This window comes from Streptomyces sp. A5-4 (genome assembly GCF_051131715.1).
Lineage (GTDB): Bacteria > Actinomycetota > Actinomycetes > Streptomycetales > Streptomycetaceae > Streptomyces.
The window spans coordinates 283,244-337,933 of sequence record NZ_CP178591.1 but is presented as its reverse complement, the minus strand read 5'-3'; the positions used below and the strand labels follow the sequence as shown (position 1 = coordinate 337,933).

Genomic DNA, 54,690 nt, shown 5'->3' with positions numbered 1-54,690 from the left:
CCCGTCTGTTCCTGTTCGCCCGTGTTCCGCCCGACACCGCCGCCTGCGCCCACGGTGAGTGAGCTATGTTGAACACGATTGGGACGAGAAGGAGGCACGCCGGTGCCATCAGGCCAGCAGGCACGCGCACAGGCGTCCGTGATTACGCCGGGAAAGCCGTCCGCCGACACCGAGGCGGCTCCCACGGACAGAGTTCTCGCCCTGTTCGGCGGCCATCGGCTTTCCCCCGCGCAGCGGCGTATCGCCCAGTACTTGGTCGATCACCTCACTGAAGCGGCCTTCCTGTCGATCACCGACCTGGCCGAGCGCGTGGGAGTCAGCCAGCCGTCGGTGACACGCTTCGCGTCCTCGCTGGGCTTCAGCGGGTACCCCGCGCTGCGCGAAGCGCTGCAGCCCATCGCGCTCAGTGCGGTCGCCGGTTCACCGGACACCCGGGAAGAGATCCGGCGCAACGAACTCCAGGCGGCGGTCGACGCGGAGATCGAGAATCTGGAGAATCTGCGCCGCGTTCTCGCCGACCCCCACCACGTGCTCGACATCGGCCGCGAGCTGGCCCGGTCGGTGCCCCTGACGATCCTGGGGCTGCGGATCTCCGCCTCGCTGGCGGAGTACTTCGCGTATGCCGCGCGGCGGATCCATCCCGACGTGCGGCTGGTGACACGTGGGGGGAGTGTTGCCTACGACGCGCTGCTTCAGTCGCGGGCAGTGGGGGGAACGTGGGTCCTGGCGTTCGGGATGCCCCGGCACGCCAACGAGACCCTGGCGGCGATGCGGGCCGCCCGCAGCACAGGATTGCGCGTCGCCCTGATCACGGACCTGACGCTTGGATCGCTGGTCGACGAGGCCGATGTCACGCTCAGTGCCGGCACCGGATCCCGGCTCGTCTTCGACTCGTACTCGGCGCCGGGCGTCATGGCGGCGGCCGTACTCCAGGCGATGGCGGACGCCGAGCCGGAACGGACGCAGGTGCGTCTTGAGGGGTACGAACAGGTCGCGGAGCAGCACGACTTCTTCATCGAGGACTGACCCCGGACCGCTGCGCCGTCGACCCGCGCGGGGGAGGGTCCCGGACCGGCGCGGCGGGCCGCCGCAAGGGCGGGAGCGGGTGGGGATCGCTCACGGAGAGTAGCCGTTCATGCGGATAAGGCATGAATGTTTTCATGCCCTTGCGTACTCGACGGTATATATGTTTACTACTGGTGGCTCTACGGTGCACCGTAGGCGCCGACCAGGCCTGTCCCCTCAATGAAGAGAAGTCGACGGTCCGCACCATGCACCTCATCCCTCCACCCGCCTCGCCCGACGCCATCGGGTCGCGGGGCTGCCACACCGGGCGTCGGCCCGGTGACGCCCGGCACCGCGGTCGCCCGCGTCTCTGCGGGCTATTCGACTGAACGCCATGGGGTCGCGCTGTCCTCCTCGCGCCGACCCCGTGCCGTTCCTGTCGGGCGCTCCGTCCACTTGCGGATGCCCGACCCCCGGCGGCCCCGGTCTACCCCTGGGCCGGGGCCGCCACAACATCCCGCGGTCAGAGCCCATCCGCACCACCTTCGGAAGCGACGACGATGTCCCCGACCACCACTTCATCGATCAGCTCGGACTGGCCCTGCCAGGTCAAGGCGCCCGGCAGTCCGGACTGGGAGCGCACGGCGGCCCGATGGCTGCGAGACCTCCTGCCGGCCCGTTACTCCGGCTACTCGACCCTCACCCGGCACCCCATCCTCCTGGCGCGTCATGCGCAGTTGCAGATCCAGCACGAGATCCGCGCCGTGCGAGTGGCGCTGCAGACCTGCCGGGCGGAGCTGCCCACGCTCGGAGTCGCCGAGACGATCATCGAGGGTACCATCAGGCTGTACGCCGTCGAGCTGGAGCAGCTCAACAGGCTGGCCCGCGGGGTGCGGCTCATCACTGAAGCGCTCCTCGCGGGAAGCGAGCCGCAGCGCAGGCGTTCGCGCCTCTAAGGGGCGGCGTCGGCTGCCGTGCGCGGTGGACCCGACACGACGATCCGGTTGTCCCTCTCGTCGAGCGATGCCGCCGGAGGCGAAAGGTATTCAGGACGTCGGTCAGAGCGTCAGCCGGCCAGACATCCGCGTACTGCCTCGATCAAGCGGTTCGCACAGGCGTCACCGTGGCCGATCATGTGGTTGGCCACGTACGCGAAGCCCACGCCGAACTCGTCGTCACCAAAGGCGACTTGGCCGCCCGCCCCGTCGTTGCCGAAACTGCGCTCCCCGAGCATCGGTCGGAAGGCCGACGAGTCGAGGAGTGAGCCCGAGCCCCAGCGTGCCCCGGCGTCGAAGCCCAGCCACCCCTTGCCGGACGACACTTCGCGGACCGCGTCCGACACGGTGTCGGGGGTGAGGAGCCGCTCCCGGCCCTCGATACCGGACACTGCCGCGGCGTAGAGCCCGGCGAGACCGTGGGCCGAAGCCGTGGCACCCGCTCCGGGAAGCTCGGTGCCGAGCAACGCCGGGTCGTTCCAGCCGTGCGGGGCGTCGAGACCGGGGAAGACCAGCGCGCCGTTCATCGTCACGATGCGGGTGAGCAGGTGCTCGGGCCCCGGCATCCCCGGCCGACCCTCGGCCTCGACGAGCCGCGCACGGCCGTCCATCTCCCCCTGGGGCAGGCCGATTCAGGCCCGTAGCCCGAGCGGGTCGCCGATGGCGCGGCGGAAGTAGGTGCCCGGAGTGAGCCCGATGATACGCCGGGCGACCTCACCGATGAGGAAGCCGAAAACGTGCCCGTGATACTCGTACGCCGTGTCCGGCTCCCACAGTGGCTGCTGTTCCTCGATGGCGTGGATCACCGGAGTCCCGGCGGTGATCTCCTCGAAGGTGAGCATCCGGTCGAGGGTGGGAAGTCCCGCCCGGTGCCCATCCGTGGTACTGCTTCACCGTGTCGCGTCCTCTGCGTGGTCGTGGCTTGTCGTCGGGCCGCCAGGGTTTCGTGGTGGAGACGACACCTGGCAGCGCCCGCGCCCCTCAGGGCCGGAGCCCGGGGCCCAGTACGTCGCCGTGCGGTTCGGCGCGAAGGGTTTAGTCGGTGCGACTCGACGGCCTTTCTCGCGAGCCGACCACATACAGGCAGGCGTTCGCTGACCGCCGACGTCTGTGGGGACGCGGTATGTCTCCGCCGAACACGGGGGGTGGCACCAGTCGATGGAGTGGGGGTGCCCGGATGGCCGCTGCGGCTGATACGTACAAGTCTGGTCGCGGCAGGAATACGAGGCAGGGCGAGGGGGAGCGGCGATGTTCGGAAGCAAGGGACGGCCGGGTCGACGTTGGGGGACGCAGCTGTGCGTGGCGGTGGCAGTCGCAGCCACGGTGGCGGCGCCGACACCGCGAACGGCCCGCAGTCCAAGTGGGGCAGCACCCTGCAGGGTGCGTGGCGCAGCGACGGATACCAGCAGTACTTGACGGTTGATCAGGGCAGGCTCCGAAGCTACGAGGTGTCCGCAGCCGGATGTCTGCCCGGCCGTAACCAGTTGACGGCGTCACGCCCGGGTCCGGGGCGCGGCGTACCGTTCCACAACGCCGAAGGCGTAAGGCAGTTGACGCTGCACGGCGACGGCTCCGCGGTTGCCCACCTCGCCCCCGCTGGATCGGTGGGCGTGCAGCGGCTCAAGCGGGTGGCGGCGCTTCCCACCGACTGCGCGAGCCCGCCCTCCAAGGATCCCGTGCACACCTTCGACGTTTTCTGGGCCACGCTCAAGGAGAACTATCCGTTCTTCCAGGACAAGGGGATCGACTGGGATGCGATGCGGGAGAAGTACCGTCCTCAGGTCGACGGGGACACCAGTGACGACCGGCTCTTCACGATTCTGAGCGCGATGATCGAGCCACTGCACGACCTTCACACGAGCCTCTCCGACGGAACGGACGACCCCGGACGCAGGACCGTCAATCTGCGTCCGGGAACGCCGTACCCCACCCCGGAGTACCTGGACGGTGTGGAGAAGGCGACCCGCGCGCAGCTGCCGCGCGAGGTTCGGAGCTACGCCGACGGTAAAATCCAGTACGCCGACCTGCCGCACGGCGCCGGTTATGTGCGGATCACCTCATTCGCCGGGTACGGCGAGCGGGACGATGCCGACGCGGATGCCGCCATCCTGGACGCCGCCTTGGACGAGGTCCTCACTCGCGACCGCGTTCGGGCACTCCGGGGTTTGGTGGTCGACCTGCGGTTCAACGGCGGGGGCTCGGACGCTCTCGGCGTCCGGATCGCCGAGCGGCTGACCGGCCGCTCGTACACCGCGTACACCAAACGCGCCCGCAACAACCCGGACGACTCCGCGAGTTACACGGCGGGGCAGCCGATCCGGGTCCGGCCGGCAGCGGGCGTCACTCGCTACACGGGTGCTGTCGCGGTGCTCACCGGACCGTTGACGATCAGCGCCGGGGAGACTTTCACCCAGGCGCTGATGGGCAGATACCCCGCTCCGCTGCGGATCGGCGAGAACACCCAGGGAGTGTTCTCGGACACCATGGACCGCTCGCTGCCGAACGGTTGGACCCTCACCCTGCCCAACGAGGAATACCTCAATGCGGCGGGCTCCGGTTACGACGGAGCGGGCATCCCGCCGCAGTACAACGTGCCCGTTTTCGCGAAGAACGACGTCAGGCGCCTCCACGACCCCGCCCTGAACCGCGCACTGCGCGAGCTCCGCTCGCGGTAGGGCATGCCGGTACGCGCGCCGCTGTTGACGCAGGGCATGAGCAGGGGAGTGGTTCTGTCCCGACCTGGTTCGCCGAGGCGAGGCGAGGCGAGGTGAGGCGTGGGGGAGCGGGCGTCACCTCGGCGATGCCCGCTCCCCGGGGCGGCCTCGGCCGAGGTATCGACGCACCGGTCTCGACACCGCCGCGGCCCGAAATCCTCAGGCAGGCGCAAAGGTCACGGCGCCCGGCTCGGCCCTCTCATGGTCGGGGCGGATGCTACGCCGGGACGTCGGCACCTGGGTGCGCCTGCTCGCTCTCCGGCTCCTGCTCCGGGTCGCTGAGCTGTTCGCGCAGATAGTTCCAGGCCACCGCGGTCAGCGCGGCCAGCGGTACCGCGAGGAGGCTGCCCACAACGCCGGCCAGGCTGCCGCCCAACGTCACCGCCAGCAGGATCACCGCCGCGTGGAGGCCGAGCCCGCGACTCTGGATCATGGGTTGGAATACGTTGCCCTCCAGTTGCTGCACCACGATGATGATGATCAGCACGATCAGCGCATCGGTGAGGCCGTTCGACACCAGCGCGATCAGGACCGCGACCAGGCCGGCGAACAAGGCACCCACGATCGGCACGAACGCGGACACGAACGTCAGTACCGCCAGCGGGAGTACCAGCGGTACCCCGAGAACCCACAGGCCGAGGCCGATGAAGACGGCGTCGAGCAGGCCGACGAACGCCTGGGAACGCACGAACGCGCCCAGGGTGTCCCAGCAGCGCGCGGTCACCACCGGAACGTCGGTGGCGAGGCGACCGGGGAGCTGACGGGCGAGCCAGGGCAGGAACCGCGGGCCGTCCTTGAGGAAGAAGAACATCAGGAAGAGCGCCAGGACGGCAGTGATCACGCCGTTCAATACCGTGCTCACGCCCGTGACAACGGCGGTGACCATGCTGCCGGCGCTGCTCTGAATACGGTCGATCGAGGCGTCGAAGGCACCTGAGAGCTGGTCGTCGCCGATGTTCAGCGGCGGCCCGGCGGCCCACTCGCGCAGCTTCTGGATGCCGTCGACCACGCCGTCGGCCAGCTCGCCGGACTGGGACGCCACCGGCACCGCGATCAGCGCCACGATGCCGGTGAGGAGCAGGAGGAACAGCACGGTCACCAGCGACGCGGCCAGGGCGGGGCGCCACCCGCGTCGGCGCAGGATGCGAGCCAGGGGCCAGGTCAGCGTGGTGAGGAACAAGGCGACTATGAGCGGCCAGACGATCGACCACATCTGGCCCAGAACCCACAGGACCGTCGCAGCCATGACGAGGACCAGCAGCAGCTCAATGGAGACACGCGCCGATGTTCGTAGCGTGGTGGCGGTTTTTGTGGGACTCAACGTGGCAGGCATGGGGTCACCCTAGTAGGTACGTCTGCGGCGCTTCGATGTCGCTGCCGGCCCGGGTCGGCCCCGTCGGCGCTGTCGGCCGACTGGCTGTCGGTCAGGACGAGTTCGCCGGCCATCCTTGGCGCCCCTTGGGGGTGGCCCGGGTGGTGAGCTCTTCGAACGCGGGGGCGTCCCGGCGCGGACGTGGGCCCAGGCGCGGGCGAAGAGTTCCGCGACCGACGTGATGGGTACGGGCGGTTGGTGGTCGCTGAGTGGGTAGAGCCGTTCCTTCCAGGTCTCGACAGGCAGGCCGAGGCCCAGCCGGGTGGCGGTGGCGAGTTCGCCGACGGCCGTGGGGCGCCAGGGCGCCGCGCCCTCGGCACGGACGACTGCGGTCAGCGCGGTGATCCGGTCCGCCGGCAGATCCGCGGCGTGGCGCCTTTCCTTGCGCGCGGCGAAGTGAGCCACCGCGCCGAACTCGCCGGACGGGTCGTGGCCGAGGGCGAACCAGCGCTTCTCGGTGGAGTCCTCCTCCAGGCGCAGGATGACCACCGTGCGGTCGTCGCGGCGCAGGACCTGGCCGGCCCGCTGCCCGATTCGCTGCCTGATGCCCTGATCGGCGGCGAACCGCCGGATCTCCTCCAGGTCGTCGAGCAGCGCCGAGTGCGGTACGCGGACGAGTCCGGGCATGATGCGCACCGTGTTGCCGTCAAGGCCGAGCACATCCAGGCCGCGGACACTGTCGGCGTCGCGCAGGAAGCCCGCGACCTCACCGTCCGCGTCGGTGACGATCAGGTCGCGGAGCGCGGACTGCCACGACGGGTCCGGCCACACCTCGGCGAAGACCGTGACCGGCGCGGGCAGTGAGCGCACCATCCAGCGCTCCACATCGGCCAGGCACTGTTGCTCGTGCTGATCCAGCCACTCCGTCAGCTGCCGCAGACCCACCACCGCCGGATCGTCGGACAGTTTCGCCGGTACCGACTTGAGAAGGCGTCCGGCCGCGTTGCGACAGACGACCTTCCCGTCGTCGAGGGCGACCTGGTCGTCGCCCGCCGGGAACCATGCCATGTGCTGTCTCCCCATCGTCCACGTCGGATGCCCGACGACCGGGCCGCGGTCCCGGTGCGCGGTGCACTCCGGTCACAGCGCCGCCGTGATCACTCGCGAAGACTCCAGGTGCGGGCAATGACAGTGGGAGTGCGGGTCAACATCCGCCCGCCGGAGCTCCGTTGGTGGACCCTGCGGCGGGCGCGGGCCCCGGAGTGGCAGAGGTCATCTGTCCACGGTGTGCGGTCGTTCGACCTCGGACGCATTGGTCGCCGAGAGCGGGGCACACGGTGGTCGAACGACAGGATCCAGCGGCCGTCGACGGGACGGCTGCGACAGATCTCACCGGGCCACGGCGCGGGCAGGGCAAAAGACTTCACCTCTGACGAGGGGAGGTCCGTACACCCTGAAAGAGACCGGAAGATTGGGAACTCACATGATTGTCCTTGGTGTCATTCTGCTCATCATCGGCCTGCTGGTCGGTATCTCCCTCCTGACGACGGTCGGCGGCATACTCGTCGTGGTCGGTGCGGTCCTGTGGATCCTCGGCTCGATGGGCCGCCAGGTCGGTGGGCGCAAACACTTCTTCTGATCCGGCCGGGTGCCGCGATCACAGTGGGTACAACACGGCCCGGACGGACCGTTCTCCAGCGGATCCAGGTGCTCGGCGCAGGTCCGGCATCTGCTGCGGGAGGCCGTCATTGAAGATCACCGAATGGGCGTGATCCTGCCCCTGCCCGTCTCCCCCCGTGGACGACCTACGTGGGGGAGGGGCACGGCCCCTGCCCCGGACGTGTCAGCCGAGGGTGAAGCGCACCGGAGTTCCGACCGCCGCTTGGGCCGCCGCCGCCAGGGCTCCCTCTGCGACGACCGCGATCACCGGGTAGCCACCCGTCGTGGGGTGGTCATGCAGAAATACCACCGGGCGCCCGTCCGGCGGCACCTGTACCGCGCCGAGAACCATGCCCTCGCTGGGCAGCTCGCCCGCCAACAGCCGTTCCAGCGGCGGCCCTTCGGTGCGCAGGCCGATGCGGTTGCTGTGCGGCGACACGTGGTACGTCACCGAGGTGAGCGTGCGCAGTGCCGCCGGGGTGAACCAGTCGGTGCGGGGGCCCAGCCACAGTGGCAGCGTCAGTTCGGCGGGCGGCCCTGCCCACGGGGCGGCGACCGGCAGCGCCGCCTGCCGTGCGGGTGCGCCCACCGGGAGCACGTCCCCGTCGCGCAGTGGTGGCGGACCGAGTCCGGAGAGCAGGTCCGTCGAGCGGCTGCCGAGGACCGGCTCGGCGGCGATGCCTCCCGCGACGGCCAGATACGTGCGCACTCCCGCACTCACCCCGCCCGCATCGAGCACCGCGCCTGCGGGCACCCGCACCGGTGCGCCCCAGGCCACCGCCCGCCCGTCCACCGTCACGGGGCAGGGCGCGCCGCCGACCACGACGGTGACGCCGTGATCGGGCCGCAGGGCGCAGCCGGTCAGGGTCGTCTCCAGGACGGCGGCGTCGGGGGCATTGCCGAGCAGCCGGTTGGCGAGCCTCATCGCGGGTGCGTCCAGGGCGCCGGAGCGCGGCACTCCCAGGTGGGCGTGGCCGCGCCGGCCTGAGTCCTGCACCGTGGTGAGGGCGCCGGAGCGTATGACGGTGAGACCGATGGTCATGGTGTGCTGTCCGCGGGGACGAATCGGACCCGGGTGCCCGGAGTGAGGAGCGCCGCGCCGTCCCGGCTGAGGTCCCACAGCGGTGTCGGGTCCGGCATGGTGCCGATCAGCTGCCAGCCGCCCGGCGTGGAGCGCGGATACACCGCGGTATAGGGCCCCGCGAGTGCCAGCGCCCCGGCCGGAACCCGGGTGCGGGGCGTGTCTCGGCGCGGCACGTGCAGTTCCGCGGGCAACCCCGTGAGGTAGCCGAACCCGGGCGCGAAACCGCAGAACGCGACGCGATAGGTGTACGAGCGATGCCGGGCGGCGGCCTGCTGGGCGCCGAGCCCCCACAGCTCCGCCACGTCGGCCAGGTCGGGCCCGTCGTATCGCACGGGAATCTCCACGACGTCACCGTCGTCGGCGACCCCCGACGGTACGTCCCAGTCGGTGAGTTGGCGCGCCAGCTTCTCCGGATCGGGCACCCCGTCCAGCAGTACGGTCCGTGCCCCCGGCACGATCTCCTCGACCGGCGGGAGGGTCCCGGCCGCGCGCCGCCGCAACAGCTCGGCGTGGAAGGCCCCGGTGCGCTCGGCGTCCGGCAGTTCGACGAGCAGCGCGTGCCGCCCGGCGGGGCGTACGTCGAGAAATCGGCTCCCGGTCATGTGAAGGGTCCGACCTCGACCCCGGCCGCGTCGAGCGCCTCCCGGACCCGCGCCGCGATCCGGGCCGCGCCGGGGGTGTCGCCGTGCACGCACAGGGAACGGGCGGCGACCGCGACGCGGGTACCGTCCACGGCCTCGACGGAACGGTCCACCGCGAACGCCAGGGCGCGCCGCACCACCGCGTCCTCCTCCGTCACCACGGAGTTCGCCTCGCGGCGCGGCACGAGGGTGCCCTCGGGGGTGTACGCGCGGTCCGCGAAGGCCTCCGGCACGCCGACGAGTTCCGCTTCCGCCGCGGCGGCGAGCAGCCGTGATCCGGGCAGGCCGAGCACCGGCAGCGCCCCGCCCGCGAGCAGAACACCCGCCACCACGGCGTGGGCCTGCTCGGCGTCGTGGACGGTGCGGTTGTAGAGCGCGCCATGCGGCTTGACATAGGAAACCGCCGCGTCGGCCGCCTCGGCGAAGACTCTCAACGCGCCGATCTGGTAAGCGACTTCGGCCGCCAGCTCGTCGCTGGGCACATCCATGGCGCGCCGTCCGAAGCCGGCCAGGTCGCGGTACGACACCTGCGCCCCGATCCGCACCCCCCGCTCGGCGGCGAGATCACAGACGCGGCGCATCACCGACGGATCGCCCGCGTGGAAGCCGCAGGCCACGTTGGCGCTGGTGACGACGGAGAGGAGGGCGGCGTCGTCGGTGAGGGTCCAGCGGCCGAAGCCTTCGCCGAGGTCTGCGTTGAGATCGATCACATCTCGAACGTAGTCGATTGTTGAACGATCCGGCAAGGGGTCGATTCGCTCACCCCCGACGTCGGTCGGGATTATCTCTTGTTAGATCGTTGAACGATCGCCTAGGGTCCGTGCATCCCTCACGGAACCGGAACCCCGGATTCGTGCCGCCCCTGGTGCCCTGCCCCCCAACGCCTGAAGAAGGCCGCCGCATGATCGTTCTTCTCGGTGTGGTCGTGGTGATCCTCGGATTCGTCACGCGCCGCAACCCCGTCCTAGTGGTGGGCGTCGCCGGTATCGTCACCGGACTGCTCGGCAAAATGACTCCGCTGGCGGTCCTCGGGGCCTTCGGCCAGTCCTTCGCCGACAGCCGCTCGGTCACCGTCTTCGCCGTCGTCCTCCCGGTGATCGGCCTCTTGGAGCGCTACGGCCTGCGCGAACAGGCCCGCAGGCTCATCGGCCGCCTCGGCGGGCTCAGTGCCGGACGCTTCCTCACCGTCTACCTGCTCGTCCGCCAGATCACCGCGGCCTTCGGCCTCAACAGCATCGGCGGACCCGCGCAGACCGTGCGGCCCCTCGTCGCACCCATGGCCGAGGCCGCCGCCGAGCGCTCGATGGGCGCCAAGCTGCCCGACCATCTGCGCGAGAAGGTCCGTTCCTACTCCGCGTCCTCCGACACCGTGGGCCTCTTCTTCGGCGAGGACTGCTTCATCGCGATCGGCTCCATCCTCCTGATCACCGGCTTCGTGAACTCGACGTACCAGCAGGACATCGAACCGACCCAGCTGGCCCTGTGGGCGATCCCGCTCGCTGTCTGTGCCTTCGTCATCCACGGCGCCCGGCTGCTGCTCCTGGACAAGCAGCTGGAACGCGAGATGGCGCTCGCCTCCGCCGAGCACGAACTGCCGCTGCCGAAGGGGGCTGCCAAATGATCAAGGTCGAGTGGCTCTACTGGCTGGTGGGCCTCGTGTTCATCATCATGGCCGTGCAGATGGCGGCCGACCGCAGCAACCCCAAGCGATGGACGTCCGCCGCGTTCTGGGGCCTGCTCGGGCTCACCTTCCCCTATGGCACCGGAGTCGCCAACGCCGCGCCGGGTTCCGCCGCGAGCTGGACACTGCCCGCCGAACCGCTCGGCGTCGCGGTCCTCGGCCTGATCGTGCTCGCCGGGTTCAACTTCCTCGGCAAGGGCGTCCCGGTCACCACCAGCGCCGAGCAGCGCGAGGCCTCCGCGGTACGGCTCGGCAGTAAGATCTTCATCCCCGCCCTCACGATCCCGGTCGTCGCCATCGTCTGCTCCTCCGTGCTGGACGAGTCCGGTCTGTTCGAGACGGGCAAGTCCACGCTCCTCGGCCTGGGCCTCGGGTGCGTCGTCGCGCTCGTCGTCGGCATGCTGGTCACCGGCGAGAGGAGTATCTCCGTCCCGATCCACTCCGGCCGCTCCATGCTGGAGGCGATGGGCTCGGCGCTGCTGCTGCCCCAGCTCCTGGCCGTGCTCGGTTCGATCTTCGCGGTGGCCGGCGTCGGCACCCAGGTCGGCAGCATCGTGAACAATGTCCTGCCGGAGAACTCGAAGTACTTCGCCGTGATCGCGTACTGCCTCGGCATGTTCCTGTTCACCGTGATCATGGGCAACGCCTTCGCGGCGTTCCCCGTGATGACCGCGGCGATCGGCTGGCCCGTCCTCATCGAGCAGATGCACGGCGACGCCCCGGCCGTCCTCGCGATCGGCATGCTGGCCGGCTTCTGCGGCACTCTCTGCACTCCGATGGCCGCGAATTTCAACATCGTCCCGGCCACGCTGCTCGAACTGAAGGACCAGTACGGGCCGATCAAGGCACAGATACCGACGGCGCTCGCGCTTCTCGTCTGCTGCACCGCGATCATGGCGCTCTTTGCCTTCTGAGCCGCTCCGACCTGCCGTCCGAGCCATTTCCACCCCTAAGGAAACGCCATGACCCGCGTCCTCATCACCGGCTTCGCCCCCTTCGGCGGCGAGAGTGTGAACCCGTCCTGGCAGGCGGCCTTCCTCGTGGCGGCCGAGCCGCCCGCCGGGCTCACAGTCACCGCCGTCGAACTTCCCTGCGTCTTCGGCGAGTCCGTCGACGCGCTACGCGACGCCATCCGCGCATCGACCCCCGACCTGGTCATCTGCCTGGGCCAGGCGGGCGGCCGACCCGGCGTCACCGTCGAACGCATCGGAATCAACATCGACGACGCGCGGATACCCGACAATGCCGGGGACCGGCCCATCGACGAACCGGTCGTCCCGGGCGCCCCCGCCGCGTACTTCTCCACCCTGCCCGTCAAGGCCTGCGTCGCCGCCCTGCGCGAGGCCGGTGTCCCGGCCGCAGTCTCCAACACGGCCGGCACGTTCGTCTGCAACCATGTGGCGTACGGCCTCGGCCACCTCATCGCCACCGAATTCCCCCACGCCAGGGGCGGATTCGTGCACGTCCCCTGGTCGCCGGAACAGGTCACCGACGGCACCGCCCCGGCACTGCCGCCCGCCACGGTCGCCCACGGACTGCGCGCCCTGCTGGTCACCGCCGCAGGCACTCCCGCGGACCAGGACCTGAAGGTCACCGAAGGAGCGACGCACTGATGCCACTCAGCGCGTACGCGACTCCCTTCGTCCGGCTCGCCCTCGCGAACATCACTCGCGAGTACCCCAACTTCCCCGCCCACCTGATCTCGGCACCGGACGAGCAGCACCGGCCCGGCGCCCTGCACCCGGCCTTCTACGGCGCGTACGACTGGCACTCCTCGGTCCATATGCACTGGCTGCTCGTCCGCCTGCTGCGCCGCCACGGCGACACGCCCGCGCTGGCGGACACCGCGCCCGTCATCGGCGCACTCGACAGGCACCTCACCCCCGACAACCTCGCCGCCGAAGCCGCCTACCTCCGCGACCGGCCCTCCTTCGAGCGGCCGTACGGGTGGGCGTGGCTGATCGCGCTGGCCGCCGAGTGCCGGGCGTACGAGGGCGCGGCGGGCGCCCGTTGGGCCGAGGTCCTGACGCCGGCCGTCGCCACCGTCGACCGGCTGCTCGCCGACTGGCTGCCGAAGGCGACGTATCCCGTACGCCACGGGAACCACCCCAACAGTGCCTTCGCCCTCGGGCTCGTACTCGACGCGGGGGAGCTGCCCACCACGACCACCCAGGCCGTACGGGAACGCCTCCTGGCCTGGTTCGCCGACGATCACGACGCGCCCGCGCACTGGGAGCCTTCGGGGCAGGACTTCCTGTCGCCGGCGCTGACCGAGGCCGACGCGATGCGGCGGGTGCTGAGCAGGGAGCGGTTCGCACAGTGGCTTGACCGTTTCCTGCCCGCGCTGCGCTCCGGCGCGCCGTGCCCATTGCTGGACGTGCCGGTCGTCTCCGACCGCGCCGACCCGCACATCGGCCATCTGCTCGGCCTGGCCCTCAGCAGGGCCGCCGCGCTGAGGTCCATCGCCGGGGCGCTGCCGGACGGGCCGGTCCGTGCCCGCCTCACCGATTCGGCCGAAGCGCACCTCGCGGCGGGCCTGCCCGCCGTGGAACGCGGAGACTTCACCACCGACCACTGGCTGGCCACCTTCGCCGCACTGGCTCTGGAGCGCTGAACACCATGAATCGCGCATGAATGTGCCGCGCTTGCTCCTCAGCCTCAGTCACGGCGAACAGCCCGGTCTGCGTCGCGAGTCCTCAGTTCGCACGCCCAACCACACCGATGCCCGCCGCCGTTGACGGCGACGGGCACCAACGCGGCGCAACCGCAAGTCTGTTAGTCCGGGAGGGCGTCGACAGTGGGAACAACGGTACCGAACAGATCGGTGATCGCTGTCAGGGCGGCGGCCTGGAGGGTCGCGGCGGGCAGAACGTTGCCGTCGGGAGTGGCGAGGGTGCGGGTGGCGGTGGTGTCGGCGACGACGGTGGGGCGGTAGCCGAGGTTGAAGGCGCCCTGGGCGGTGTAGTTGACGCACATGTGCGTCATGAAGCCACCGAGGATCAGGCCCTTGCCAGTGCCCGGTCCCACACCCAGGTCGGTCAGCGTCTTCTCCAGCTCCGTGAGGTGGAAGGAGTTGGGGAACTGCTTGACTACGACCGTTTCGCCTCCCGCCGGGGCGACTTGGTCGCTGATCGCCCCGATGTGGGCGCGGATGTCGTACGGGCTGCCCTCGCCGCCGTCGTTGATGACGTGGACGACCGGGGTTCTCGCGGCGCGGGCGCGCTCCAGCAGCCGGGCGCCCGCTGCGAGGGCCTCCTCGGCGCCGTCCAGGGCCATGACGCCGGTGCGGTAGGTGTTCTGGAAGTCGATCATGATCAGGACGGAATCGCTCAGCCGGGGCGGCTGGTTGTCCAGGCCGATCACATCGCGCAGGGTCTTGGACGGCTGATTCGTGTTCATCGGAGGCCTTTCTTGGAGCAATGAGGCATGGCGAAGCCACGGGCTTGCCTGCGGAGGGGAGTTGGGGGAGCGGGTCAGGTGGTCTGGGTGCGGAAGCGGCGGCGGTAGGCGGCGGGGGTGCTGGCGAGCTGCCGCTTGAACGCCCGATGCAGGGTCTCCTGCGAGCCGAGCCCGGCGGCGACCGCGACCTGGTCGAGCGGGCAGTCGGTGGTCTCCAGCAGGCGGCGGGCCGCCTCCACCCGCAGGGCTTCGACGTAGCCGGCCGTGCTGGAACCCGTCTCCTGCTTGAAGACGCGGGCGAAGTGCCGCTCGCTCAGACACATCCGGGCCGCCAGCACCTCCGCCGAGAGGTCCTCGTCAAGGTGCTCGGCGATCCACAGCCGCAGCTCGTCGATGTCTCGGCGGGAGCTCGCGGGGCGGCTGATCGGGACGGAGAACTGGCTCTGGCCGCCCTGCCGCTTGAGGTACATCACCAGCTGTCGGGCCACCGCCAGCGCGGTCTCCTCGCCCTGGTCCTCGGCCACCAGAGCCAGTGCGAGGTCCAGGCAGGCACTGATCCCGGCCCCGGTCCACAGCCGGCCCCGGTCGGTGCGTACGAAGATGGGATCGGGGTCGACCGTCACGGCCGGGTGGTCGGCGGCCAGTTGGGCGGCGGTCGACCAATGGGTGGTCGCCGTCCTGCCGTCGAGCAGCCCCGCCGCCGCCAGCAGATGCGCGCCCACGCACACCGACGCCACCCGCCGGGCGTGCGGGGCGGTCTTCTTGATCCATGCCACGACTTCGGGATCGATCCGGGCCTGGGGGCCGTCGTCGGTCATGTCGACCGCGCCGGGCACGAGCAGGGTGTCCACCTGCCCGCCGACCTCGTCGAATGACAGATCCGCCAGCAGACGCACACCCGCCGACGTGAGGACCTCGCCACCCGCGGGCCCGGCCAGCCGGACCTGGTATCCGGCGAGGCCCGCGGTCTCCCGGTTGGCCAGCGCGAAGACCTCGGCCGGGCCGGAGACGTCGAGGAGATCGACATCCGGGAAGACCGCGATGACGACACGGTGCGAAATGGGCATGTCCCCATCCTCACCGCCACTGCCGATGACCGCAATGACGGTTTCCTGTCACATCCGGACACGAGGTCCGAGCGTCGCGGGATCGGCCCCGGTTGTATTGAGCCCGCCGGAGGCCGATCGATGCGACCGGCTCGCGTGACGACAGGGGTGGGTCGGCTCAGTTGTCCGTCACGCTCACATCGAAAGGCATGGCTGGACATGTCCTCAGTCGATGACCGCGGTGGCTTCGACCTCGACCAGATGGTCGGGTACGTCCAGTGCCGCCACGCCCAGCAGTGTGCCCGGGGGGACAGGGGTGACCCCCAGCTTCGCGGCCGCCCGAGCGACTCCCTCGCCGAAGAGGGGCATCTTTTCGGGGGTCCAGTCGACGACATAGACGGTCAGTTTCGCCACGTCGTCGAAAGACCCGCCGACCGCGGCCAGGGCGGTGCCGATGTTGAGGTAGCACTGCTCGACCTGGGCCGCGAGGTCGCCTTCGCCCACCGTGACTCCGTCTGCGTCCCAGGCGACCTGTCCGGCGATGAAGACCAGCTTCGACCCGGTCGCGATCGACACCTGCCGGTAGGCGTCGATTACCGGCAATCCATGGGGGTTGACCAGGGTGATGGCCATGCTGGCTGTCTCCTCGTTGTGAGAGCCCGGGGGCTCGTTTCCATCGGACCAAGACGTTTTTCGGTCTCTTGTGGTTACTGAGGAACTGTAGGAGAGTGGCCGCTGACATGGAAGAACGCACTTTTCAGTGACTGAGGAACCTTATGGTGACCAAGCAGTTCAGGGGCACGCCCGACGACGCGGACCTGACCCGCGCGGACTCTTTGGCGCGGGAAATCTTCTCGGACGTCGCCAACAAGTGGGCGCTCCTGATCATTGACGCTCTGGGCGAGCGAACCCTGCGCTTCGGCGAGGTGCGCCATGAGGTCGAGGGCATCAGCCACAAGATGCTCACGCAGAACCTGCGCGTACTGGAGCGCAACGGCCTGGTCGAGCGGGAGGTGTATCCCACCGTGCCGCCGCGGGTGGAGTACACCCTCACCGAGCCGGGCCAGGCCCTACGGGAGACGGTCCATCGGATGTGCGACTGGACCCACCAGTTCTTCGGCCACATCGAGGCATCCCGCCGTCGCTTCGACGCCTGACGGCGGAGCACCGGCACGCGAAGCCATCGGCGGGGACTCGGACGTACGGCCGGAGCCGCCACGGCGACAGCCCACGCGGGAGGTGTTCGCGTACGTCGGCCCGGACCGGAGGTCTCATCGCCGGGTTCTTCAGAGAGGGGCTCCGACGGCCAGCTCCGCGTCGAGCTTCGCGACCAGGGCGGCGGCGAGGGATGGGGCGTAGTGGGTGGACCACTCCGCGACGCGAGCCAGGAAACCGACGAGGTCGTCCTGAACCGATCTCAGGAGTTCCGGCAGCTGGGCCAGCGGCAGATCGACGGGGAGCCCCTCCGAGGAATTCCCACCGGGCCACAGCCGGACGGTCGCCCCGGTGTGCTCGACCAGCGGTGTGGGGTCGTGGCCGAGCCACGGCTCGCCGCCGTCCGCCAAGTCGAGCCAGTCCCGCCAACTTTCCAGACCGGAGCAGCACCCGGGTGACGCTGTGAGTCCGGTGGAGGTGTCCTGCACCCGAAGGCCGCCGGGAGCGATGACGCACTCTGCCGTCACCAGACGGCGGACCTGACTCTCACCGTCCTCGGGGTCGCGGGAACCACGCCTGCGGTGCCTACTGCCCTTGTTGTAGTTGGTCAGGATCGCCATGGCCGTGCCGACCTCGCGCGGCGACAGCCGACCGGACAGGGGCAGCATGCCGCCGACGGACAGGTCGGCGACGGGCCACAGAGAGAAGTCCTTGGGGTGGTAACGCTCCAGCACGGCATTCAGGATCAGCACATGGACAGTGTCCCGGCCGGCCTGGTGCCCGCGCACTGTTTTTTACGAGGGCTGAGTTGTGAGGTCCGGACGGTGGTCCGGGACCGGCTCATCGGCGCTGCCATTCCTCGGCCGGGAGGCGGTAGGAGCGCACCCGGTCGGCGTGGTCGTGGGTGATGGTCCTGACGACCACTTCGTCGGCGCCGGTGGGTTCCCGCAGTTGTTCGAGCTGGTCGGCGACGCGCTGCGGGGAGCCGACGAACTGGGTGTCCACCCGGTCGGCGACCAGTGTCCGGTCCGCCTCGGTCCAGGTGTGCGCGCGAGCCTCCTCCGGGGTGGGGAACGCGATCGCGCCCTGCGCGGTGCGAATGCCGCGCACCCAGAGGCCGTAGCCGGTGGCCAGTTCGCGTGCGGTCGCGTCGTCCTCGGCGACAACAACGTCGGCGGAGACGCTGATGTAGGGCTTGTCGAGGTGGTCGGAGGGCTTGAACGCCGCGCGGTAACCACTCGGCAGCCTCCAGCACGGTGGCCGGGCTGACGTGATAATTGGCCACGAAGCGCAGGCCGTTGCGGCCTGCGACATCGGCGCTCCGGGGGACGGCCGTACTGCGCCCACTGCTGGCGGTAGTAGCGGGTGAGTTCGGCGTACGGCTCTGTCGGGTTGCTGACATTGGCGGAGAACAGCGGGTCGCCGTAGCGGGCGGCGAGATCGACGGACTCCCGGCTTGTCGCGCTGTCGTGCCAGACCCGGACGGGCTGCTGAAACGGCCTCGGCCACATCCACGTACGTGCGCTGCCAGGTGGTCACCGACGCCCGCTACTCCCTCCCCCCGGGGAACACTCCCATGGCCCCGACTTCCGGCACCACAGCTTCCGCCCGGCTCACCGCACCCGCCCCGGCCACGGGGCATCCGGAACCCGCGGGCCCCGGGAATGACCTGCCGCGGATCGTGCCGCGCCGGCATGTCGGCCGCCGACTCGCCGCTGCCACCGCGCTGCTCGTCCTCGCGATGGTGGTCAACTCCGTCGTCCGCAACCAGGCCTTCCAATGGGCCGTGGTCGGCCAGTACTTCACCACCACCGCCGTACTCGACGGGCTGTTGCTGACGCTGTGGCTGACCGGGGTGGTGATGCTGCTCGGCTTTCTGCTCGGCACCCCGCTCGCAGTACTGCGTCTGTACGGCAACCCGGTGCTTCGGGCGCTGAGTTGGGGCTATGTGTGGATCTTCCGCTCCACCCCGCTGCTGGTTCAACTGCTGTTCTGGTTCCACATCGGCGCCCTCTACCCGACGCTCGGCCTCGGCATTCCCTTCGGCCCGCAGTTCGTCACCGTCCAGACGGTCAACCTGTTCGGCCCCACCCTCACCGCGGTCATCGGACTGACGTTGCACGAGGCCGCCTACGCGGCGGAGGTGGTGCGCGGTGGCATTCTCTCGGTGGATGCGGGCCAGACCGAGGCGGCCCAGGCTCTCGGGCTCGGCAGGCGACGCACGCTGCGCCGGATCGTCGTACCGCAGGCGATGCGTTCCATCGTGCCGACCGCGGGGAACATGCTGATCGGCACCCTGAAGGGCACCAGCATCGTCAGCGTGCTCGCGGTCCACGACCTGCTCTACTCGGTACAGCTGGTCTACAACCAGACGTACCAGGTCATCCCGCTGCTGATGGTGGCCACCATCTGGTACATCGTCGTCACCACGGTGCTCGGCGCCGGACAGCTCCATGTCGAACGCCACTTCGCACGTGGCTCCGCCCGTGCGCTGCCTCCCACCCCGCTGCGCAGGCTCCGGATCAGGCTGGCCGCCGTACGCGCCCGGCTGCACAAGGCGACCGCGCCCGACGCCGGCTCGACGATCGGCCGCGCCCGGTGAGACGTCTGCCAACTCGGCCCTCCACGGCGTGAATCCGGACACACCGGTCGCCGGGGGCTCCCTTTCCCTATGTTTCCTATCGATTTACTGGGGAAGTGTTGACGCGTGCCCGCCGGACACGCAGGATGATGCACATGGCCCCCACACAGCAGCGACTCGTTCGTCGACGGCACATCGACTTTGGTCATGTCGTAAGCGCCGCCTGCTGTCGGGTGTAGGACACGCGGCCCACGTGTTGCCCGTACCCCTCCTTCCTTCTGCTCCGTGAGTCATGGCCCGGCATGGGCTCCCGTGACGTCCGCTCTTCAGCGCCGATCACACGGCTCGGAGCTCAGCCCCCATTCGGCGCTCAGGCCGATTCACCCACCACGCCTGATGAGCCGACGCTCTCCTGAAGGACGACCACCCATGACCAGGGCAACTTCCGCCCGTGCCACTCCCGTGAGTTCGCCACCTTCCGCGGTTCAGCTTCTGAGCCTGGTGAGCGACACCACCCGGGGCGGCGCGCCAGTGCCCGCCCGGGCCCCGCACGGTGGCTGCCTCGCGGGTGACCACGAGGGCCCGTCCGCGGCCCCATCTTCGGTGCGACCTGCGGAAGATGGCGAGAGTGACCCCGTCCGGATTGATTCCGCGGGGCGCGCCGCAACGGTGGACGGGCGTGAACTCGTCCTCACATACGTGGAATTCGAACTACTGGCCCATCTGGTGCTGCGCTCCGACCGTGTCCGCTCCCGTGCGCATTTGATGGAATGCGTGCGGGGCCACGGTGGCCATGTCGGTGACGGCCGCACCGTCGATGTCCATATCGCGCGCCTGCGCCGCAAGCTGGGCAACGCTCACCGGCGCCGGATCGTCACCGTACGCCGGGTGGGTTGCAAGTACGTGCCCGATCGGCAGGAGAGCCCGGACACCGCACCCTGCGTCCGGCATTGAGGAGACCTGTTCCCATGGCCCTTGCCCCCGCACCGACGCAGCCCGCTGCGCCGTCCGCCCCGACCGGCACCCACCATGCGCACTGGCTGCGTGTGGCCCGCGAGACGGCGGACGACCTGGCCACGGACGCGGCCGCCCGGGAACAGGCCGGCAAGGTCCCGTTCGACGAGGTGTCCCGGCTGCGCGAGGCGGGACTCCTGACGCTGATGGTTCCCGCCGAGGCCGGGGGAGGGGGCGCGGACTGGCGCACGGCCTACGCCATCGTCCGGGAGATCGCCGCCGCCGACGGGGCGATCGGCCAACTGCTCGGCTGTCACTACTTCATGTCGTCGAGCGCCCGGTTCTTCACCACGCCCACTCGGGCCGCGAAGGTCGAGCGGGAGTCCGCGGCGGCGCAGTGGTGCTGGGGTGGTGGCCTCGCCCTCCAGGAACCGCCACTGCGGCTGGTGAAGGCCGCCCACGGCCATGTTCTGAGCGGACGGCAGGCCTACGTCAGCGGAGTCCTGGTCGCCGACCGCCTGGCCGTGCGGGCCGTGCGGGCCGACACCGGTGAACCCGTCGTCGTGGCCGTCGATCCCGCCGCTCACGGAGTGGTCATCGACGCGGACTCCGACACCTTCGGCCAGCGGCTCGCGGCCGGCGGCAGCGTGGAGTTCGACTCCGTGCCGGTAGCTGCCGGCGAGCTGCTCGGTTCCCTGTCCGCGGACGAGGACGTGTTGTCCCCGTCGGCTGCGCTGGCGTCGCCGGCCGGACGTCTCGTCTCTGCCCAGCTCTGTCTCGGCATGGCAGAGGGAGTGCTCGCCGAGGCGCGGGAGTACAGCAGGGCGGGCAACTCGCCCTGGCACCCGGTCTGGCCGGTCAGCTCCCCGCAGGACCCGCATGTGCTGACCGTCTACGGGGAACTCACGGTCGTCACCCGCTCAGCGGCCGCGGTCACCGATCAGGCAACGGAAGCCCTGCACGTCGGGCTGGCACGCGGCGAGGACCTGACCTACGACGAGTACGCCGAGATCTCCGTGCTCGTGGCAGTGGCCGAAGCCGCCACCTCAAGAGCTGTGCAGGATTCGACAGCCCGGGCCCTGGACATCATGGGGGCCCGCGCGGTGTCCTCGCGGCTGGGGTTCGACCGTTTCTGGCGCAATGCCCGAACCCACACCCTGTATGAGCCCCCCGCGGCCCGACTCCGCGACGTCGGGGACTACTTCCTCAACGGCACGCACCCCTCGTTCGTCCTGCCTGTCTGACCCGCACGACCGCACTGAATCCACGTTCTCGCAATTGAGCACGACAGAGCTCCGGAATTCAGGGCCCTTCACCCTGCGCACACGACCTGAACTCCGACTCGTGAAGGCCGGGACGATGCGCGAAGCCGCGGCCACGGCGCTTTCCGTCCCCACGATTGTGAACGCGGTGCTTCGCGCGTAGGGCAGGAAAACCATGATGTGAGACGCAGCTGGACGAGACATTGACGCGTCCAGAATTCGCTGCAACTCTCTTGGGCGTGAGCAATTCCGAGAACCTCGCCGCGCGCCTGCACGCCGATCTGCCACGCCAGGCCGGCGCCATCTGTGCCGACGGTCGCTAGACCCACCGCCGGGTGGCGCCGCTTGCCTGCTCACCTGTTCGCAGTCGGTGGCCCTGTCGGCCGCTGTCGCAACTGACGTAATTATCGCAGGCATATCCCGTTGCAGCTCCTTTCCGCCGCAGCGCCCGCGCTGCCCATACCCGAGTGCTCATTGCCTGACCCGAAGTTCTTCTCGTGTCAGGAAACAGGAAACCGGCGACAGAATTGCCTATCGCTCTGCGCTCTCTCCTGCCAGCATCTTCGATCGAGACGCACACGGGAGCCTGTTGCTCGCTCGCCGCGGCGACTGTCAGTCCTGCTTCCAGTGCGAGGCCAACTGCCCGACACGCGGTACGTCGCACCCTGGTGCCCGGCGCCTCCACCGCCCGGGACGAGGAACACCCAGATCGTACGAGCCCGTTGGGCAGCCATCGCCGGCACATCGGCTGGGGACGGGGCCGCACACCCGACGCGCTACAGGCCGTCGGCCCCTCCCTCGGGCCGCCCGGCGGCAAAGGCCCCTTGCTTCCCCGCACTTCCTGAGAATCGCCCGAAAGGACACCTCGCGCATGACCACCAGTGGCACCAGCTTCGACATCCGCCGGATCGGCGGCCGGATCGGCGCCGAGATCCTCGGCGCGGACCTCTCGGCCAACTTCGCCCCCGCCATCGTCACTGAGATCAACTCCGCGCTGCTGGAACACAAGGCGCTGGTCTTCCGTGACCAGCGGCTCGACGAAGCGGGCCAGCTCCGCTTCGCAGGCCTCTTCGGCGAGCTCACCACCGCGCACCCGACCGCGCCCTCCGTTGACGGCCAGCCCAACATCCTGCCCGTCGACAGTGACGACGGCATCCGTGCCAACCAGTGGCACACCGATGTCACCTTCGTCCGTACGCCTCCAAAGGCCTCCACCCTGCGCTCCATCGTGATACCGCCCTACGGCGGCAACACCCTCATCGCCAACTCGGCCACCGCCTAAGGCGACTTGCCCCTGCCGCTGCGCGAGCTGGCCGACAAACTCTGGGCCGTCCACACCAACGACTACGACTACGCCGCCCCGAAGAGCGAGAAGGCGGCCGAGCACCGCAAGCGGTTCGTCTCACGGAAGTACCGCACCGCCCACCCAGCCGTCCGCGTCCACCCCGAGACCGGCGAGCGCGGGCTGTTCATCGGCGGCTTCGCCCAGAGCGTTGTCGGCCTGAGCCCCTCCGACTCCCGCGACCTGCTGCGCATCTTCCAGTCCTATGTCACCCGCCCCGAGAACGTCGTGCGGGTGGTCTGGGCACCCGGCGACCTCGTCCTGTTCGACAACATCATCACCCAGTACTACGCCCCCGACGACTACAGCGACCTGCCGCGCCTGCTGCACCGGGTGGCCGTCGCGGGCGACGTCCCGACCGGCGTCGACGGCGCGCGCAGTCAGGTCATCGAGGGCGACACCGCCGCCCACTACACCCCCACCGCAGCCTGATCGCGCCGGCCACCGGGGGGAGGGAAACACGCCGGGCGGCCGACGGCCCACCCGAGGGACACCGGCCGACGCCGTACGGGATAATGCGCGTATGCGGATCTCAGCCAGGGCGGATTATGCGGTACGGGCCGCGCTGCAACTCGCCGCGTCGCTCGATGACGGGCCGCTGAAGGCCGAGGCCATCGCCGATGCCCAGGACATTCCCCACAAGTTCCTCGAAGGCATCCTGAACGACATGCGCCGGGGCGGCCTCGTGCTCAGCCAGCGCGGCGGCAACGGCGGCTACCGTCTGGCCAAGCCCGCCCGGTCCATCAGCATCGCGGACGTCATACGCGTCGTGGACGGGCCCCTCGTCTCGGTGCGCGGGGTCCGCCCTCCGGATCTGTCCTACACGGGCCCCGCCGAATCTTTGCTCCCCCTGTGGATCGCGCTGCGCTCCAACGTGCGTGAAATCCTCGAAGGGGTGACGCTCGTCGACGTCGCATCGGCCGACCTGCCCGCCAACGTGTCCGCGCTGACCGACGTCCCCGGAGCCTGGACCAACCCCTGACCGGCCGACCGGCCTGCTTCCTCATCACCCACCTCCGGCTCAACTCATGGTGTGAGCCGGTGTAGGAGGGTTGTGCACGGTGGTGAACACTGGCGGCATGGAGTTTTTCTGCTACCACCGTGATCGGCCCGGTTCCCTGCCGCTGCGCAACGAGCTGCTGGAAGAGCACTGGTCCTACATGGACCGGTACGCGGCGGAGATGATCGCCCGCGGCCCGACCCTCACCAGCGACGGCGACGCGCCCACTGGCAGCGTGCACATCCTTGACCTGCCGGATCCTGCCGCCGCTCGCGCCTTCGTCTTCGACGAACCCGGCTACCAGGCAGGCACGTACCGCGATGTGATGCTGCGCCGGTGGCGCAACACCTTGGGGCGCACCATGTGGGACTTCTCCGGTGGCCGCACCGGTGGTAGCCGGTACCTGGTGCTCGGCCTCGGCGAGGGTGAGGCCGCCGACCTCCCCGTGCCGGCCGACCAGGACGGTTTGATCGCGTACGGACCGCTGCTCTCCGACGACGGCGACACCTGGCTGGGTACGGCGGCGCTCGTCCGGGCGCCGGACGCGGACACGGCGCGCGCCGTCCTGACCCCGGACCGGTACGCCGACATCGAGGTGCACAACTGGCAGTTCGGCGGGCGGCCGTCTTGAACCGGCCGGGCCGGTAGCTGGAAATGGTCGGACCGCCGCCGGGATGGTGGGCCTTGTGGGTCCGACGGGTCTCACGGGAAGCCGCCCCCGTGACGGGCGCATGACGCCATACTCGTCGCATGTCTGCGCCCGAACGGCCAACGTCGCGTCAGGTTTTCAGAGTACCGGCGATGATCTCTGCACTGGCCGGCTTCGTCCTGATCATCTACGAGGCGGTGCGCGGGACGGACTATCCGAGGTGGGTGTACCCGGTCGCTGTCACGTTGATGCTCGGCCTCCTCTGGGCGGCGTGGCCCTCGCGTGAATCCGCGGAATCGGGCCGACGCAACCGCGGTACGGCTGAGCAGGCAACCGATCGGCGGCCACCTGTCCTGAGTCGGACCAACGTGCAAGTAATCATCGTTTCCGTGGTCCTGTCGTGGTTCGCGACGCGCAACGCTCTCACCGTGTACGAGGCCAGTGGCCATCTGGGGCCGCAGGATGCCCCCGACATTCTGCTTGCCGGCGCTGCGCTCTCGGCCCTCCTGACGGCAATCAGCCTCGCGGTGTCTCGCGTCCTGCGCGCCGACGGTGCACAGCGACGTGCGTGGGGTGAGGGGGCTCAGGCAGAGCAGGAGGGGCGCGCGGCGGAGATCCGTGCCGAATTCGAAGGCAGGGCGGCGCAGGTCAAAGCAGAGCATGAAGGCCGGGCGGCGGAAGCCAAGGCCGAACATGAGGGCCGGGCGGCGGTGATCATGGCCGAGGCTGCCCATCGGCGGGCGGACGCCGAGTATCTGCGCGCGGAGAAAGGAATTGATCCTCTTCCCGTGCAGGGCTCCGAATTCTCGGTCCCGCCCGCCATCGGTCCCGCGCCCGGTGCCAACGGCGTGTCGGGCGCGCCGACCCCCGACCTCCCTCCCGGTTCGGCTGACGGAACGCCCTGAGACCGCGCCCGGGGCAGAGCGCTCATGAAGCCGGGCGGCGCCCTGGCCTTCCCGGCCGACTGCGACACCGATGTCCCCACCGGCATCTTCACCCGGACCACCGCCATCACGGCGGGGCGGGAATCCCCACCGCCTGACCTGCCCCCCAAACCGCGTCCCCGCCCGGAATCGCACCACCGCCGGGCAGACAGCCTGAGCGGTCAGCGGGTCAGCGCCCGCATGCCGCCCGGCGTCGGCCTGACGTCGAAGCGCGTGAAGTACTCGGTGGAGATGATCCGTTGCCGAACGTCGACAGGCAGGCGGGACAGGATGCCCGGCAGGGAACGGGGACGTTCCACCTCGCTTCGGTGCGCGAGGATCGCGGTCCACTTCTGTGCGAGCCACGGACGCACGTCGACCGTCGCGGTGACCCGTTCGTCCCCCACGCTGAGCAGGGACTTGCCGACCCGGGGCAGCAGGGTGCCCAACTCTCCGACGCCCGAGTGCGGATGGGTGGCCAGGTAGAGGGCGCTCGGCTGCCAGGGCTCCCCGGCCTCGGGGCAAAGGTGCTCAAGTCCGGAGGCCTGCAGGGCGAGCGTGGTGACGCGGTGGGTGTGGACGTGGTCCGGGTGGCCGGTCAAATTGCCGTAGGCGTCGTGGGTGACGACGATGTCCGGGCGGAACTCGCGCAGGTGGCCGACGAGTCGTTTGACGGTTTCGTCGAGCGGCGCATCGCAGAACCGGGCTCTGCCGGGCGCCGATTGGGGGACTCGGGCGTCGGCGTACCCGAGCATGCGCGGTCGGCCGGCGCCGAGAATCCTTACGGCGTCCGAGAGTTCGCCGGCCCGGGGGCTGTCAGGAGCCCAGGTGGCGGTGACGACGGCTGTGCGCGCGCCCGCGGCGGCGTGCTGGGCGAGAACGCCGCCGGCGACCAGGGACTCGTCGTCCGGGTGTGCGAAGACCGCGAGCAGGCTCGGCAGGGACGAGAGGGTGGTCGCGGTCATGGCGGTCGGCCTTTCTCACTGCGGCGGTAGTGGCAGGAGGGAGTGGCGCGGGGGTGCACCGAGCGGCGTGCGCATGGCTCATGGGACCGGGGGGTGTGCGGGAGGTCCGCCCGTAGCGGCGCTCGCATAGCGGCGGGCCAGGTGTGTGAAGGCGTCCTTGAGCTCGATCGGGCCGACGACCTCGATGTCGGCGTCGAACCTGCCGATGGCGGCGGCCAGGCCGGGCCATGACCACGATCCCAGGAGGAGCCGACAGCGGTCCGGGCCGAGTGCCTCGACGATTCCCTCGCGGGTGTAGCGGGACACGACGGCGGCCGGCAGATCGAGGATCACCTCGCCGCGGCAGGGCCAGTCGCCCGACCCGTCGGAGCCCTGGAACCTGCCGGCGACGAAGGCGGCCACCTCCCCGCCGGGTAGTTCACGTGGGGTGAAGCGGGGCCCCGTGGGGGTGCGTGGGGTGATCCGGTCCACGCGGAAAGTGCGCCAGTCCTTGCGATCGGGGTCCCAGGCGACGAGGTACCAGCGCCCGCCCCAGGTGACGAGGTGGTGGGGCTCCACCCGGCGCGCCGGGGGTTCGGTGCGGTCGTCGGCGCCCGCTGCCGGCGGGGCGGCTGGGGTGTAGTCGAAACGCAGTTCTTCTCGGGCGTGGACGACGGCGCTGAGGGTGACGAGCACGCTGCTGTCGACCTGTGGGTCCGGCCCGGTCGCGGGCCTCTGCACGGCGGTGACCTGGAGGGTGTCGATGCGGTGCCGCAGCCGTGCGGGCATGACCTGTCGGACGGTGGTCAGCGCGCGCGCCGCGGCCTCCTCCAGGCGCGCTGAGGTCTTCTGCATGCCTCCAGATTGCCCCAAGTAGCGGCCAAAGACTGGCCGCTACTTGGACGGTGTGCCTGCTTTCAGCCGTTGTGCCGAGTCGGATTCGTCTGCACGCCGCTGATGCGAGCGGGCCCGAGAGGTGGCCTCACGAAGTCTTTACGTTATCGCACAACCTGACATGGTCATGCCCTCGCGGGTCGTGGTAGCACCGGCCCGAAGAAAAAGGGGGCACCACGTCAGCTTGTTCCGCTCGATTATTCGGACGGCTCAGATCGGGGGAGATAGCGCCCCGGCGCCTCTCCCGAATCCTGGTCTTTTTCGCCACCCTCGCGGTTGTGACCACGCTGTTTCCCCTGCTGGGGGCGGGAGGAACCAACGCCACCGCGAACAACCGGGCACCTGCGCCCATCCCCACCGTCGGCGAGACCTCGGCGCCACCGGCTCCGCACCACAGAGCCGCACCCGCGTCCGCCATGGCCCCCCTCGCACCGATGCTGCCGCGTACCGGCTGGACCGTCGCGGCGGGCGACGAGGAGACGACCGGGGGGAACGGCCGCGCGGCCAATGTCCTGGACGGCAGCGCCGCCACAATCTGGCACAGCAAGTGGTGGGGGAGCGGCGGGCGCGTGCTTCTCGGGCCGTTCGTCGATCCCGGGCGGCGCGGCGGTGACACGGCGGGCGTTCGGGGATCCGGGCGGACACCGCGTGGAGTGGCCGGAACCGGGCTCTTGACCTGCTCATGCCAGAGCACGACCATGTGCGCGTCGCACAGCTCCACCCCCCATCACACCGGATTCAGGAGACTGCCAGCATGCGACTCGTCAACGCACGGACACCCCGGCCGACGAAGGTCAGACGGACCGCCACCCTCGCGGCCCTGCTCGCCCTCGGTCTCACCGCCCCCCTCACCGCCGTCACCGGCGCCGACGCCTCGACCCGGAGTGCCGCCGTCGCCGCGGACGAGCGGACCCGGCAGTACGAGATCACCGGACACACCACTCCCGCCACCCGCACCGCGATCGCCCGCGCCGGCGTCTCGATCGACGAGGTGCACGACCACGGCATCGTGATCACCGCGGACACAGCCCAGGCCAAAAAACTCCGGGCCCGCGGTCACGTGCTGGAGGCCCTGCCCGCGCCGGGCACGGAATCGGACGCGACAGGTGACGTCCGCACCCTCGACTTCCCGCCCGCGGACTCCCGTTACCACAACTACGCCGAGATGAACGCGGAGATCGACGCGCGCATCGCCGCGTACCCCTCGATCATGAACAAGCGCGTGATCGGCAGGACCTACCAGGGCCGGGACATCGTCGCGATCAAGGTCAGCGACAACGTCGGCACCGACGAGGCCGAGCCCGAGGTCCTCTTCACCGCCCACCAGCACGCCCGCGAGCACCTGACCGTCGAGATGGCGCTCTACCTGCTCCGCGAACTCGGCGAGGACTACGGGACCGATTCACGGATCACCCAGGCGGTCAACGGCCGCGAACTGTGGATCGTGCCGGACCTGAACCCCGATGGTGGCGAGTACGACATCGCGTCGGGCTCGTACCGCAGTTGGCGCAAGAACCGGCAGCCCAACTCCGGCTCCAGCTATGTGGGGACCGACCTCAACCGCAACTGGGCCTACAACTGGGGTTGCTGTGGCGGCTCCTCGTCCAGCCGTTCGTCGGAGACCTACCGTGGCGCCGCCGCCGAGTCCGCGCCCGAGACGAAGGTCGTGGCGGACTTCGTCCGCAGCCGGGTGGTCGGCGGGAAGCAGCAGATCAAGGCGGGCATCGACTTCCACACGTACAGCCAGCTGGTGCTGTGGCCGTTCGGCTACACGTACAACGACACGGCCCCCGGCATGACGGCCGACGACCGCGACGCGTTCGCCGCCGTGGGCCGCAAGATGGGCGCCAGCAACGGCTACACCGCAGAGCAGTCCAGTGACCTTTACATCACCGACGGGTCGATCGACGACTGGCTGTGGGGCTCGCAGAAGATCTTCGGCTACACCTTCGAGATGTACCCGGGTTCGGCCTCGGGCGGCGGCTTCTACCCGCCGGACGAGGTGATCGAGCGCGAGACCTCGCGCAACCGGGACGCGGTGCTCCAACTGGTGGAGAACGCGGACTGCATGTACCGGTCGATCGGGAAGCAGGGGCAGTACTGCGTCTGACAGCCGGGAGCAGGGCGCGATTGATCGGGTGAGGGCGCTCCGGGGAGATGTCTCCGGGGCGCCCTCATGCCAGGCCCGCTGGCCATCGCCGTGTCCGCCGCTCGCGTTCGTCGTCTTCTACTGGAGCTTCGGACAGGACGACCGGCGTGGGTGCACCTGTCTCGCGCCGGGCGAGAAGTACGCGGACGACCTGACGGACGACGTATTCGAGAGGCGCAACGACACCAACTTCGGGCCCGTCGACGACGGCGTCGGCTCTCACGCGTGGGTCAGCGCCTCCGCCTGTGCCCCGAACTCCTGGCTCACCTGACCGCTGTGTTGACCAGGTCACTCGCGTGCATGTCCAACTGGGCGGCGAGGTTCCCCTTGGACTGCGGGCCGAGGTCGGCCAGTGTGGCCAGTACGGTCAGGCGCCAGAGCCGCAAGCCGTGGGCCGTCAATTTCTCCGTTGAGCCTGCGTCGTGACGCTTTGCCGACGGTTTACAGGAGGTATGCATTGAGGTTCAGCACGCTCGGCGGTGTCGTACTCACGGCCTGTGAGGTGGGGGCCCCTGCCGTATTTCCGCCTTCGCTGGACGTCTGCTGTGCGCCGGGGGAGGCGTGTGCGGCGTCCTGTCCGCTCTCCGCCAACGTCTCGATGTGCAGTGAACTGCTCGCGAGGGCACGGAAGATCTGGCTCCAGTCGGTCGGCGCGCTGGATATCCCGATGATGCTGAACGTGGCGCCCGGCGGGGGGTGAGCCGCTCCCGAGCCGGGCAGCCGCTCCATCGCTCTTCCTCCGGTGTTGGTCGGCGGGCGCGGATGTACGCGGCTGCGCTGCCGCGCCGAGAGTGTGCCGTCGCCCGCGAGGACACGGAGGTCCACGCGGGCGACGGCAACGGGCCGGCCGATGGTGCTCAGGCAGTCATGACTGCGGTCGCGAGCTGTGCTGTGCGTAGGGGAGCCTGTTCTCCTACGGCTGTGGGTTCTCCGGCCGTCACGGACGGTTGGTGAGGTACCCGCCCATCGAGGTGAAGTAGTCCGTGGCGGTCATTTCCTCGCCGTCCTCGGTGCGCACACGCGTGATGGCCAGGCCGTGGTTGCGGCCGGTGCGCGCGTCGGCTCCCGCGACGATCGCCACGCCGGTGCCCTCACGGTAGAAAATTCGGCCGGGGGTACCGCCGTAGGTGCCTTCGGATACGACCGCCGTCACGATTTCCAGGCGCTTGCCCTTGTGGTGGGTGAAGGCGCTCGGGTACGGGGCGGACTGGGCGCGCACGAGGCGTGCGAGATCCTCGGCGGGCCAGCTCCAGTCGACGCGGATGTCTTCGGCGGAGCGCTTGTGGAAGAAGCTCGCCTGCGACCTGTCCTGCTTGGTGAACTCGGTCTCGCCGGCGGCGATACGGCCGAGTGCGCCGACCGTGACCGGGGCGATGAGGTCGACCGTCTTGTGGAACAGGTCGGTGGCCGTGTCCGTCGGCCCGACCGCCACCGTGTGCTGGGCCACGATGTCACCGGCATCGAGCTCGTCGTCCATCATGTGCGCGGTGACGCCCACTTCAGGCTCACCGTTGATCAATGCCCAGATCAGTGGGGAGAAGCCCGCGTACTTGGGCAGCAACGAGTCGTGCACGTTGAGAGTGCCGTGGCGGGGGAGATTGAAGATGCGCGGAGGTATCCACGTACGCCAGTTGTTGGCCACGATGATGTCCGGGTCGGCCGTCTTGAGGGCGGCGAACAGCTCTTCGTCGTCGGGGCGGTTGCGGATCAGCACGGGCACGCCGTGCTCCTCGGCGAGGTCGGCTACAGAGTCGCTCCAGATCTTCTCGTACGCGTGGTCGCTCTTGGGATGCGTCACGACCATCACCACGTCGTGCTCCGAGTCCAGGAGAGCTTGGAGGGTGCGGTGCCCCCAGGTCTGATAACCGAACATGACGACCCGCATGAGGCTCCTTCTTATTGGCAGTGTCCGAGCGAAGCCAAGTAAAGCAAGCCTTACCTAAGGATGCAACGGGCCAATATTTTGGGCGATGTTGCAGCTGAAACGCACAATTTATCCATTTTGTCCTGTCGACAGGTCCACGAGATGAGGTTAGCGTTACCTAAGTTTTGCCCGGGCCGCCACCTCCTCGGCGTGCCCTGTTCCCGCCTTCCCCCACGCCTGACAAGCGGCTGCCCCTCGATTGGGAGTGACATGTCACAGGCTCTTGCTGACGACGCACCACCGATTCACGACCTCATAGGAATTGGCTTCGGGCCGTCCAATGTGGCCATGGCGATAGCCCTCAGTGAGCACAACGCGCGCATCGGCAGGCAGGAGGCGGTCACCGCTCACTTCTTCGAGCGGCAGCCACGCTTCGGCTGGCACCGCGGCATGCTGATCGACGACGCGACGATGCAGGTGTCCTTCCTCAAGGACCTTGTGACGATGCGGAATCCGTCGAGTGAGTTCAGCTTCCTGTGCTACCTGCAGAGCAAGGGGCGGTTGGTCGACTTCGTCAACGGCAAGAGCCTCTTCCCGCTGCGGGTGGAGTTCCACGACTACTTCGAGTGGGCCGCGGCTCAGGTGGACGACATGGTGTCCTACGGGCACGAGGTCGTCTCGGTGCGCCCCGTCGAGGTCGACGGAGTGGTGGAGTACCTGGACGTGACGGCCCGTTCCGGGTCCGAAGTGGTGGTCCACCGCGCCCGGAACCTCGTCATCAGCACGGGGCTGCGGCCGCAGATGCCCGAGGGTGTCGATCGCACCGACCGGATCTGGCACAACTCCGACCTGCTGGCCCGGGTGGATGGCCTGGACGCCGACGAGCCCTCCCGCTTCATCGTGGTCGGGGCCGGTCAGAGCGCCGCCGAAAATGTGGCCTACCTGCACCGTCGCTTCCCGAAGGCCGAAGTCTGCGCCGTCTTCGCCCGATACGGATACAGCCCCGCCGACGACAGCAGCTTCGCCAACCGGATCTTTGACCCCGCCGCGGTGGACGAGTACTTCACGGCCCCCGACGAGATCAAGCGCAAGCTGATGGACTACCACGGCAACACCAACTACGCCGTGGTGGACATCGACCTGATCGACGACCTGTACCGCCAGGCGTACCAGGAGAAGGTCCTGGGCACCGAGCGTCTGCGATTCCTCAACGTCTCGCGGCTCACCGATGTCGTGGAGAGCCCGGACAAGGTCCGTACCACGGTTGAGTCACTGGTCACCGGGGAGAAGGCTCCGCTGGACGCCGATGTGGTCGTCTACGCCACCGGCTACCGGTCCGCCGACGCGCTCGGGCTTCTCGGCGCGGTCGCCGAGCAGTGCCACCGTGACGGCGAGGGCCGCGTCCGCGTCGAGCGTGACTACCGGGTCGCCACCGATTCCGAGCTGCGCTGTGGGATCTACCTGCAGGGCGGTACGGAGCACACGCACGGCATCACGTCGTCCCTGCTGTCGAACACCGCGATCCGGGTCGGCGAGATCCTCGATTCGATCGTGGACCGGGGCCGGGTGCTTGCCTCCGGGCAGTCTCGTGACGCCGTCGACGAGGTCAACACGCGCCTCTGAGCACGGCTCTTCCACCTCCTAGGGAGACGAACCGCCCATGTTGTGCACGAGACTGACCAACGCCCGCGTCATCACCATGGACCCGGACCATCCCGTCGCCCATGATCTGGGGATCTGGCACGGGCGAATCGTGGGCGTGGACGACGCGGTGACCTCGCTGCCGGCCCGACGGGTGATCGATCTTCAGGGCGCGACGGTGTTGCCCGGGTTCATCGACAGTCATGTGCATCTCGCCTGGACCGGTTTGAACGCGAGCGTCCCGAGCGTCGCGCCGTGCAACCGGGTCGCGGACGTGCTCGGCGTGGTGGCCGAGGCCGTCGCCCGCAAGCCGCACGGCTCCTGGGTGTCCGTCCGCGGCTACGACCAGCGAGGGCTCGGGCGCCATCTCACCGCCGCCGAGTTGGACACGGTCAGCGACGGCCGCAAGGTGTTCATGATGCACGACTCGGGACACGCCTGCGTGGTCAACAGCGCGGTCCTGGGTCTGCTGCCCGCCGACGTCCCGCACGAGGACGGCTATCTCGCCGAGGGTGCGATGGGCGTCGCGCGTCGGCTTCGGCTCCCCTACTCCCAGGACGAGTTGGCGGACGCGATCGCGCACGCGGCGAGGACCTGTCTGTCGGAGGGAGTGACCGCGGTCGCCGAAGCGGGCATCGGTGGCGCCCTGTTCGGCCACAGCCCGGTCGAACTGGCCGCGTATCAACTGGTGCGTGGACAGGGGCGGTTGCCGCTGCGCGTGCAGCTCATGGTGTCCGCGGACACACTGCACCCGGTCGGCGCACACGAGAACGACCGGATACCCAGGGCCCTCGACCTCGGCCTGCGCACCGGATTCGGTGACGACTGGCTCTCCGTCGGGGCACTCAAGATCTGGACCGACGGTGGCATGATGGCCCGGACCGCCGCGCTGACCACCCCGTACCAGGGCCTGGGGCACGCCGGGGAGTTGCAGGACGACGCGGACGCCCTCATCGACACCATCGTCGACGGCCATCTGGCCGGCTGGCAGCTCGCCGTCCACGCCATCGGCGACCGCGCCGCCGACCTCGCACTGGACGCCCTGGAGCGGGCGCAGGCGCTCCGGCCGCGTCCGGACGCCCGGCACCGTATCGAACACGCGGGCCTGATCCGACCCGATCAGCTGCCACGATTCGCGCAGCTCGGTGCGGTCGCCGTGGTCCAGCCGAGCTTCCTGCGGTACTTCGGCGACGACTACGCCTCGATCATGGGGGAGCGCAGGGCGCCGTGGCTCTATCGGGGCAGAGGGTTCCTGGACCACGGGATCAAACTGGTGGGCAGCTCCGACCGGCCTGTCGCGAACGGATCGCCGCTGCGCGCCATCCAGTTCATGGTCGAGCGGGCCTCCGAGTCGGGGCAGCTGATCGGCCCGGCGGAGGGCGTCACCGTCGATGAAGCCCTGCGCGCGTACACGGTCGGCGGCGCCTTCGCCTGCCACTGGGACGACGTCGCGGGCAGCATCACCCCGGGCAAGCGCGCAGACCTGGTGGTACTCGGCGACGACCCGCGCAGCGTGAGCACTTCACGCATCGGCGACATCGAGGTGGTCACGACGTTCGTCGACGGCCACGAGAGCAAGGAGTCGACACTGTGAGTACGACAGCCCGAACGACACCCGATGATCTGGCGCGCTACGCACACTTGTGGCGGCCGACCTCCGCGCCCCGCCAGTGGGTCATCTGGAACACCGCCGGCGAGACCATGATCTTCGACAGGGAGATCAACTGCCCGGTGGATGTCGGCGACGGGACCCAGCGGGAGGTCCTGCGCAAAATGCGCGAGGCGGGCGTGCCGGAGAGCGACGACTACCCGGGTCGCCCCTGTTCGTAGGCGCCCAGGAGCGTTGTCCGCGTCCAGGGCGGGGATGTGGCCGAACGCGGCCGCCCTCAGCGATGTCCCCGGGGCGCTTATGCGTGCATGTCGTGGTGCGGTGTGACGCCTTGTCTGCGTGTGTGGGACGCCGGGGTGTTGGCAGGCGCGCGTGTGAACGCCGGGGGCTGACGTCGCTGCTGAACCGGGGCGAGGGAGGACTTCTCCGTTTTGGCAATTGGGTTAGGTGAGGCTACCCTTACCTCGCTGGGTGTCCCAGGTGCGGCGGCGACAGAACTGCCCTTCATGCGCGGGTGGGACCGACGAAAGGGAACCTTTTGATCACGGCCTCCGCCATCGCGCGCCTCGCCATGACGTCGCCGACCGGCACCCTGCCTGCCCCACTCCGGCTGCGGTCCGCGCAACGCGGGGATGCCGCCGCCCTTGAGGCCCTGTCCCGGCCGTTCGTGCGCTCCGGAGCGCTGCGTGAGCGTTCGCTGTCCCTCTACGCCTCGGACGCGGCCGACTTTCTGGTGGCGGAGGCTCAGGACGGGACCCTCGACGGCTGTCTGGGGCTGCGGGTGCATCCCGCTGAGCCTTCTCGCGGCCGAGGGCCCTCGGGTGTGCTGTACAACTTCTGCGTCGCACCGACCAGTCAGGGCCTGGGGTTGGGTGCTCAGCTCCTGCGCGGTGCGCTGGCCCACGCGAGCGCGCGATCACTGGACACCGTGTTCACTGCCACGACTCGCGGTGGTGGTCTGTTCCTCCGGTACGGCTTCGTGTCTGTCGCCGAGGAACTCGCACCGACAGCCTGGGCCGAATCCCTGGACCCGCGCCGCAATTCGCGGGTACTCGCCCGTACCGTCTGACCAACTGCATTGGCGCCGGGGGACTTCGGCCCCTTCAGGCCTCCCTTGCGCGCTGTCGCAGTACGGGGCGGCGGCGCCGGCGCCGATGGGCCGGGCGGCGGCGAACCGCGTGCCTCGCCGACCACGGGCGCCGACCGCGCCGCGCCTTCGCTCCCGCCGGCAAGGCCGCCAATCCCCAAGTCAGCTATCTGCGCCACCTGTTGAGCGAAACGACGGCCGGTGAGGACCGAGTGGCCCGCCGGTCCGGCGGCCCGGCCGTCATACGTCCCGGCCCCCGTCCGGAACGACAGTGGTGCCGGAGCGGTCCCCGCCGAACACATCCAGGACTGCGTGCGGCATCCGGCCATCCAGTACGTGGGCCATCGGCACGCCCGCCCGGACGGCCTGGAGGCACCCTTCCATCTTGGGCAGCATCCCGCCCGCCAGTTCAGGCAGAAGCTTCTCCAACTCGTCCGCCGTCAGGCGTTCGATCACCTTGGTGTCGTGCGGCCAGTTCGCGTACAGCCCCTGGACGTCGGTGAGCATTACCAGTTTCTCCGCGCCCAAGGCCACCGCCATGGCCGCCGCCGCGAGATCGGCGTTGACGTTGTAGACCTGTCCGTCCGTTCCCCTGGCCACCGGGGACACCACCGGTATACGGCCCTGATCCAGCAGCGCCTGTACGGTGGCCGGATTGACCTCGGTGATGTCGCCGACCAGCCCGATGTCCACCGGTTCTCCGTCCACCCAGGCCGGCCGCCGCACGGCAGTCATGGTGTGCGCGTCCTCGCCCGACAGACCCACCGCGAAGGGGCCGTGGCTGTTGATGAGCCCCACGAGCCGGCGCTGTACCTGACCCGTCAGCACCATCCTGACCACGTCCATGATTTCCGGAGTGGTGACCCGTAGCCCCGCCTCGAAGCGGACCTCCAGATCGAGCCGGTCGAGCAGTGCGCTGATCTGCGGTCCGCCGCCGTGTACGACGACGGGGCGCAGCCCCGCCCGCCACAACTCCACCACGTCCTTGGCGAACGTCCGCTTCAGATCCTCGTTCACCATGGCGTTCCCGCCGAACTTGATCACGACCGTCCGACCCCGAAAATCCTCCAGTGCCCGGGGTGCGTGGCGCGGCTGCTCACCGCCCGCAGGCAGTCCCGCTGCGGCGGTGACGCTCACAGAGCCACTCCATTCGTGGACAGGTCCAGGCCCTGAGGAAGACCAGGGGCGACACTCGCGCTCCGCGCGGCGCGGCCGGCGGTGGCCCTGGCCGGATGTTCGATGGCGCCCACAGAGACCGGGCGGCCGGTCTTCTCGTTCCCCGTCAGCTGTTCTCGCGTGGTGCTGGAGCCGAGTACAGCGATGCTCGCTCCGGTCACAGTGACCCGTACGGTCATGGTCTTCGTCTCTCCTTGTGGCGACTCGATGCCGCGTGGATGTCCGGCTCCCTGCCTGCCGACCGGTCATGCGCCGTGCGCCGCCCTGCCGATCAGGAGGTCACGCAGCAGCATGTCGGTGGTGCATACGACGCCGCTGCGCGCTGCCCACCGCAGTGCCATGGCGTGCTCTTCGGCGGAGAGGTCGGCGACCGCGTCGGCGACGACGAAGGGCTGGATGTCCTGCATGAAGGCGTCCGCCGCCGTGAGCAGTATGCCCAGATGCGCGTAGACGCCACAGATGACCAACTGGTCACGCCCCGTGGATCGCAGCAGCCTGCCGAGATGGCTGCGGAGAAAAGCGTTGTGCCGGACGGTCGCCAGCAGATGTTCGCCGGGCCGGGGGGTGAGCGCCGTCAGGATCGCGGCGGCATCGGACTCAGGCCCGATCCCCGGACCCCAGATGTCGGCGAGCAGGCCGCGCTGGCCGGGCTGCTGCGCAGCCTGTTCGGCGCTGAAGATGACCGGTATGTCGAGGGTGCCCGCGAGTTCGCGCAGGGCGGTGATGTTGTTGACGAGGTCGACCACCGGGGAGCGCCCGGCGGGGAACGCCCCGACGAAGTGGTTCTGCATGTCGAGCACCAACAGCGCGGCTCGTGCCGGATCGATCGTCCAGGGTACGCACCGCGGAGGTATCGCGAACCGGTCGGGCATGGGATAGGAGTCGATGGTGGGCAAGCCCATGGGCAAGCTCCCTCCTGATGACAGGAATTCCCCCTCCGGCAGAGGATTAGCTTAGCCTAACCTAATGTAATGCGGTGAGGTGGTTGACCGGCCGGTTCGAGCCGCGCACCGGTAACCCGGCACCTACAAGTGCTTCTTGGCGCGGTCAAGTGCCCGGGTGTGTGAAGAGGGGGTCGTGGAGCGGGGCTTTCGGCGATCCGGGACGCTCTCTGACGGGAGCTGGTGCGGCGACGGAAGGGCTTTGCGCTCCCTCGGCCTCCTGGTGCGTCGATCAGGTCCTTGCTGCTGCGCATGCAGGCCACAACCTGACCTCTACCGGTGCGAGTGTGATTCCCGAGTCGCCGGCGGGATCGGTACGGAAAAACACCCCGACCAGCGTGGCCGCACCCTCCGAGCTGTTCGCACGGTGGGGATCGCGTGGTCGCCGGACACTCGCGCTGGGCTCCGAACGGAACCCAGCGGCCGTCTAGGGCCAGGAGCCAACTATGTCCGTCACATCTACGACCCACCTGAACTTCCGCGGCGACGCCCGCGAAGCGCTCACGTTCTACCACTCCGTCTTCGGCGGGCGCATCGCCGCCATCACCTATGGGGACGCGGGCAGTGTCCAGAACGCGGACGAGGCCGACTGGGTGATGTGGGGCGAGGTGGTCGGGGAGAACGGCTTTCACGTCATGGCATACGACGTGCCGTCCCAACTCCCCTGGAACCAGGGAGAGAACGCCTACTTCGTCTCCGTGAGCGGCGACAGCGCCGAGGAGATCGGCGCGTTGTGGGAGAAGCTGACGAAGGGCTCGACCATCGTGCAACCGCTGGAGCCCGCACAGTGGGCGCCGCTGTACGGCATGCTCAAGGACCGGTTCGGGGTCGTCTGGGTCCTGGACGTGGCGAACCAGTACAAGGGCTGACCCCGCCTGGGTGCGGCAGGCGCACGCCTGCCGCACCGCTCGCCCCGAGCGGCACCGGCGAGACGCTGCCCGAGGTCGCGCCCGTGGTCGGTATCGACCTGGGGCTGACGCACTTCGCGGTCCTCTCCGACGGCACGAAGATCGCAAACCCCCGATTCCTGCGCCGGGCCGAAAAGAAGCTCAAACGGGCGCAGCGGGATCTGTCCCGCAAGGCCAAGGGCTCGGTGAACCGGGTCAAGGCCCGGGTCAAGTTCGCCCGCGCCCACGCACGGACCGCTGACGCACGGCGCGAGTTCCACCACCAGCTCTCCACGAGGATCATCCGCGAGAACCAAGCGGTTGCGGTGGAAGACCTGGCGGTCAAGGGACTCGCCCGCACCCGGTTGGCGAAGTCCGTGCACGACGCAGGATGGTCGGCGTTCACCACGATGCTGGAATACAAAGCCGCCCGGTACGGGCGCCAGTTCCACCGCATCGGCCGGTTCGAGTCGACCTCTCAGCTCTGTTCGGCCTGCGGCGTCAAGGACGGCCCCAAGCCGCTGAGTGCCCGTATCTGGACGTGCGGAGTATGCGGGGCCGTCCTCGACCGGGACATCAACGCGGCGGTCAACGTCGCCAAGGCCGCCGGACTGGCGGTGTCAGCCTGCGGAGCGCGGGTAAGACCGGGACTCGTCCCGGCACAGCGCCAAGAAACAGGAACCCGCCGAGACGGTCAGATGACCGTGGTAGGAATCCCCTCCCTCAAGGGAGGGGAGCGGAAGTCAAGCTGCCCGGCAGTTGTTGCCAAGGGCCAGGCGGAGGTCGCGTCCGCCGCCGGACTCGTGGCCTCACTCGCCGGACGACGTACGCGTACTCACTGGTGCTCAGTCTTCGGGCAGGCGCCGTTGGGCAGCAGGAGTGTCGCTGGACGCGGGGGTGTGGCTGCGAACGGCCTGGCTGTTGGCCGTCCTCACACCGTGCCGGGGCCTGCGATGGTCCAGGCGGAGTCGTGCCGGGTGAACCCGATGTGCGGGTAGTAGTCGACGGCGGCAGGGGCGGACATCAGGATGAGCCGGGCCTGGGGCGCCGCTTCCCTGGTGGCCTGGACGAGGGCGCGCCCCACACCTTGGCCCTGGAACTCGCTGTCGACGGCCAGGTCGCTCAGATAGGTGGAGTACGCGCCGTCGGTGATCGAGCGGGCGATCCCGATGAGCCGGTTCTCCGCGCGGACGGTGATGACGAGGTTGGAGCCTGCCAGCATCTTGGCGAAGCGCTCCTCGTCGTCGACCGGGCGTCGTTCGGCCAGGGTGGAGGCGCGGTAGAGACCGATGGTCTCCTTCACGTCCAGGCTTGCGCCGACCACCTGTTCACACTTCCACATACGGGTGCAACTCCTCGCTCCATGGGCCGAGCGCGTGGGGCGCACGGTCGTGGTCCCGCTGTGGGACCACCAGGGTCAAGCCTCCCATTTTCCTCGCCCGGTCGGCTGGGGTCGGCTGGGCGCGGCGCTCAGAGGTTCATGCCCTCGGGGGGCGACACTCTTCTGGGCCCAGCGCCACCGTGGTGGTGATCCGTGTGACACCGGGTTTGCGGGGCACCGACGCGAACCCGAAACGCACGGGCGGTTCGATGGGCGACAGCACGCCGAGGTCCCTGCCTTCGAAGACTGCCGAAACTGTATCGATCGGTTTCAGATCGCGCGGTCCGTACCACTCGCGTCGGCCGTTGCCCGCGCTGCCTCGGGTTCGTACACCGGACAGCAGGAGGCGGGCGGGCAGGTCCAGGAGTGTGCTCCAGGCCGGGCGGCCGGCGAGTGCGTCGGGCACCGCACGCAGAAGAAGCCCGAGGGGGCCTCGCCGACCGGTGGTGAAGCGCAGGTCGAGGTGCCCCGCCTTGACGGTCCAGAGGGCTGCTTCGACGCTGACGTCCACCGGCACGACGTGCACGGTGTCGAAGTTGTAGGTGGCGGCGATGAAGTCCGCCGCCTGCGCAGTGGGCGCGAACAGCAGTCGCTCTCCGTCTTTTCGCTCAAGCATCACGTCGCTGAACGGCCCGAACGGCGATCGTGGCCAGTGCCCCAGCACGATGCGTGTTCCGGAGGTAGTGCCTGTGCCGGCGATGTAGCCGTCGAAGCGCAGCCGCGTGGAAAGGGGTGCCCTGTGGCGTTTCTGACTCATCGTCTGCTCCCGTCGGCAACCTTCGAGGAGTGGCTGACAGTGTCACATCAGGTGAGTCCCGCCGGGTCGACCTGACGCTTTGCGCGCGTGCCGCGGGGAGGGGCTGCCCTGAGCTCGCGCCGAGTCCGGGTCGGTGTGCGGCCGAGCTCCACCAAAGCTCGGCGTACCGGTGGTCACCCTGTGCCGGGTACGCGACGAGCACGCCGTGCAGGCTTTCCGACCCCATTGTTCCGTGCGGGTTGGTGCTGTCCCCGAATCGCTCAGTAGGCGGAGTCGACGTTGTCGATGGAGCCGTACTTGTCGGCGGCGTAGTTGGCAGCGGCGGTGATGTTGGCGACCGGGTCGGTGAGGTCCTTCTCGGTGCCGGCGACGTGGTAGGCGTCGAAGGTCGGCTGGATGACCTGCAGCAGCCCCTTGGACGGCGTGCCGTTCTGGGCGTTGATGTCCGTGCCGTTGGCCGCGTTGGGGTCGCCGCCGGACTCGCGGATGATGTTGCGGTGCAGGCCCTCGTAGCTGCCGGGGATGCCCTTGTCCTTCATGATGTCGAGGGACTCGCGGATCCAGCCGTCCAGGTTCTCGGGGTGGGACGGCTTGTCGTCGGCCTTCTTCGCGAGGGCGTCGGCCTGTGCGGAGACGGCGCTCGCTGCGGACATGCTGTGCGAGGCGGGCTCGGCGGCCTGCGCGGGGGAGGGGGCGAGGGTCAGGGCTGCCGCGGCGGCGCCTGCGGCGCAGAGGCCGGAAACCGAGAAGTTACGGATCCGGGCAGTACGGGCGGCGGAGATGCGGGGCTGGGCGAGCATACGGATGGAACTCTCCAAATCAGTGGAATGCGGGGAGGCCGCGGGGGCGGCGACAGCGCGGTGAAGCTGCGCGACGCGGCTGGGAATCGGTCGAAGCGAGTGGCACTCGACTGGTCCGGAGCGGCTGGCTCCTCGGGGTATGTCCCATGATTAACGCGCGCCAGAGATGTCCGCAATGACCCTAAAAACTATGCTTCTACGTAGTGGAGGGCGGAAGCGGGCCGGGGCCTTGCATGACACGCCGAGCCGGACGCCGTGTCCTCCTATGGCGCTTCGTATGTGATCCACGCCCTATGGGCGGGCTCACAGCCCGCCGACATCCGACCCCGGCGAGGGGGTCTTTAGCCGAGGACCAAAGCCCTGCGGCTTCGTGACGTTCGCCGAATGATGCAGGGTGTGTGGAGGTTGTACGGGGAGGGCGTCGTGCAGCCCCACGCCGCCGGTACAGGCTTCCCGGGCAGTCGGACAGCGGCTGAAACGCCCTCCGCGGCGACTGAATCCGATGTTGACCGTGTGCCGCCCAACGCGATGGACTTCCCTTCCTGTCCGTACACGGGGGAAGCAAGCATGCGCACCTTCAGACGTACGAAGACGTTGGTGGCGATGGTGGCTGTGGGCCTGTGGGCCTGTTGGTCACGGGGGGAGGCGGGGGTCGGGGTGTTCACGACCTCAAGGGAGTCTCCTGGGGTCGTCCGGAGCGCATCACCGTGGGGTCCGGACGGCGCAGGGGGGCGACCACCACAGCAGCGCGGCGCGGATCAGCGGCGACGGCCGGTTCGTCGTCTACATGACCAATGCGACCAACATTGTGGCGGGCAACGAACAGCAGCGCCCCGAGGTGCAGTTGAGAGGGCACGGGGACGGCCAGGTGGCGAGCTTCTCCCGGTTCGCCTCGATCAGCCAGGACGGGGCGACGGTCGGCTTCATGACCCACGCGGAGAACCTGGGCGGCGCCGCCCGGGCCGGGGCGCCGCAGTGGGCGCCGCAACCGCCACCGCGGCCCAAATGGTTCTACGTCCACGAGGTGGCCACCGGCCGCACCCAGCTCGTCGGCCACAACCGTGACGGCAGCCGGACGGAGGACGCGCCGTCGGCCTTCGTCAGCCCCGACGGGCGGTACGCCCTGTTCGCCACGGACGCCCCGACATCGTCGCGAACGACACCAACGGAGTGCGCGACCTGTTCCGCCGTGATCTGCGCACCGGCGCCGTCCAACGCCTGACGGCGCGGCCCGACGGCAGTCGGACGGTCCGCAACTCGGGGGACGACGCCGCGGTCAGCGCGGGCAACCGCCTGGTGTTCTTCCGGTCGGAGGATCCGGGCCTGGTGCCGAACGCCGCCCACGGCGGACCGGAGCTCTACGTCCGCGACCTGAGTACAGGGCGCATCGCGCTGCCCACCGAGGGGATGGACGGCTCGGCGGACAGCGATACCGCCTGCGGTACTGCTGCCCATAGCCGGGGCCCGGTCGTCGTCGAGGAGGTGGCGTCCTCCCTGGTCTTTGCGGGCAGCCCGGCACTTGATGTGCTGGCCGATGCGCACGTCGGTGCGGTGGTGTCCGTGCCGATCACGCTTCCGGACGGAACCCTGATCGGTGTGGTCTCCGTCCACCACCACCAACCGACGGTGTGGCCCGGAGGGCAGCGCAGGATTCTCGACAGCCTGACCCGCGCGGATCCAAGGCGCCGCGTCTGCGGTCCGGCGTGCAGGGAGGGCGCCCGAACCGCCTGATCCGCCTGAACCGCGGCCCGGGGCCTGCTCAAGTCCCTTGCCGATCAAGTGGGTTACTTGGATTCGACTCGTCCCAGCGGACTGGGTTCGGCGCTCAGCGCGTCACGCGCCGCCTGCCAGGCGGAATCCTCGGGGTAGAGCTCCGTACGGAGGTAGGCCCAGGTGAGCCGCTGGACCGCCGACACTCTCTCGAGGTTCTCGTCCGTGGTCTCGGCGACGTCGTAACCGGAGACCCCGCCCAGCCCGTGCTCCGCGTCGATCAAGGTGAGCAGCGATTTGCGGCCGGGGGAGAGTAAGTACGGATCGCTGTGCCAGTCGGGACCCCGAACCGTCAAATGGGCAGAGGCGTCCTTGTCGCCGACGACCACGAGCGCGGGCGTCGCCATGGTGGAGAAGTCCGTGGTCAAGAGGAAAGGAAGGCTCTCGGCCACGGAAGCGGTGAGGGCGTCGCCACCCCCACCGGGCGCGGCAAGCAGCACACCCGCCTTGATGCGGGGCTCGGTCAGGTTGGCTTCTGTTCCGTCCTGCGGATCGGTGAGCCGGGCGCCCAGCAGCAGGCTCGCGGTGTGCCCCCCCATCGAGTGCCCGGCTACGGCGACCCTGCTTCGGTCCAGGCGTCCGGCAAGCCGCGGGACGGCGGCCTCGATCACGTCGAGCCGGTCGAGGATGCGCGTCATGTCCTCGGCCCGTGACCGCCAGTACAGAGGCGCCCCGGGGGTGTCGGGGGCGAGGCTCAATGTCCTGGAGCTCAGGTGGGTGGGCTGGATCACGACGAAGCCGTGCGCCGCCCAGAAGTTCGCGAGGGGGGCGTAGCCGTTGAGCGAGGAGAGGTGGTTGGAGTAACCCTGACCGTGCGAGAGGAGGATCACCGGCAGATCGCTGCCGGTCACGGGCGCGGAGACCCGTACCTCCAGGTCCACGGCTCGGCCGGGAGTCGGCAGCACTACCGGGCCGACCGAGAGGACGGGGGTGGGGGATTCGAGGGTGGCGGCTGTGTTGGTCGATTCGGTCACGATGTGTGTTTCCGTTCGTCTGCCTCTGCTGCTTGTTTCGTTCGACCGGCGGCGGGTGAGGCGGCCAGGAGCTTCCGGCTTCGGTTACGCTGAAGCGGAGCGTTGTTCCACTTACTATACGGAGCGCTGTTCCGTTTAGTCAATGGCCATCGGAAGGAGAGCGTGATGCCCACTGCGAGCCACTCCGGGGAGGTGCCACCCCGAAGCAAGCGGGCCGACGCACAGCGCAACCAGCAGACGCTGCTTACCGCCGCCGCCGCGGTGTTCGTCACCTCCGGCGTCGACGCGCCGATCCGTGAGATCGCGGCCAGGGCGGGCGTCGGGATGGGCACGATCTACCGCCACTTCCCGACTCGGGCGGATCTCGTCGTCGCCGTCTACCGCCACCAGGTCGAAACCTGCGCCGAGGCCGGCCCGCACCTGTTGGCCGACGCCGACTCCCCGCTCGACGCGCTCCGTCAGTGGGCCGACCTTTTCGTTGATTTCCTGGTCACGAAGCACGGACTCGCCAACGCGATGCAATCGGACAGCAGCGGCTTCGACGCCCTGCACACCTACTTCCTCGACCGCTTGGTGCCCGTCTGCGCGCAACTGCTCGACGCGGCAGTCGAAGCCGGCGAAATCAGGTCCGGTACGCAGGCCTACGAGCTGATGCGTGGCATCGGCAACCTCTGCATCGGACGTGACGGCGACCCCCGCTACGACCCCCGTCGGTTGGTCGAACTGCTCCTTCGGGGGCTGCAGCGACCGCAGCCGTGACCTCTGCGCGAAGGCGCCGCGCGAGCGGCTGAATGTCTCGTCCTGTGGCGGGGCGCCGGGCCCGGCGGGGGAGCCCCTGCCGGATGCCCCACAGGGCTCCGCACGCGGTGCGGGCCCTGGGCTCGCGTCCCGGGCCGGGGTAGCGGTGGCATCAAGCGAGACGCTGACCGCCGCGCACAGTCGTGCGCTGTCCCGGTCGCTGCCGAGGGCCGTGTTCACGTCGGACCTGTTCAGCACGGGCAACGACCGGGACAACCGGGCGGCTGTACGGGCTGTGGGCAAGGACCAGCTTGACCTGGTGGGGCTCGCTTTGCACGGGCCGCGCAACGCGGTGGACAAGGTCCTCAAGGGCGCGCGAATGCATTCCTGAGCGACTTCCCGCCTCGGGGGCGGCGAGGGTGCCCGGCGGCGCCCCGGGCACAGGTCGGGCGGCCCTGTGCGGTTCAGCTGCCGTCCGCGCGGCCGTCGGCTCTGGGTGGCGCTGTCGTGATCCGGGCGATGGCCTCGCCGGTGAGGGCGCGGTCGTGCGGGTCGGTGTCCAGGGCGCGGTGGATCGAGAGGCCCTCGATGAGGGCGTCGAGCTGACGGGCGGTGTCCGAAGTGAAGTGCTGCTCAAGGATGCGGCGGCTCCGGTGCATCCACGCCCGGGTCAGCTCGCGGTAGGCGGGCTGCCGAGCGGCCAGTGTGTACAGCTCGTGGGTGAGGACCAGCTCACGCTGATTGCCGCTGGAGAGATGGTGGATGAGGTCCGCGACCGCTTCGCGCGCCTCGTCCGGGGTGCCGGCCGCGCCCAGCCGCTGCTGGAACACTTCGACGACACTGTCGGAGAACCGGGTGAACGCCTCGTGCAGCACCTCGTCCATGCTCTGGAAGTGGTACGTCATCGAGCCGAGCGGCACCCCGGCCCGGGCTGCGACCTTGCGGTGGGAGATGCCCGCGACCCCCTCGTCCGCGATGAGGTCGAGGGCGGCGCCTCGCTCCTCACACCTGTCATGCGCCGGCGCCGCAAGCAACCCGGCGACCGCGCCCCGCAGTCGGCATCGGACACTCAAGGCGCGCGGTGAGCATGAACTCCGTCGAGGTGCGGTGGTGACCCGTCACCACCGAGTGCCACGACGGTCGTCACGGCGGATGGCTGCCGTGGGTCAGGCCCTGGCGACCAGGCTCGCGGGCCGCATGTCCGTCCAGTGGGCGTCGACGTAGTCGGCGCAGTTCTGCCGGGAGTCCTCACCGTGCGCGACGGTCCAGCCCGCCGGGACTTCGGCGAAGGCGGGCCAGAAGGAATGCTGGTTCTCGGCGTTGACGAGAACGTAGTACTGGGCTTCCTCGTCCTCGAACGGGTTGGCGGCCATGGCGCGGTGCTCCTTCGGTTCTGTTTGATTCGTCTGATCTGTGTGGTCTCCGGCGCGGATGATGCCTGCTGTCGCGGACCTCGACCCGGAATTCGTCGGCCCGGTGCGAGCGGCGACGTCATCGCCGGGCCGGGCGCCCGGGCGGGGCCGCCGGGTTGCGCCGAGGACAGTAGCGGGTCCGCGTATTCCCGCGCACGCGCGACCAGTTGGGTCTCCTTGTGCAGCGCGGGAATGCGTCGACGCCCAGGCGCAGGACACCGCTGGGGTGGCCGGCACGGCTACTGGCCGCCTTCAGTTCGCGTGGGTGGCCAGGCCATCGGCTGCGTCGGCGGCCTCGGCGTCGAGCTGCGCCCGTACGTGGCGTTCGGTGCGGCCCAGCAGCAATGAGTCGCAGATCTCCCCGGAACGCACGGCGAGGGTGGACAGCAATGATGACGTGATGCCGTGCGTGTGCTCGGTGCCGCCGCCCTGAAGATAGACGCCGACCCTGACGTGGTCGGCCATCAGCAGCCGGTGGTCGCGGTCGATGCGCAACTGCCCCTGCTCGTCGGTCAGGCAGGCGTCGGCCAGCGGACCGAGGAGCGTGCGCGGATCCGATGGCCGGTAGCCGGTGGCGAGTACGACGGCGTCGCAGTCGAGCGTCGACTGCTCGCCGTCGACGAGCGAGCGTATGACAACGCGCGCGCCGTCGGGGAGTTCCTCGATGCCGACGAGCGCGGTGGCGTTGAGGATCCGCAGCCGCTCCACCCCGGCCAGCTTCTCCTGGTAGACCGTGCGGTAGAGCTGCTCGATCAACTCGCCGTCCACCACGCCGTAGTTGGTGTTGCCGTGATACCTCATCAGTGCCTGCTTGTACTCCTCGGGCGCCTGGTAGTAGTCGTCCACCGCGGCCGGGTCGAAGATCCTGTTGGCGAACGGGCTGTCGTCGGCGGGGCTGTAGCCGTACCGCGCGAACACAGCACACACTTCGGCGTCGGGGAAGGTGCGGTGGAGATAGTCGGCGGTCTCGGCCGCGGACTGGCCGGCGCCGACGACGGCGAACCGCCGACGGGGGCGTTCCTTGATCTCATCGGCGCGGAAGAGCAGGTCCCGGTTGTGCCAGACATGCTCGCCGAGCGTGACACCGTCCGGCAGCCTGGGCGTCAGGCCGGTTCCGACAGCGATGTTGCGCGTGCGCGTGACGCTTTCGGCGGCGGGATCGCGCACCCCTCGGCTCACCACATCGACGCTCTCGATCAGCCCGTCGTTCTCAACCGGCCGCAGGGCCACCGCGCTCTGCCCGTAGGACACCCGGTCGCCGAACTCGGCGGCGCACCAGCGGAGGTAGTCGTGGAACTCGAGCCGGGTGGGGAAGAAGCTCTTCTGGTTGATGAAGTCGGCGAGCCGGTCGTGGTCGTGGAGATAGCGCAGGAAGGTGAAGGGGCTTCCCGGGTCCCGCATGGTGACCAGGTCCTTGAGGAACGACACCTGCATGGTCGCGCCTTCGAGGAGCATCCCCCGGTGCCAACCGAAGGTCTCCTGGCGCTCGATGAACGAGGACCGTACGGCGTCATCGGGGTTGACCCGGTTGTGCTCCTCGATGGCGATGGCCAGGGCGAGGTTGGACGGGCCGAAACCGATCCCCACCAGGTCCTCGATGGGGGAGCCCTCCTGGTGCGCGTTGAACGCGTGCGCCGACATGCTGGTCCTTCCACATTGTTCTGCCGAGTGTTGTGGGTTCCGCGGCCCTGTGGCCTGTTCGGGCGAACGACGACACCGGCACCCCAACCCCACCTCGTTACTTAGGTAAGGCTCGCCTAACATCTCTTATGGTGCGGTGCGTGTCAAGCCGAACGGGGCCGCCCCGAGGGCGTGCCGGGACGCCTGTCGTCTCTGCGACAGGCGGATGGTGATGTGGCGTCAGAGCGCGGGCGCCGCCCGTGCCGGCTGTCCGGTCGTCGGCGCGGAGAGGCCGGGTGGCGCGACGGGCACCACGGTGGTGCCCGACGCGCTGTCGGTGAAGACGCCGAGCAGCAGTGCGTGCGGCACCCGGCCGTCCAGCACGTGCGCGCCACGCACCCCTCGCGTACCGCCCGTAGGCACCCCTCCATCTTCGGGACCATCCCGCTCGTCAGGCCGGGCAGCAGCAGTTCGAGCTCGCTCGCGGTGAGCCGCTCGATGACCTCCTCGCTGTGCGGCCAGTCCGCGTACAGCCCCTCGACATCGGTGAGGACCACGAGTCGCTCGGCGTCGAGGGCGATGGCCAGGGCCGCCGCCGCGAGGTCGGCGTTGATGTTGTTGATGTTGTAGACCTGCCCGTCGGTGCCGCGGGCGATGGGGACAGGACGGGGATACGGCCACGGTCGATGAGCGCCCGCACGGTGTCGGGGCCGACGTTGACGATGTCGCCGACCAGCCCGATGTCGACGGGCCCACCGTCCACCCGCGCCCACCTCTTGGTGGCGGTCATGGTGTGCGCGTCCTCGCCCGTCATCCCGACGGCGAGAGGCCCGTGAGCGTTGATCAGCCCCACGAGCTCCCGCTGCACCTGGCCCGCCAGCACCATCCGTACGACGTCCATCGTCTCGGGGGTGGTGACACGCAGCCCCGCGGTGAAGCGGACCTCCAGGTCGAGCCGTGTCAGCATGGCGCTGATCTGCGGTCCGCCGCCGTGTACGACGACGGGCCGCAGTCCCGCGCGGCGCAACGAGACCACGTCCCGCGCGAAGGCCTGTTTCAGTTCCTCGTCCACCATGGCGTTCCCGCCGAACTTGATGACGACGACCTTGTCCCGGTAGCGCCGGAGCCAGGGCAGTGCCTCGACGAGCGTACGGGCGCGCGGCGGCCCGCTTCGGTCACGGAGGGCCGCCGGGGGCCTCTTCGTCGCTGCGTTCATGAGCTGTGCGCGCTGTTCTCGTGGACGTATTCGACGGTGAGGTCGTCGGTCCAGATCACGGCCGACTCCCGCCCGGTCCGCAGATCCACGGTCACGGTGATCTCCCGCCCGGAGAGGTCGACCTTGTCCCGGCTCTCGCCCGCCGCGCCGTCCCGGCGCACCCACACACCGTTGATGGCCACTTCGAGACGCTCGGGGTCGAAGGCCGCAGAGGTGGTCCCCGATGGCGGAGAGCACACGACCCCGGTTGGGGTCCTCCCCGTGCGGCGCGCACTTGAGGAGACTGTTGCGGGCGACGGACCTGCCGACTTGCACGGCGTCGTCCTCACAAGTGGCTCCGACCACCTCGACCTTGATGTCCTTGGTGGCTCCTTCGGCGTCAGCGATCAGTTGCCGCGCGAGATCGGCGCAGACGGTGCGCACCGCCCGTGTGAACGTGTCGTACGGGGGCGACATCCCGGAAGCGCCGGAAGCGAGCAGCAGCACGGTGTCGTTCGTCGACATGCAACCGTCGGAATCGACCCTGTCGAATGTGGTGCGGACCGCCGCACGCAGCGCCGCGTCGAGACCGGGGGCGGCCACGTCCGCGTCCGTGGTCAGCACCACCAGCATCGTGGCGAGACCCGGCGCGAGCATTCCGGCACCCTTCGCCATGCCGCCCACGGTCCAGCCGTCACCGGACACCGAGGCGGTCTTGGGCACCGAGTCCGTGGTCATGGTCGCGACGGCGGCCTGCTCGCCCCCGTCCTCGCCCAGGCCCGCCGCGGCCGGGCCGAGGCACGCGTGCGGGCGTTCCATGGGGAGTCCGACGCCGATCAGCCCGGTGGAACACACCGCCACCTCGGAGGAGTCGATGCCCAGCAGCTCCGCGGTGCGCACGGCGGTCACGCGGGTGTCCTCGGCCCCCTTGGGGCCTGTGCAGGCGTTCGCGCCACCGGAGTTGAGCACGACCGCGGTCAGCCGGCCGTCCCCGAGCACCTCGCGCGACCAGCGCACCGGCGCTGCCTGGACGCGGTTGGAGGTGAAAACACCCGCCGCCGCGCGGGAGGGCCCGGTGTTGACCACGAGCGCGAGGTCGAGACCGCCGGACTCCTTGATCCCGGCAGCGACCGCGTTCGCGGTGAAGCCGTTGGCCGAGGTCACGCTCATGGGGTGACCCCGTTCGTCGGAAGGCCCATTTCCTCGGGCAGGCCGAGCGCCACGTTCATGCTCTGCAGCGCGCCACCCGCGGTGCCCTTGGTGAGGTTGTCGATCGCGATCGTCGCCACCAGGCGGCCCGCGCTCTCGTCCAGCGCCACCTGCACCTGCGCCGTGTTCGAGCCGAGCACGGCGGCCGTCGCGGGCCACCGGTCAGGGGGCAGCAGCCGTACGAACGGCTCATTCGCGTACGCCTCTTCGTACGCGCCGCGCACCTGCCGGGCGCTCACCCCTGGCCGGATCCTGGACGAGCAGATCGCCAGGATGCCTCGGGCCATCGGCGCCAGCGTCGGCGTGAAGGACACGGTCACCGGCGTACCCGCCACCCCGGACAAGTTTTGGACCAGCTCCGGGGTGTGCCGGTGGGAGCCGCCGACGCCGTACGGGCTCATCGAGCCCATGACCTCCGCCCCCAGCAGGTGCGGTTTGGCGGCCCGGCCCGCGCCCGAGGTGCCGGACGCGGCGACGACCACCGCTTCCGCCTCCAGCAGACCCGCGGCGAAGCCGGGGAAGAGCGCGAGCGTGACCGCGGTCGGGTAGCAGCCGGGCACGGCTATGCGTCGGGTGGCCTTCAACGCGTCCCGTGCGCCGGGGAGTTCGGGCAGCCCGTAGGGCCAAAACCCCGCGTGCGGGGTGCCGTAGAAGCGTTCCCAGTCGGCGGCGCTGCGCAGCCGGAAGTCCGCGCCGCAGTCCACGACGAGCGTCTCGTCACCCAACTGCCGCGCGAGCGGGGCCGACTGGCCGTGCGGCAGGGCGAGGAAGACGACATCGTGTCCGGCCAGCGAGGCCGCGTCCGTCTCCACCAGCACTCGGTCCGCGTATCCGGCGAGCTGCGGCTGTATCTCGCCCACGGTGCGGCCGACGCTCGAATGGGCGGTGACCGCACCGAGTTCCACCTCCGGGTGTCCGGCCAGCAGCCGCAGGATCTCACCCCCGGCATACCCGCTCGCGCCCGCAACGGCCACCCGCAAGGTCATCTTTGTTCCTTCTGGTGAGCAACCGACCACAGTTAATTAGGTGAGCCTAACCTAAGCTGCTGTCTGTGGGTGCCACGGGTCGCTACCGGTGGGCGAGCGGGCCGGTGTGGCCGACTGCGCAGCCGTGCGGCACACCGTTGCCGCGGTCGGTCGGCGGCGAGAGCCGGCCGCCAGGCGGTGAGACGGGCCATCGGCGGCTCGCCCACCTTGGCCACGACGGTCGGTTGCCCGCGCCAGTGACGTCGGTGGAAGCGCCCTGGGCAAGTCGGCAGCCGGCCTTCGCCCTGTGCGCGAGGGCCTGCGCGCGAGGGGCAATCCGGCAGGGCGGTCAGCGGCTCCACCGTGGACGCACGCGTATGGATGTGAGGCTCTCAACCATGGGTGGCAGCGCCGTATCCGGCTTTCCTGAACGCATGACTACCGCACCGCACACAGGCGGCTTCGCCGCCCGCATCCGTCGCACCGCAGCACCGGGGCTCCGAAGCTGCGCGGAATCCCCGCAGGAGATGTCGTCATGACCGGCCGTCAACGCCTCAGGAGCGACCGCCTCAGGACCGGGACCCTGATCGCGGCCACCATGACGACCGGGCTGATCGCCGGCGTCTTCATGAACTGGTCGAACGGGATCATGCCCGGTCTGAGCAATGTCGACGACCAGTCCTTCGTCGCCGCCTTCCGGGCACTCGACGCGGCGATCACCAATCCCTTGTTCCTCGGCGTGGGTTTCATGGGCGCGCTGTTCTTCACGGGGCTGTCCGCCGCCCTCCATCGCCGCGCGGAGCAGCGGCCGGTGCTGATCTGGGTCGGGTCGGCACTGGTGTGTTGCCTGGTGGTGTTCGTGATCACGTTCGGCGTCAACGAGCCCCTCAACGAAAAACTCAGGACGGTCGCAGAACCCGACAGCAACGCTGAGCTGGCGGCGGCGCGCGCCCTGCTCGACGAGGCGATGTGGACCGCTTGGAACACCGTGCGCGCTGTGGCGTCAACCATCGGATTCGGCTGCCTCACCTGGGCACTTGTGATCCATCGCGATCTCGGTCGGGCCGTCGGCCGACGGGCCGGGGAGTGACCGGCCCTCAGGCCGACGGCCGGGGCGCCAGGGTTACCTGAGGTGGGACGAGGGTCATGTCGAGGAGCCGCTCGGCCTCTTCCGGCTGGCGGGCAAGCTGTACGCGGACGCCGACTGCCCCATGGGCGCGGCCCATGCGACCGGGTACGAGGCCTGGGCGATGCTGCAGCTGGGACACCGCGTGGAAGCGGCGCGGCTGGCCCGCACGGCGCTGGACATTCCGCACGCCGATCCCGCGTGGCCCCCCACTCTGACGGCCCGGATCACCCTCGGCGTGGCCATCGCCCGCGAGGAACCCGACGAGGCGGTGGAGCACCTGGAGCAGGCGCTCGCGCTGGCCCGCGAGGACGGCCACAAGCACAACGAGGCGTGGTGCCTCAACTGCCTCGGCGTCGCGCTGCGGCAGATGGGCCGGTACGAAGAGGCGGTGGCCGGCCACCGCCGGGCGTTCGCGCTGCTGGACGACCTGTTCGAAGAACACTGGAAGATCCATTTCCTCAACGGCTACGCCGAGACCTGCCGACTGGCGGGCCTGCCCGAGGACGCTCTGCTGCTGTACCGGCAAGCGCTGGATCCGGCCCCGAGACTGGGGTACCCGTACGCGGAGGCGTTGGCCCACGAGGGAAGCGCCACGGTCCTCGACGACACGGACCCGCCCGCAGCCGCCGAACACCGTGCGGCCGGGCACGCCATCCTGCAGGAACTCGAACCAGGAACCTGACAGGACTGGTCGCTCACGGCGATCCGTGGGGTCACGGGACAGGCCTGGCGACTGGTGGTCCCTGCCGTGGGCCCGAGCAAGCAATCGGGCGGGCCCCTGAACGAACGGACGCGGGGGCATGCCGCCCCACGCACAACCGGTTGGCCGACCGTCGCACCACTGCACCGTCCTCGCGCAGTCCACCGCGACGACGGGCCCGGCAGCCTGTCCGCGTGCCTGTCATCGCGGCGTTGCGGTCCCAGAGCGCAAGAGGCACGCAGCATCGCTCAGCCGATTCTCCGCGTCGCCCGCTGCGTCCTTGCGGCCAACTCGCCCTGGAACGCGCCCCCGACCCCACCTGACCGGACGGCGTCACTACCACCGGCGGTACACAGTGTCGGTCAGGCATGTTCTGGCATGCCGACCGTTCCTGCGACGCAGAGAGTCCGGCGTCGGGGCGCCTGTGCCGTACGTGGTCTCGTCGGCGTGGGGTGGCGTTGGGGGGCGGATTGTTGAGGGAAGGTTTCTGCGGCTTTCGTCGCGGTGGTTGAACTGCGACGCTGGTTTTCACGTCGCCCTGATCCCCGGTGCCGCATCTGTCCGGTTCGCTGTGGCCGTCATGGGGAGGTATCTGGTGAACGTGGTTTCGGCGGTCTGGTTCCGGGGCTTGTGTGAGCCCTACCGCGTGTGGGCCCGGCCGGGCTGGTTCAGGCCCTCCCCAGTACCTCTCCAGGCCGTTGCCGAGCTCCGCGGCGGTTCGGCTCAGGCCCGCCGTCCGTCGACGGCATTCGAGGTGGCCCGTGGAGCTCCAGTACCTGCCACCCGAGCCGCCCTCAAACCGGCTGGATCCGCATTGCCGACGATGCGGATCCAGTCGCTGTCACCACGTCGGTCGGTTCGGCCGAGCACAGCAAAGCACGAGCTCGTCGGCGGAGCACAGCGGATGCGATGAGCGTCCGACGCTGTCAGGCTGCCCGCAATGAACCGCGAAAAGATCTCTGAGCTGTCACACGCCGGTCACCCCATCAACAGCCCGCTCGACGACGAGTCCGTGGAGCGATTGCTCCACCGGACCTTGGACCGAGGGGATGAGCGGGTGCTCGACCTCGGCTGCGGTGAGGCGGCGTGGCTCCTACGGGCCCTGGCCGCTCATCCGACGGTGACCGCCGAAGGCGTCGACAACTCGGCCCAGTACCTGGCCAAGGCCCAGAAGGAGGCGGCCGAGCTGGGAGTCGAACAGCGACTCGCACTTCACCAGCAGGACGCCGCGGAGTTCGTGTCCCCACGTCCCTTCGACGCAGTTCTCAGCATCGGTGCCACCCACGCTTTCGGCGGACTCCTGCCCACCCTCGATGCCGCCCAAAAGCATCTCGCTCCCGGCGGCCGCGTCCTGGTCGGCGACGCCTACTGGGAGCGCGAGCCCACCGTTGCCGCCCGCGAGATGCTGGGCGAATACGAGGACCTGGCGACCACGGTGGACCGCGT

The 54,690-nt window shown here is 69.6% G+C and carries 53 protein-coding genes and 8 pseudogenes (1 of these 61 running past the window's edge); 31 read left to right on the top strand and 30 right to left on the bottom strand.

The window, feature by feature from the left end:
• Positions 1 to 102 precede the first annotated feature (102 nt).
• Both ACLLJJ_RS01650 and ACLLJJ_RS01645 read left to right on the top strand, forming a co-directional pair.
• The gene (locus tag ACLLJJ_RS01650) at positions 103 to 1,026 is read left to right on the top strand and encodes a MurR/RpiR family transcriptional regulator (RefSeq protein WP_434587454.1); all 924 of its coding nucleotides are present in this window, start codon (positions 103 to 105) and stop codon (positions 1,024 to 1,026) included.
• 539 nt (positions 1,027 to 1,565) lie between these two features.
• Positions 1,566 to 1,961: a hypothetical protein gene (locus ACLLJJ_RS01645; protein WP_434587453.1), complete on the top strand. Its 396-nt coding sequence runs from the start codon at positions 1,566 to 1,568 to the stop codon at positions 1,959 to 1,961.
• 110 nt (positions 1,962 to 2,071) lie between these two features.
• Here ACLLJJ_RS01645 and ACLLJJ_RS01640 read toward each other — a convergent pair.
• A pseudogene (locus ACLLJJ_RS01640) lies at positions 2,072 to 2,875 on the bottom strand (serine hydrolase); the annotation flags it as partial.
• A 405-nt stretch (positions 2,876 to 3,280) separates the two neighbouring features.
• Here ACLLJJ_RS01640 and ACLLJJ_RS01635 point away from each other — a divergent pair.
• Entirely contained in the window at positions 3,281 to 4,675 is a 1,395-nt protein-coding gene (locus tag ACLLJJ_RS01635) for a S41 family peptidase (RefSeq protein WP_434587452.1), read from the top strand.
• Positions 4,676 to 4,931: 256 nt separating this feature from the next.
• Here the strand turns inward: ACLLJJ_RS01635 and ACLLJJ_RS01630 are convergent, their stop codons facing one another.
• Together ACLLJJ_RS01630 and ACLLJJ_RS01625 are read right to left on the bottom strand one after the other, a co-directional pair.
• Positions 4,932 to 6,047 carry an AI-2E family transporter gene (locus ACLLJJ_RS01630; protein WP_434587451.1) on the bottom strand — a complete coding sequence of 372 codons (1,116 nt, stop codon included), beginning with the start codon at positions 6,045 to 6,047 and terminating at the stop codon, positions 4,932 to 4,934.
• Positions 6,048 to 6,056: 9 nt separating this feature from the next.
• Complete coding sequence (locus ACLLJJ_RS01625; protein ID WP_434587450.1) at positions 6,057 to 7,094, bottom strand: DUF4132 domain-containing protein; 1,038 nt, start codon at positions 7,092 to 7,094, stop codon at positions 6,057 to 6,059.
• A gap of 415 nt (positions 7,095 to 7,509) precedes the next feature.
• On the opposite strand from ACLLJJ_RS01625, the gene ACLLJJ_RS01620 reads away from it, so the two are divergent.
• Positions 7,510 to 7,665, top strand: a complete 156-nt coding sequence (locus tag ACLLJJ_RS01620) for a hypothetical protein (RefSeq protein WP_434587448.1) — start codon at positions 7,510 to 7,512, stop codon at positions 7,663 to 7,665.
• Positions 7,666 to 7,869: 204 nt separating this feature from the next.
• Here the strand turns inward: ACLLJJ_RS01620 and ACLLJJ_RS01615 are convergent, their stop codons facing one another.
• The 3 genes from ACLLJJ_RS01615 to ACLLJJ_RS01605 are packed head-to-tail and all read right to left on the bottom strand — an operon-like array spanning position 7,870 to position 10,120.
• Positions 7,870 to 8,727 (bottom strand): biotin-dependent carboxyltransferase family protein, encoded by an 858-nt coding sequence (locus tag ACLLJJ_RS01615; RefSeq protein WP_434587447.1) that lies wholly within the window; start codon positions 8,725 to 8,727, stop codon positions 7,870 to 7,872.
• Complete coding sequence (locus tag ACLLJJ_RS01610) at positions 8,724 to 9,371, bottom strand: 5-oxoprolinase subunit B family protein (RefSeq protein ID WP_434587446.1); 648 nt, start codon at positions 9,369 to 9,371, stop codon at positions 8,724 to 8,726. The genes ACLLJJ_RS01615 and ACLLJJ_RS01610 overlap by 4 nt, the downstream gene beginning before the upstream one ends.
• Positions 9,368 to 10,120: a LamB/YcsF family protein gene (locus tag ACLLJJ_RS01605; RefSeq protein WP_434587445.1), complete on the bottom strand. Its 753-nt coding sequence runs from the start codon at positions 10,118 to 10,120 to the stop codon at positions 9,368 to 9,370. The genes ACLLJJ_RS01610 and ACLLJJ_RS01605 overlap by 4 nt, the downstream gene beginning before the upstream one ends.
• A gap of 191 nt (positions 10,121 to 10,311) precedes the next feature.
• Here ACLLJJ_RS01605 and ACLLJJ_RS01600 point away from each other — a divergent pair, with 191 nt between their 5' ends.
• Genes ACLLJJ_RS01600 through ACLLJJ_RS01585 form a run of 4 tightly spaced genes read left to right on the top strand, consistent with a single transcriptional unit; the run spans position 10,312 to position 13,705 of the window.
• Complete coding sequence (locus ACLLJJ_RS01600) at positions 10,312 to 11,031, top strand: DUF969 domain-containing protein (RefSeq protein WP_434587444.1); 720 nt, start codon at positions 10,312 to 10,314, stop codon at positions 11,029 to 11,031.
• The gene (locus tag ACLLJJ_RS01595; RefSeq protein WP_434587443.1) at positions 11,028 to 12,005 is read left to right on the top strand and encodes a DUF979 domain-containing protein; all 978 of its coding nucleotides are present in this window, start codon (positions 11,028 to 11,030) and stop codon (positions 12,003 to 12,005) included. Before ACLLJJ_RS01600 ends, ACLLJJ_RS01595 begins: the two co-directional genes overlap by 4 nt.
• 48 nt (positions 12,006 to 12,053) lie before the next feature.
• Complete coding sequence (pcp, locus tag ACLLJJ_RS01590) at positions 12,054 to 12,704, top strand: pyroglutamyl-peptidase I (protein WP_434587442.1); 651 nt, start codon at positions 12,054 to 12,056, stop codon at positions 12,702 to 12,704.
• A complete protein-coding gene (locus ACLLJJ_RS01585; RefSeq protein ID WP_434587441.1) occupies positions 12,704 to 13,705 on the top strand; it encodes a DUF2891 domain-containing protein in 1,002 nt (333 codons plus the stop codon). Before pcp ends, ACLLJJ_RS01585 begins: the two co-directional genes overlap by 1 nt.
• A gap of 161 nt (positions 13,706 to 13,866) precedes the next feature.
• Here ACLLJJ_RS01585 and ACLLJJ_RS01580 read toward each other — a convergent pair whose 3' ends face one another.
• The 3 genes from ACLLJJ_RS01580 to ACLLJJ_RS01570 all read right to left on the bottom strand — a co-directional run bounded on the left by ACLLJJ_RS01580 (position 13,867) and on the right by ACLLJJ_RS01570 (position 16,169).
• Positions 13,867 to 14,490, bottom strand: coding sequence for an isochorismatase family protein (locus tag ACLLJJ_RS01580; protein ID WP_434587440.1), 624 nt, complete (start codon positions 14,488 to 14,490; stop codon positions 13,867 to 13,869).
• A gap of 74 nt (positions 14,491 to 14,564) precedes the next feature.
• Entirely contained in the window at positions 14,565 to 15,557 is a 993-nt protein-coding gene (locus ACLLJJ_RS01575; protein ID WP_434587439.1) for a GlxA family transcriptional regulator, read from the bottom strand.
• Between the two features lie 204 nt (positions 15,558 to 15,761).
• On the bottom strand, positions 15,762 to 16,169 hold the full coding sequence (locus ACLLJJ_RS01570; RefSeq protein ID WP_434587438.1) for a RidA family protein: 408 nt from the start codon (positions 16,167 to 16,169) through the stop codon (positions 15,762 to 15,764).
• Between the two features lie 143 nt (positions 16,170 to 16,312).
• On the opposite strand from ACLLJJ_RS01570, the gene ACLLJJ_RS01565 reads away from it, so the two are divergent.
• Positions 16,313 to 16,693, top strand: a complete 381-nt coding sequence (locus tag ACLLJJ_RS01565) for a winged helix-turn-helix transcriptional regulator (protein ID WP_434587437.1) — start codon at positions 16,313 to 16,315, stop codon at positions 16,691 to 16,693.
• 129 nt (positions 16,694 to 16,822) lie between these two features.
• Here the strand turns inward: ACLLJJ_RS01565 and ACLLJJ_RS01560 are convergent, their stop codons facing one another.
• From ACLLJJ_RS01560 to ACLLJJ_RS01550, 3 genes and pseudogenes are all read right to left on the bottom strand, one after another.
• On the bottom strand, positions 16,823 to 17,443 hold the full coding sequence (locus ACLLJJ_RS01560) for a hypothetical protein (RefSeq protein ID WP_434587436.1): 621 nt from the start codon (positions 17,441 to 17,443) through the stop codon (positions 16,823 to 16,825).
• Between the two features lie 88 nt (positions 17,444 to 17,531).
• A pseudogene (locus ACLLJJ_RS01555) lies at positions 17,532 to 18,015 on the bottom strand (LLM class flavin-dependent oxidoreductase); the annotation flags it as partial.
• Positions 18,014 to 18,202 (bottom strand): annotated as a pseudogene (locus ACLLJJ_RS01550) (LLM class flavin-dependent oxidoreductase); the annotation flags it as partial. The pseudogenes ACLLJJ_RS01550 and ACLLJJ_RS01555, both read right to left, overlap by 2 nt.
• Before the next feature lie 65 nt (positions 18,203 to 18,267).
• On the opposite strand from ACLLJJ_RS01550, the gene ACLLJJ_RS01545 reads away from it, so the two are divergent.
• The 7 genes and pseudogenes from ACLLJJ_RS01545 to ACLLJJ_RS01515 all read left to right on the top strand — a co-directional run bounded on the left by ACLLJJ_RS01545 (position 18,268) and on the right by ACLLJJ_RS01515 (position 25,384).
• On the top strand, positions 18,268 to 19,293 hold the full coding sequence (locus tag ACLLJJ_RS01545; protein WP_434587435.1) for an amino acid ABC transporter permease: 1,026 nt from the start codon (positions 18,268 to 18,270) through the stop codon (positions 19,291 to 19,293).
• A 678-nt stretch (positions 19,294 to 19,971) separates the two neighbouring features.
• A complete protein-coding gene (locus tag ACLLJJ_RS01540; RefSeq protein WP_434587434.1) occupies positions 19,972 to 20,226 on the top strand; it encodes a winged helix-turn-helix domain-containing protein in 255 nt (84 codons plus the stop codon).
• A 14-nt stretch (positions 20,227 to 20,240) separates the two neighbouring features.
• Positions 20,241 to 21,470 carry an acyl-CoA dehydrogenase family protein gene (locus ACLLJJ_RS01535; protein WP_434587433.1) on the top strand — a complete coding sequence of 410 codons (1,230 nt, stop codon included), beginning with the start codon at positions 20,241 to 20,243 and terminating at the stop codon, positions 21,468 to 21,470.
• 889 nt (positions 21,471 to 22,359) lie between these two features.
• Positions 22,360 to 23,262: pseudogene (locus ACLLJJ_RS01530) on the top strand (TauD/TfdA dioxygenase family protein).
• Positions 23,263 to 23,353: 91 nt separating this feature from the next.
• Entirely contained in the window at positions 23,354 to 23,812 is a 459-nt protein-coding gene (locus ACLLJJ_RS01525; RefSeq protein WP_434587432.1) for an RrF2 family transcriptional regulator, read from the top strand.
• Between the two features lie 97 nt (positions 23,813 to 23,909).
• Positions 23,910 to 24,461, top strand: coding sequence for a YciI family protein (locus ACLLJJ_RS01520; RefSeq protein ID WP_434587431.1), 552 nt, complete (start codon positions 23,910 to 23,912; stop codon positions 24,459 to 24,461).
• 170 nt (positions 24,462 to 24,631) lie between these two features.
• A complete protein-coding gene (locus ACLLJJ_RS01515) occupies positions 24,632 to 25,384 on the top strand; it encodes a hypothetical protein (RefSeq protein WP_434587430.1) in 753 nt (250 codons plus the stop codon).
• A 200-nt stretch (positions 25,385 to 25,584) separates the two neighbouring features.
• On the opposite strand, the gene ACLLJJ_RS01510 is transcribed toward ACLLJJ_RS01515, so the two are convergent.
• Complete coding sequence (locus ACLLJJ_RS01510; protein ID WP_434587429.1) at positions 25,585 to 26,367, bottom strand: PIG-L deacetylase family protein; 783 nt, start codon at positions 26,365 to 26,367, stop codon at positions 25,585 to 25,587.
• Between the two features lie 78 nt (positions 26,368 to 26,445).
• Positions 26,446 to 27,192: pseudogene (locus tag ACLLJJ_RS01505) on the bottom strand (helix-turn-helix transcriptional regulator); the annotation flags it as partial.
• An 802-nt stretch (positions 27,193 to 27,994) separates the two neighbouring features.
• On the opposite strand from ACLLJJ_RS01505, the gene ACLLJJ_RS01500 reads away from it, so the two are divergent.
• Positions 27,995 to 29,350 carry a M14 family metallopeptidase gene (locus ACLLJJ_RS01500; protein ID WP_434587428.1) on the top strand — a complete coding sequence of 452 codons (1,356 nt, stop codon included), beginning with the start codon at positions 27,995 to 27,997 and terminating at the stop codon, positions 29,348 to 29,350.
• Positions 29,351 to 29,378: 28 nt separating this feature from the next.
• Complete coding sequence (locus ACLLJJ_RS01495; protein ID WP_434587427.1) at positions 29,379 to 29,660, top strand: hypothetical protein; 282 nt, start codon at positions 29,379 to 29,381, stop codon at positions 29,658 to 29,660.
• Here ACLLJJ_RS01495 and ACLLJJ_RS01490 read toward each other — a convergent pair.
• From ACLLJJ_RS01490 to ACLLJJ_RS01480, 3 genes are all read right to left on the bottom strand, one after another.
• Positions 29,653 to 29,790 (bottom strand): hypothetical protein, encoded by a 138-nt coding sequence (locus tag ACLLJJ_RS01490; protein ID WP_434587426.1) that lies wholly within the window; start codon positions 29,788 to 29,790, stop codon positions 29,653 to 29,655. The two genes, ACLLJJ_RS01495 and ACLLJJ_RS01490, sit on opposite strands and share 8 nt — an antisense overlap.
• A gap of 40 nt (positions 29,791 to 29,830) precedes the next feature.
• Positions 29,831 to 30,214 carry a hypothetical protein gene (locus tag ACLLJJ_RS01485; RefSeq protein WP_434587425.1) on the bottom strand — a complete coding sequence of 128 codons (384 nt, stop codon included), beginning with the start codon at positions 30,212 to 30,214 and terminating at the stop codon, positions 29,831 to 29,833.
• 112 nt (positions 30,215 to 30,326) lie between these two features.
• Entirely contained in the window at positions 30,327 to 31,274 is a 948-nt protein-coding gene (locus tag ACLLJJ_RS01480) for a methionyl-tRNA formyltransferase (RefSeq protein ID WP_434587424.1), read from the bottom strand.
• 249 nt (positions 31,275 to 31,523) lie between these two features.
• Between ACLLJJ_RS01480 and ACLLJJ_RS01475 the strand changes: the two genes are divergently transcribed.
• From ACLLJJ_RS01475 to ACLLJJ_RS01460, 4 genes are all read left to right on the top strand, one after another.
• A complete protein-coding gene (locus ACLLJJ_RS01475) occupies positions 31,524 to 32,876 on the top strand; it encodes a lysine N(6)-hydroxylase/L-ornithine N(5)-oxygenase family protein (RefSeq protein ID WP_434587423.1) in 1,353 nt (450 codons plus the stop codon).
• Between the two features lie 37 nt (positions 32,877 to 32,913).
• Positions 32,914 to 34,488 (top strand): amidohydrolase, encoded by a 1,575-nt coding sequence (locus tag ACLLJJ_RS01470; protein WP_434587422.1) that lies wholly within the window; start codon positions 32,914 to 32,916, stop codon positions 34,486 to 34,488.
• Positions 34,485 to 34,724, top strand: a complete 240-nt coding sequence (locus ACLLJJ_RS01465; RefSeq protein ID WP_434587421.1) for a hypothetical protein — start codon at positions 34,485 to 34,487, stop codon at positions 34,722 to 34,724. Before ACLLJJ_RS01470 ends, ACLLJJ_RS01465 begins: the two co-directional genes overlap by 4 nt.
• Positions 34,725 to 35,074: 350 nt before the next feature.
• Positions 35,075 to 35,572 (top strand): GNAT family N-acetyltransferase, encoded by a 498-nt coding sequence (locus ACLLJJ_RS01460; RefSeq protein WP_434600269.1) that lies wholly within the window; start codon positions 35,075 to 35,077, stop codon positions 35,570 to 35,572.
• 258 nt (positions 35,573 to 35,830) lie between these two features.
• Here ACLLJJ_RS01460 and argB (ACLLJJ_RS01455) read toward each other — a convergent pair whose 3' ends face one another.
• From argB (ACLLJJ_RS01455) to ACLLJJ_RS01445, 3 genes are all read right to left on the bottom strand, one after another.
• On the bottom strand, positions 35,831 to 36,661 hold the full coding sequence (gene argB, locus ACLLJJ_RS01455) for an acetylglutamate kinase (RefSeq protein ID WP_434600268.1): 831 nt from the start codon (positions 36,659 to 36,661) through the stop codon (positions 35,831 to 35,833).
• Between the two features lie 62 nt (positions 36,662 to 36,723).
• Positions 36,724 to 36,945: a hypothetical protein gene (locus ACLLJJ_RS01450; RefSeq protein WP_434587420.1), complete on the bottom strand. Its 222-nt coding sequence runs from the start codon at positions 36,943 to 36,945 to the stop codon at positions 36,724 to 36,726.
• Positions 36,946 to 37,011: 66 nt separating this feature from the next.
• Positions 37,012 to 37,668, bottom strand: coding sequence for an isochorismatase family protein (locus ACLLJJ_RS01445; RefSeq protein ID WP_434587419.1), 657 nt, complete (start codon positions 37,666 to 37,668; stop codon positions 37,012 to 37,014).
• A 485-nt stretch (positions 37,669 to 38,153) separates the two neighbouring features.
• Between ACLLJJ_RS01445 and ACLLJJ_RS01440 the strand changes: the two genes are divergently transcribed.
• Positions 38,154 to 38,576, top strand: a complete 423-nt coding sequence (locus ACLLJJ_RS01440; RefSeq protein ID WP_434587418.1) for a VOC family protein — start codon at positions 38,154 to 38,156, stop codon at positions 38,574 to 38,576.
• Between the two features lie 59 nt (positions 38,577 to 38,635).
• Positions 38,636 to 39,280, top strand: a pseudogene (locus ACLLJJ_RS01435) (RNA-guided endonuclease TnpB family protein); the annotation flags it as partial.
• Positions 39,281 to 39,525: 245 nt separating this feature from the next.
• Here ACLLJJ_RS01435 and ACLLJJ_RS01430 read toward each other — a convergent pair.
• The 3 genes from ACLLJJ_RS01430 to ACLLJJ_RS01420 form a co-directional block, all read right to left on the bottom strand.
• Positions 39,526 to 39,936 carry a GNAT family N-acetyltransferase gene (locus ACLLJJ_RS01430; RefSeq protein ID WP_434587417.1) on the bottom strand — a complete coding sequence of 137 codons (411 nt, stop codon included), beginning with the start codon at positions 39,934 to 39,936 and terminating at the stop codon, positions 39,526 to 39,528.
• 136 nt (positions 39,937 to 40,072) lie between these two features.
• Positions 40,073 to 40,732, bottom strand: a complete 660-nt coding sequence (locus ACLLJJ_RS01425) for a hypothetical protein (RefSeq protein WP_434587416.1) — start codon at positions 40,730 to 40,732, stop codon at positions 40,073 to 40,075.
• Between the two features lie 260 nt (positions 40,733 to 40,992).
• Positions 40,993 to 41,532, bottom strand: a complete 540-nt coding sequence (locus tag ACLLJJ_RS01420; protein WP_434587415.1) for a transglycosylase SLT domain-containing protein — start codon at positions 41,530 to 41,532, stop codon at positions 40,993 to 40,995.
• A 787-nt stretch (positions 41,533 to 42,319) separates the two neighbouring features.
• Here ACLLJJ_RS01420 and ACLLJJ_RS01415 point away from each other — a divergent pair.
• Complete coding sequence (locus ACLLJJ_RS01415) at positions 42,320 to 42,754, top strand: hypothetical protein (protein ID WP_434587414.1); 435 nt, start codon at positions 42,320 to 42,322, stop codon at positions 42,752 to 42,754.
• The gene (locus ACLLJJ_RS01410; RefSeq protein WP_434587413.1) at positions 42,703 to 43,263 is read left to right on the top strand and encodes a GAF domain-containing protein; all 561 of its coding nucleotides are present in this window, start codon (positions 42,703 to 42,705) and stop codon (positions 43,261 to 43,263) included. The genes ACLLJJ_RS01415 and ACLLJJ_RS01410 overlap by 52 nt, the downstream gene beginning before the upstream one ends.
• Before the next feature lie 53 nt (positions 43,264 to 43,316).
• On the opposite strand, the gene ACLLJJ_RS01405 is transcribed toward ACLLJJ_RS01410, so the two are convergent.
• Positions 43,317 to 44,276, bottom strand: coding sequence for an alpha/beta hydrolase family protein (locus ACLLJJ_RS01405; protein ID WP_434587412.1), 960 nt, complete (start codon positions 44,274 to 44,276; stop codon positions 43,317 to 43,319).
• Positions 44,277 to 44,441: 165 nt separating this feature from the next.
• Between ACLLJJ_RS01405 and ACLLJJ_RS01400 the strand changes: the two genes are divergently transcribed.
• Together ACLLJJ_RS01400 and ACLLJJ_RS01395 are read left to right on the top strand one after the other, a co-directional pair.
• The gene (locus ACLLJJ_RS01400) at positions 44,442 to 45,035 is read left to right on the top strand and encodes a TetR/AcrR family transcriptional regulator (protein WP_434587411.1); all 594 of its coding nucleotides are present in this window, start codon (positions 44,442 to 44,444) and stop codon (positions 45,033 to 45,035) included.
• A gap of 28 nt (positions 45,036 to 45,063) precedes the next feature.
• Complete coding sequence (locus ACLLJJ_RS01395) at positions 45,064 to 45,405, top strand: DUF2000 family protein (RefSeq protein WP_434600267.1); 342 nt, start codon at positions 45,064 to 45,066, stop codon at positions 45,403 to 45,405.
• Between the two features lie 73 nt (positions 45,406 to 45,478).
• Here ACLLJJ_RS01395 and ACLLJJ_RS01390 read toward each other — a convergent pair whose 3' ends face one another.
• The 6 genes and pseudogenes from ACLLJJ_RS01390 to argC form a co-directional block, all read right to left on the bottom strand.
• Complete coding sequence (locus ACLLJJ_RS01390; protein WP_434600266.1) at positions 45,479 to 46,048, bottom strand: TetR/AcrR family transcriptional regulator; 570 nt, start codon at positions 46,046 to 46,048, stop codon at positions 45,479 to 45,481.
• A gap of 132 nt (positions 46,049 to 46,180) precedes the next feature.
• The gene (locus ACLLJJ_RS01385; RefSeq protein ID WP_434587410.1) at positions 46,181 to 46,387 is read right to left on the bottom strand and encodes an MbtH family protein; all 207 of its coding nucleotides are present in this window, start codon (positions 46,385 to 46,387) and stop codon (positions 46,181 to 46,183) included.
• A gap of 291 nt (positions 46,388 to 46,678) precedes the next feature.
• Complete coding sequence (locus ACLLJJ_RS01380) at positions 46,679 to 48,067, bottom strand: lysine N(6)-hydroxylase/L-ornithine N(5)-oxygenase family protein (protein ID WP_434587409.1); 1,389 nt, start codon at positions 48,065 to 48,067, stop codon at positions 46,679 to 46,681.
• Between the two features lie 219 nt (positions 48,068 to 48,286).
• A pseudogene (gene argB, locus ACLLJJ_RS01375) lies at positions 48,287 to 49,262 on the bottom strand (acetylglutamate kinase).
• Positions 49,259 to 50,411, bottom strand: a pseudogene (argJ, locus tag ACLLJJ_RS01370) (bifunctional glutamate N-acetyltransferase/amino-acid acetyltransferase ArgJ). The pseudogenes argB (ACLLJJ_RS01375) and argJ overlap by 4 nt, the downstream one beginning before the upstream one ends.
• Positions 50,408 to 51,436, bottom strand: a complete 1,029-nt coding sequence (gene argC, locus ACLLJJ_RS01365) for an N-acetyl-gamma-glutamyl-phosphate reductase (RefSeq protein WP_434587408.1) — start codon at positions 51,434 to 51,436, stop codon at positions 50,408 to 50,410. The pseudogene argJ and the gene argC overlap by 4 nt, the downstream one beginning before the upstream one ends.
• Positions 51,437 to 51,950: 514 nt before the next feature.
• Between argC and ACLLJJ_RS01360 the strand changes: the two genes are divergently transcribed.
• The 3 genes from ACLLJJ_RS01360 to ACLLJJ_RS01350 form a co-directional block, all read left to right on the top strand.
• Entirely contained in the window at positions 51,951 to 52,505 is a 555-nt protein-coding gene (locus tag ACLLJJ_RS01360; RefSeq protein ID WP_434587407.1) for a DUF1772 domain-containing protein, read from the top strand.
• Positions 52,506 to 52,626: 121 nt separating this feature from the next.
• Complete coding sequence (locus ACLLJJ_RS01355) at positions 52,627 to 53,226, top strand: tetratricopeptide repeat protein (protein ID WP_434587406.1); 600 nt, start codon at positions 52,627 to 52,629, stop codon at positions 53,224 to 53,226.
• 958 nt (positions 53,227 to 54,184) lie between these two features.
• Positions 54,185 to 54,690 carry the 5' portion of an SAM-dependent methyltransferase gene (locus ACLLJJ_RS01350; protein WP_434587405.1) on the top strand. 232 nt of this gene lie beyond the right edge of the window, so only the first 506 of its 738 coding nucleotides appear in the window; it begins with the start codon at positions 54,185 to 54,187; its stop codon lies beyond the right edge, outside the window.

Coding starts and splice junctions, on each gene's coding strand:
- ACLLJJ_RS01570 (WP_434587438.1), bottom strand. CDS start 16,169: ATGGCCATCACCCTGGTCAACCCCCATGGATTGCCGGTAATCGACGCC.
- ACLLJJ_RS01625 (WP_434587450.1), bottom strand. CDS start 7,094: ATGGCATGGTTCCCGGCGGGCGACGACCAGGTCGCCCTCGACGACGGG.
- ACLLJJ_RS01425 (WP_434587416.1), bottom strand. CDS start 40,732: ATGAGTCAGAAACGCCACAGGGCACCCCTTTCCACGCGGCTGCGCTTC.
- ACLLJJ_RS01510 (WP_434587429.1), bottom strand. CDS start 26,367: ATGACCGCGACCACCCTCTCGTCCCTGCCGAGCCTGCTCGCGGTCTTC.
- pcp (WP_434587442.1), top strand. CDS start 12,054: ATGACCCGCGTCCTCATCACCGGCTTCGCCCCCTTCGGCGGCGAGAGT.
- ACLLJJ_RS01430 (WP_434587417.1), bottom strand. CDS start 39,936: ATGTGGAAGTGTGAACAGGTGGTCGGCGCAAGCCTGGACGTGAAGGAG.
- ACLLJJ_RS01600 (WP_434587444.1), top strand. CDS start 10,312: ATGATCGTTCTTCTCGGTGTGGTCGTGGTGATCCTCGGATTCGTCACG.
- ACLLJJ_RS01525 (WP_434587432.1), top strand. CDS start 23,354: ATGCGGATCTCAGCCAGGGCGGATTATGCGGTACGGGCCGCGCTGCAA.
- ACLLJJ_RS01445 (WP_434587419.1), bottom strand. CDS start 37,668: ATGGGCTTGCCCACCATCGACTCCTATCCCATGCCCGACCGGTTCGCG.
- ACLLJJ_RS01580 (WP_434587440.1), bottom strand. CDS start 14,490: ATGAACACGAATCAGCCGTCCAAGACCCTGCGCGATGTGATCGGCCTG.
- ACLLJJ_RS01535 (WP_434587433.1), top strand. CDS start 20,241: ATGGCCCTTGCCCCCGCACCGACGCAGCCCGCTGCGCCGTCCGCCCCG.
- ACLLJJ_RS01440 (WP_434587418.1), top strand. CDS start 38,154: ATGTCCGTCACATCTACGACCCACCTGAACTTCCGCGGCGACGCCCGC.
- ACLLJJ_RS01645 (WP_434587453.1), top strand. CDS start 1,566: ATGTCCCCGACCACCACTTCATCGATCAGCTCGGACTGGCCCTGCCAG.
- ACLLJJ_RS01475 (WP_434587423.1), top strand. CDS start 31,524: ATGTCACAGGCTCTTGCTGACGACGCACCACCGATTCACGACCTCATA.
- ACLLJJ_RS01500 (WP_434587428.1), top strand. CDS start 27,995: ATGCGACTCGTCAACGCACGGACACCCCGGCCGACGAAGGTCAGACGG.
- argC (WP_434587408.1), bottom strand. CDS start 51,436: ATGACCTTGCGGGTGGCCGTTGCGGGCGCGAGCGGGTATGCCGGGGGT.
- ACLLJJ_RS01385 (WP_434587410.1), bottom strand. CDS start 46,387: ATGGCCGCCAACCCGTTCGAGGACGAGGAAGCCCAGTACTACGTTCTC.
- ACLLJJ_RS01565 (WP_434587437.1), top strand. CDS start 16,313: ATGGTGACCAAGCAGTTCAGGGGCACGCCCGACGACGCGGACCTGACC.
- ACLLJJ_RS01585 (WP_434587441.1), top strand. CDS start 12,704: ATGCCACTCAGCGCGTACGCGACTCCCTTCGTCCGGCTCGCCCTCGCG.
- ACLLJJ_RS01400 (WP_434587411.1), top strand. CDS start 44,442: ATGCCCACTGCGAGCCACTCCGGGGAGGTGCCACCCCGAAGCAAGCGG.
- ACLLJJ_RS01480 (WP_434587424.1), bottom strand. CDS start 31,274: ATGCGGGTCGTCATGTTCGGTTATCAGACCTGGGGGCACCGCACCCTC.
- ACLLJJ_RS01595 (WP_434587443.1), top strand. CDS start 11,028: ATGATCAAGGTCGAGTGGCTCTACTGGCTGGTGGGCCTCGTGTTCATC.
- ACLLJJ_RS01470 (WP_434587422.1), top strand. CDS start 32,914: ATGTTGTGCACGAGACTGACCAACGCCCGCGTCATCACCATGGACCCG.
- ACLLJJ_RS01515 (WP_434587430.1), top strand. CDS start 24,632: ATGATCTCTGCACTGGCCGGCTTCGTCCTGATCATCTACGAGGCGGTG.
- ACLLJJ_RS01610 (WP_434587446.1), bottom strand. CDS start 9,371: ATGACCGGGAGCCGATTTCTCGACGTACGCCCCGCCGGGCGGCACGCG.
- ACLLJJ_RS01615 (WP_434587447.1), bottom strand. CDS start 8,727: ATGACCATCGGTCTCACCGTCATACGCTCCGGCGCCCTCACCACGGTG.
- ACLLJJ_RS01420 (WP_434587415.1), bottom strand. CDS start 41,532: ATGCTCGCCCAGCCCCGCATCTCCGCCGCCCGTACTGCCCGGATCCGT.
- ACLLJJ_RS01450 (WP_434587420.1), bottom strand. CDS start 36,945: ATGACCGTACGGGTCACTGTGACCGGAGCGAGCATCGCTGTACTCGGC.
- ACLLJJ_RS01620 (WP_434587448.1), top strand. CDS start 7,510: ATGATTGTCCTTGGTGTCATTCTGCTCATCATCGGCCTGCTGGTCGGT.
- ACLLJJ_RS01415 (WP_434587414.1), top strand. CDS start 42,320: ATGACCAATGCGACCAACATTGTGGCGGGCAACGAACAGCAGCGCCCC.
- ACLLJJ_RS01380 (WP_434587409.1), bottom strand. CDS start 48,067: ATGTCGGCGCACGCGTTCAACGCGCACCAGGAGGGCTCCCCCATCGAG.
- ACLLJJ_RS01630 (WP_434587451.1), bottom strand. CDS start 6,047: ATGCCTGCCACGTTGAGTCCCACAAAAACCGCCACCACGCTACGAACA.
- ACLLJJ_RS01460 (WP_434600269.1), top strand. CDS start 35,075: ATGACGTCGCCGACCGGCACCCTGCCTGCCCCACTCCGGCTGCGGTCC.
- ACLLJJ_RS01355 (WP_434587406.1), top strand. CDS start 52,627: ATGGGCGCGGCCCATGCGACCGGGTACGAGGCCTGGGCGATGCTGCAG.
- ACLLJJ_RS01520 (WP_434587431.1), top strand. CDS start 23,910: ATGGAGTTTTTCTGCTACCACCGTGATCGGCCCGGTTCCCTGCCGCTG.
- ACLLJJ_RS01575 (WP_434587439.1), bottom strand. CDS start 15,557: ATGCCCATTTCGCACCGTGTCGTCATCGCGGTCTTCCCGGATGTCGAT.
- ACLLJJ_RS01545 (WP_434587435.1), top strand. CDS start 18,268: ATGGCCCCGACTTCCGGCACCACAGCTTCCGCCCGGCTCACCGCACCC.
- ACLLJJ_RS01360 (WP_434587407.1), top strand. CDS start 51,951: ATGACCGGCCGTCAACGCCTCAGGAGCGACCGCCTCAGGACCGGGACC.